Annotated in this window: 42 protein-coding genes and 1 tRNA gene (1 of these 43 only partly in view); 20 read left to right on the forward strand and 23 right to left on the reverse strand. The window is 40.4% G+C overall.

Going from position 1 to position 57,671, the window contains the following annotated elements:
* The 6 genes from RCZ04_RS08025 to RCZ04_RS08050 form a co-directional block, all read left to right on the forward strand.
* Positions 1 to 534: the final stretch of a DUF5017 domain-containing protein gene (locus tag RCZ04_RS08025; protein ID WP_460485524.1), read on the forward strand. Its footprint begins 567 nt before the window's first position; only the last 534 of its 1,101 coding nucleotides appear in the window; its start codon lies beyond the left edge, outside the window; its stop codon occupies positions 532 to 534.
* Positions 535 to 763: 229 nt separating this feature from the next.
* Positions 764 to 4,861, forward strand: a complete 4,098-nt coding sequence (locus RCZ04_RS08030; protein ID WP_460485525.1) for a response regulator — start codon at positions 764 to 766, stop codon at positions 4,859 to 4,861.
* Between the two features lie 119 nt (positions 4,862 to 4,980).
* Positions 4,981 to 6,564, forward strand: coding sequence for a glycoside hydrolase family 31 protein (locus tag RCZ04_RS08035; protein ID WP_460485526.1), 1,584 nt, complete (start codon positions 4,981 to 4,983; stop codon positions 6,562 to 6,564).
* Positions 6,565 to 6,776: 212 nt separating this feature from the next.
* A complete protein-coding gene (locus RCZ04_RS08040) occupies positions 6,777 to 8,324 on the forward strand; it encodes a DUF4832 domain-containing protein (protein ID WP_460485527.1) in 1,548 nt (515 codons plus the stop codon).
* 648 nt (positions 8,325 to 8,972) lie between these two features.
* The gene (locus RCZ04_RS08045; protein ID WP_460485528.1) at positions 8,973 to 10,382 is read left to right on the forward strand and encodes a DUF4832 domain-containing protein; all 1,410 of its coding nucleotides are present in this window, start codon (positions 8,973 to 8,975) and stop codon (positions 10,380 to 10,382) included.
* Positions 10,383 to 10,515: 133 nt separating this feature from the next.
* Positions 10,516 to 10,995, forward strand: a complete 480-nt coding sequence (locus tag RCZ04_RS08050) for a hypothetical protein (RefSeq protein WP_460485529.1) — start codon at positions 10,516 to 10,518, stop codon at positions 10,993 to 10,995.
* A 72-nt stretch (positions 10,996 to 11,067) separates the two neighbouring features.
* Here RCZ04_RS08050 and rpmA read toward each other — a convergent pair whose 3' ends face one another.
* The 7 genes from rpmA to RCZ04_RS08085 form a co-directional block, all read right to left on the reverse strand.
* Positions 11,068 to 11,328 (reverse strand): bL27 family ribosomal protein, encoded by a 261-nt coding sequence (gene rpmA / locus RCZ04_RS08055; protein ID WP_460485530.1) that lies wholly within the window; start codon positions 11,326 to 11,328, stop codon positions 11,068 to 11,070.
* A gap of 27 nt (positions 11,329 to 11,355) precedes the next feature.
* Positions 11,356 to 11,982: a 50S ribosomal protein L21 gene (gene rplU / locus RCZ04_RS08060; protein WP_460485531.1), complete on the reverse strand. Its 627-nt coding sequence runs from the start codon at positions 11,980 to 11,982 to the stop codon at positions 11,356 to 11,358.
* A 137-nt stretch (positions 11,983 to 12,119) separates the two neighbouring features.
* Complete coding sequence (gene cydB / locus RCZ04_RS08065; RefSeq protein WP_460485532.1) at positions 12,120 to 13,160, reverse strand: cytochrome d ubiquinol oxidase subunit II; 1,041 nt, start codon at positions 13,158 to 13,160, stop codon at positions 12,120 to 12,122.
* Positions 13,161 to 13,172: 12 nt separating this feature from the next.
* Positions 13,173 to 14,519 (reverse strand): cytochrome ubiquinol oxidase subunit I, encoded by a 1,347-nt coding sequence (locus RCZ04_RS08070; protein ID WP_460485533.1) that lies wholly within the window; start codon positions 14,517 to 14,519, stop codon positions 13,173 to 13,175.
* Positions 14,520 to 14,907: 388 nt separating this feature from the next.
* The gene (locus tag RCZ04_RS08075) at positions 14,908 to 16,395 is read right to left on the reverse strand and encodes an LptF/LptG family permease (RefSeq protein ID WP_460485534.1); all 1,488 of its coding nucleotides are present in this window, start codon (positions 16,393 to 16,395) and stop codon (positions 14,908 to 14,910) included.
* Positions 16,396 to 17,043, reverse strand: a complete 648-nt coding sequence (locus RCZ04_RS08080; RefSeq protein WP_460485535.1) for a LolA family protein — start codon at positions 17,041 to 17,043, stop codon at positions 16,396 to 16,398. It lies immediately after the preceding gene.
* Between the two features lie 75 nt (positions 17,044 to 17,118).
* Positions 17,119 to 21,459, reverse strand: coding sequence for a translocation/assembly module TamB domain-containing protein (locus RCZ04_RS08085; protein WP_460485536.1), 4,341 nt, complete (start codon positions 21,457 to 21,459; stop codon positions 17,119 to 17,121).
* A gap of 873 nt (positions 21,460 to 22,332) precedes the next feature.
* Between RCZ04_RS08085 and RCZ04_RS08090 the strand changes: the two genes are divergently transcribed.
* Positions 22,333 to 23,079, forward strand: coding sequence for a murein L,D-transpeptidase catalytic domain family protein (locus RCZ04_RS08090; protein ID WP_460485537.1), 747 nt, complete (start codon positions 22,333 to 22,335; stop codon positions 23,077 to 23,079).
* A gap of 88 nt (positions 23,080 to 23,167) precedes the next feature.
* Here RCZ04_RS08090 and hemA read toward each other — a convergent pair whose 3' ends face one another.
* Together hemA and RCZ04_RS08100 are read right to left on the reverse strand one after the other, a co-directional pair.
* On the reverse strand, positions 23,168 to 24,412 hold the full coding sequence (gene hemA / locus RCZ04_RS08095) for a glutamyl-tRNA reductase (protein ID WP_460485538.1): 1,245 nt from the start codon (positions 24,410 to 24,412) through the stop codon (positions 23,168 to 23,170).
* Between the two features lie 173 nt (positions 24,413 to 24,585).
* Positions 24,586 to 25,500, reverse strand: coding sequence for a dimethylarginine dimethylaminohydrolase family protein (locus RCZ04_RS08100; RefSeq protein WP_460485539.1), 915 nt, complete (start codon positions 25,498 to 25,500; stop codon positions 24,586 to 24,588).
* Positions 25,501 to 25,617: 117 nt separating this feature from the next.
* Between RCZ04_RS08100 and hemC the strand changes: the two genes are divergently transcribed.
* Positions 25,618 to 26,484, forward strand: a complete 867-nt coding sequence (gene hemC, locus RCZ04_RS08105) for a hydroxymethylbilane synthase (protein WP_460485540.1) — start codon at positions 25,618 to 25,620, stop codon at positions 26,482 to 26,484.
* 95 nt (positions 26,485 to 26,579) lie between these two features.
* Here hemC and gyrB read toward each other — a convergent pair whose 3' ends face one another.
* Positions 26,580 to 28,556: a DNA topoisomerase subunit B gene (gene gyrB / locus RCZ04_RS08110; protein WP_460485541.1), complete on the reverse strand. Its 1,977-nt coding sequence runs from the start codon at positions 28,554 to 28,556 to the stop codon at positions 26,580 to 26,582.
* 885 nt (positions 28,557 to 29,441) lie between these two features.
* Here gyrB and lysS point away from each other — a divergent pair.
* The gene (gene lysS, locus RCZ04_RS08115; protein WP_460485542.1) at positions 29,442 to 31,136 is read left to right on the forward strand and encodes a lysine--tRNA ligase; all 1,695 of its coding nucleotides are present in this window, start codon (positions 29,442 to 29,444) and stop codon (positions 31,134 to 31,136) included.
* Between the two features lie 104 nt (positions 31,137 to 31,240).
* Here lysS and RCZ04_RS08120 read toward each other — a convergent pair whose 3' ends face one another.
* A complete protein-coding gene (locus RCZ04_RS08120; protein WP_460485543.1) occupies positions 31,241 to 32,560 on the reverse strand; it encodes a sugar MFS transporter in 1,320 nt (439 codons plus the stop codon).
* A gap of 282 nt (positions 32,561 to 32,842) precedes the next feature.
* On the opposite strand from RCZ04_RS08120, the gene RCZ04_RS08125 reads away from it, so the two are divergent.
* The 3 genes from RCZ04_RS08125 (at position 32,843) to RCZ04_RS08135 (ending at position 38,968) form a co-directional block, all read left to right on the forward strand.
* Complete coding sequence (locus RCZ04_RS08125; RefSeq protein WP_460485544.1) at positions 32,843 to 35,686, forward strand: TonB-dependent receptor; 2,844 nt, start codon at positions 32,843 to 32,845, stop codon at positions 35,684 to 35,686.
* Positions 35,687 to 35,808: 122 nt separating this feature from the next.
* Positions 35,809 to 37,839: a recombinase gene (locus tag RCZ04_RS08130; protein ID WP_460485545.1), complete on the forward strand. Its 2,031-nt coding sequence runs from the start codon at positions 35,809 to 35,811 to the stop codon at positions 37,837 to 37,839.
* 13 nt (positions 37,840 to 37,852) lie between these two features.
* Positions 37,853 to 38,968, forward strand: coding sequence for an aminotransferase class I/II-fold pyridoxal phosphate-dependent enzyme (locus tag RCZ04_RS08135; RefSeq protein ID WP_460485546.1), 1,116 nt, complete (start codon positions 37,853 to 37,855; stop codon positions 38,966 to 38,968).
* Between the two features lie 432 nt (positions 38,969 to 39,400).
* Here RCZ04_RS08135 and fmt read toward each other — a convergent pair whose 3' ends face one another.
* The gene (gene fmt / locus RCZ04_RS08140) at positions 39,401 to 40,354 is read right to left on the reverse strand and encodes a methionyl-tRNA formyltransferase (protein ID WP_460485547.1); all 954 of its coding nucleotides are present in this window, start codon (positions 40,352 to 40,354) and stop codon (positions 39,401 to 39,403) included.
* Between the two features lie 909 nt (positions 40,355 to 41,263).
* On the opposite strand from fmt, the gene RCZ04_RS08145 reads away from it, so the two are divergent.
* Positions 41,264 to 42,508: a sulfate adenylyltransferase subunit 1 gene (locus tag RCZ04_RS08145; RefSeq protein ID WP_460485548.1), complete on the forward strand. Its 1,245-nt coding sequence runs from the start codon at positions 41,264 to 41,266 to the stop codon at positions 42,506 to 42,508.
* A gap of 140 nt (positions 42,509 to 42,648) precedes the next feature.
* Positions 42,649 to 42,894 carry a hypothetical protein gene (locus tag RCZ04_RS08150; protein WP_460485549.1) on the forward strand — a complete coding sequence of 82 codons (246 nt, stop codon included), beginning with the start codon at positions 42,649 to 42,651 and terminating at the stop codon, positions 42,892 to 42,894.
* A 274-nt stretch (positions 42,895 to 43,168) separates the two neighbouring features.
* Here the strand turns inward: RCZ04_RS08150 and RCZ04_RS08155 are convergent, their stop codons facing one another.
* Positions 43,169 to 43,639, reverse strand: coding sequence for a hypothetical protein (locus RCZ04_RS08155; RefSeq protein WP_460485550.1), 471 nt, complete (start codon positions 43,637 to 43,639; stop codon positions 43,169 to 43,171).
* Positions 43,640 to 44,006: 367 nt separating this feature from the next.
* Here RCZ04_RS08155 and rocD point away from each other — a divergent pair, with 367 nt between their 5' ends.
* The 5 genes from rocD to RCZ04_RS08180 all read left to right on the forward strand — a co-directional run bounded on the left by rocD (position 44,007) and on the right by RCZ04_RS08180 (position 47,861).
* The gene (gene rocD, locus RCZ04_RS08160; protein WP_460485551.1) at positions 44,007 to 45,257 is read left to right on the forward strand and encodes an ornithine aminotransferase; all 1,251 of its coding nucleotides are present in this window, start codon (positions 44,007 to 44,009) and stop codon (positions 45,255 to 45,257) included.
* Between the two features lie 11 nt (positions 45,258 to 45,268).
* Positions 45,269 to 46,078, forward strand: coding sequence for an enoyl-ACP reductase FabI (locus RCZ04_RS08165; RefSeq protein ID WP_460485552.1), 810 nt, complete (start codon positions 45,269 to 45,271; stop codon positions 46,076 to 46,078).
* A complete protein-coding gene (gene yidD / locus RCZ04_RS08170; protein ID WP_460485553.1) occupies positions 46,078 to 46,287 on the forward strand; it encodes a membrane protein insertion efficiency factor YidD in 210 nt (69 codons plus the stop codon). Before RCZ04_RS08165 ends, yidD begins: the two co-directional genes overlap by 1 nt.
* Before the next feature lie 15 nt (positions 46,288 to 46,302).
* Complete coding sequence (gene dgt, locus RCZ04_RS08175) at positions 46,303 to 47,646, forward strand: dGTP triphosphohydrolase (protein ID WP_460485554.1); 1,344 nt, start codon at positions 46,303 to 46,305, stop codon at positions 47,644 to 47,646.
* Positions 47,647 to 47,787: 141 nt separating this feature from the next.
* Positions 47,788 to 47,861 (forward strand) — tRNA-Asp (locus RCZ04_RS08180).
* Positions 47,862 to 48,072: 211 nt separating this feature from the next.
* Here the strand turns inward: RCZ04_RS08180 and RCZ04_RS08185 are convergent.
* From RCZ04_RS08185 to RCZ04_RS08225, 9 genes are all read right to left on the reverse strand, one after another.
* Complete coding sequence (locus RCZ04_RS08185) at positions 48,073 to 48,843, reverse strand: ABC transporter ATP-binding protein (RefSeq protein WP_460485555.1); 771 nt, start codon at positions 48,841 to 48,843, stop codon at positions 48,073 to 48,075.
* Entirely contained in the window at positions 48,840 to 49,721 is an 882-nt protein-coding gene (gene fabD, locus RCZ04_RS08190) for an ACP S-malonyltransferase (RefSeq protein ID WP_460485556.1), read from the reverse strand. Before fabD ends, RCZ04_RS08185 begins: the two co-directional genes overlap by 4 nt.
* A gap of 31 nt (positions 49,722 to 49,752) precedes the next feature.
* Positions 49,753 to 50,940, reverse strand: a complete 1,188-nt coding sequence (coaBC, locus tag RCZ04_RS08195) for a bifunctional phosphopantothenoylcysteine decarboxylase/phosphopantothenate synthase (RefSeq protein WP_460485557.1) — start codon at positions 50,938 to 50,940, stop codon at positions 49,753 to 49,755.
* Between the two features lie 83 nt (positions 50,941 to 51,023).
* The gene (locus RCZ04_RS08200; protein ID WP_460485558.1) at positions 51,024 to 51,338 is read right to left on the reverse strand and encodes a DNA-directed RNA polymerase subunit omega; all 315 of its coding nucleotides are present in this window, start codon (positions 51,336 to 51,338) and stop codon (positions 51,024 to 51,026) included.
* Between the two features lie 11 nt (positions 51,339 to 51,349).
* Positions 51,350 to 52,156, reverse strand: coding sequence for an outer membrane protein assembly factor BamD (locus tag RCZ04_RS08205; RefSeq protein WP_460485559.1), 807 nt, complete (start codon positions 52,154 to 52,156; stop codon positions 51,350 to 51,352).
* A gap of 36 nt (positions 52,157 to 52,192) precedes the next feature.
* Complete coding sequence (fabG, locus tag RCZ04_RS08210; protein ID WP_460485560.1) at positions 52,193 to 52,939, reverse strand: beta-ketoacyl-ACP reductase; 747 nt, start codon at positions 52,937 to 52,939, stop codon at positions 52,193 to 52,195.
* A gap of 30 nt (positions 52,940 to 52,969) precedes the next feature.
* Entirely contained in the window at positions 52,970 to 53,293 is a 324-nt protein-coding gene (locus RCZ04_RS08215) for a translation initiation factor (protein ID WP_460485561.1), read from the reverse strand.
* A 2-nt stretch (positions 53,294 to 53,295) separates the two neighbouring features.
* The gene (locus RCZ04_RS08220) at positions 53,296 to 54,828 is read right to left on the reverse strand and encodes a DUF4270 domain-containing protein (protein ID WP_460485562.1); all 1,533 of its coding nucleotides are present in this window, start codon (positions 54,826 to 54,828) and stop codon (positions 53,296 to 53,298) included.
* Positions 54,829 to 54,835: 7 nt separating this feature from the next.
* Complete coding sequence (locus tag RCZ04_RS08225; RefSeq protein ID WP_460485563.1) at positions 54,836 to 55,645, reverse strand: glycogen/starch synthase; 810 nt, start codon at positions 55,643 to 55,645, stop codon at positions 54,836 to 54,838.
* Between the two features lie 110 nt (positions 55,646 to 55,755).
* Here RCZ04_RS08225 and panC point away from each other — a divergent pair, with 110 nt between their 5' ends.
* A complete protein-coding gene (panC, locus tag RCZ04_RS08230) occupies positions 55,756 to 56,598 on the forward strand; it encodes a 4-phosphopantoate--beta-alanine ligase (RefSeq protein ID WP_460485564.1) in 843 nt (280 codons plus the stop codon).
* 418 nt (positions 56,599 to 57,016) lie between these two features.
* Here the strand turns inward: panC and RCZ04_RS08235 are convergent, their stop codons facing one another.
* A complete protein-coding gene (locus RCZ04_RS08235; protein WP_460485565.1) occupies positions 57,017 to 57,622 on the reverse strand; it encodes a rhodanese-like domain-containing protein in 606 nt (201 codons plus the stop codon).
* Positions 57,623 to 57,671: the final 49 nt, after the last annotated feature.

Consider the following 57,671-nt stretch of genomic DNA (forward strand, 5'->3'; position numbering starts at 1 on the left):
AAAAGCGAACACCCCGAAGAAACTAAATTTCCTATCGTAATACGTTTAGGTGGAATTGCCGAAGGTGAAACAGCCGTAACTTTTAACGGTGATACCGTTTGGGATTTGTTCGTAGAGCCTAAAACTGAGTATACTGACTATACTTTTGACATCGGTCGTGTGATAAGTGCTTGGGAAAGCGGTGTGAATAAAAAGATGGCAACACTTTCTTATATTCAAATCCTATTTACCACCGTAGGAGCAGATATTGGCTATATAGGTGATTACTTTGTGGAATCAGCTTCCTTTGGCGCCATTGACTACAAAGCGTTTGACACAGGTCAAGGTCTTACGATCACCGATAACTCTGGTGTGACCAAATACACTCACACTTACACACAACCAGGTACTTACGAAGTAGTGGTAGTGGGTAGTAGCAGTGGTTTCAAAAGCTATTCAAAGGACGGTTACAAAACCGATGTGGGTACCGTGAGTGCTAACGAGTATAAATACAATACTGAGTACCGTACTATCAAAATCACGGTTACCCCATAGGAGAGTAACGAGGTGTGAATCGTACGAACAGGGTAAAAAAAAGACGAAGGAAAGACGAACGATGAGTGGCTCATCAGTGGCTGAAGAACGAAGGAAAGACGAACCTAAGGCGAAGCTAAGACGAAGCTAAGACGAAGAAAAGGTGATTAAGTCACGGTTTTTAGATTTAGGTATTTTGAGCTTTTAATAAGGTTTTTATATCTTTGCCCTCTAAATGAATTTTCGACAAATGAATAGAACGATAAAGCTCCTGCGAATCCTGCTGTTGTTGCCATTATGGCTACAAGCGCAAGAAACTTTCCTTTTCCACCATCTTACGCGCAATGAAGGCTTGTTGCACGACAACGTAACTTGCATTGCTCAGGATTCGTTGGGCTTTATTTGGCTCGGTACTCACCGCGGTTTGAACCGTTTTGACGGCTACACCCTTGATGCTTACAAGTACGAGCAAGACCCTATTAACAGTGTGTACTACAACCGCGTGTATAGCCTCCAACCGATGGGGCGTTACCTTTGGGTGGCTACTGAAGCGGGCGTTGCTTGTTTTGATATACGTCTCAAGCAGTTTGTCAATTTTAAAATAGACGACCCTCTCGATTTAGCGTTCTATAGCAAGGTGAAACTCTTACAAAAAGGAGCGGATAATGAATTGTGGCTTCTGACTGAAAACCAAATCAGGCGTGCTAAAACCGTGTGGAATGAGCGTAGCAAAACCCTTACACTGAAAACTTTGCCTATCGGTAATGCCTCTGGGCTCACTACCTCTCAGCTAAATCCGCAGATAGCAGTGAGCGAAAAAGGCGAGGTGTGGCTTTCGGGCAACCCTGCACTATCGGCTTATGCTCGCGATAAGGGGACTCTAAAAGCGCTTCCTGAAAAAGCGAACAACATAGGTTCGGGTATCGTGAAAATGCTCTATGCCGAGGGCTTCCTCTGGGTAATTTATCGCGATAGCTTGGTGAAATACGCTTGTAATCCTGACAACACCTATACGGCTGTTGCCAAAAAGGAATTCGACCTGAACCAGCACTTGTTGTCGCTCGCAATGAGTAGCCAATACGTGTGGGTAGTGAATGAAGAAAGCATCTTTCAGTTGGATAAGCACAGTCTCACCCTGCTGAAAACTCACACTCATTCGCCTCTGAACCCTTATTCGGCAAAGAATCACATTAACAGTGTATTCTTGGACAAGGATAGCAATTTGTGGGTCTCAGCTTGGTCGGATGGGGTGTCGTACAGCAGTACGCGTGATGCGTTCTTCAAAACCGTATGGATAAAACCTCAAAGCAAAGTGGGTTCGGAGTTCGTGAGCACTATGTATGCCGACCCTGATGGCTATGTGTACATAGGCAATAAGTTCGGTGGCGTGATGAGATTTCACACCCAAAGTGCTCAACTCGACGAGAATTATTGCTATGCTCCTGAACTTTCACCTAACGTGACGAGCATTCAAAGCGATAAAGAACATTTGTACGTATCGGTACGCGAACGCGTTTTTGTAATTGACAAGCAAAGCCGACGCATCGTCAGTACATTTCAACCGCTGTGCAAGGATTATATTTTCGACATCAAGTTCGACCTCTTTCACCGCTTGTGGATTACTACTTATTCGGGATTGGAATGCTTTCAGCAGCAAAACGGACAGTGGCAGAACGTCTACTCCTTTACTGAAACAATGCCCGAACCGCGTAGGCTTTCTACTAATAAGCTCCACAAAATATATGTGGACAAAGCTAAGAACGAGTTAGTCATCACTTCCACTACAGGCCTCAACCGCTTGTTGCTCAACGCTCAGGGCGAAGTGATGCGCGTACTACAATACACTGCCGATGCTGCTAACCCTCACAGCCTGAGTAGCAATTACCTTTGGGCAATCGACAAAGATAAAGATACTTATTGGATAGGCACAATGGGTAGCGGACTCAACAAGGTGGTTTTCACCGACAATGCCAATGGAGTGCCAGCCTATACGGCAAAACATTACGGCATTGCCGAAGGGGCTACTTCTAACGATATCGAAAGTGTGGAAGTCGATGCTTTTGGCAATGTGTGGTGTGGAGGCTTTTACTTGAGCTATTTCAAGGTTCAGCGCGAACGCTTTGCAGCTTTCAGTAAGAACGATGGCTTGCAGGGGCACAGTTTTGGTACAGCTTCTTCTTGCAAAGATACTCAAGGCAATCTGTACTTTGGGGGCTCTCACGGGTTCAACTATTTCAAACCTCAAGCGCAAATGCCTTCATCGGCGCATTTGAAAGTGCATTTCAGTAGGTTCGAGAACAACGGTAAGGTGGTCAATTCGCCTATTGAGTTTACCGATGCTTTGACGATTGCCTACCCGAACAACGATTTTGCGGTATATTTTACCACCTTGTCCTACAATGCGCCTCAACGCCTGCGCTATCGCTATAAATTAGAAGATTACGACACCGATTGGCACGAGATTGAAGTGAACGAGCTCGCTCCTCACGCGGCTTACCAAAAGTTGCCTTATGGTACTTATAAACTATTAGTTGAGGTAGGCGATTGGCAACAGTGGAGCGGTACACAAGCCGTACTAACGGTGGTTTCTAAACCTCCTTTTTGGCTCACGTGGTGGGCGTATACGCTCTACGCACTTGCCTTTGTGGGCTTGCTGTACATAGGTTTCCGCTACTTTATGCGGTGGACGCAAATGAAGCACACCATAGCCGTACAAGAGGAAAAAGAACGCCAAAAAGAAGAGCTAATGCAGATGAAAATGCAGTTCTTCACTGATGTATCGCACGAGTTCCGCACCCCTCTCACCCTGATGAGCCACGCCGTGAGCGAAATGGAAGAGGAAATGCCCGCCAACAAGCACGTACACAGCTTGAAACGCAATACGGGCAAGCTCAGCAATATGGTGAATGAGCTCTTGGAAATACACCGTATGGACGTGTATACCCCTCAGCTGAAAACCAATTACATTTCGGCAAATCGCTATGTACAGTCTATTTTCAGCGAGTTCAAGGAGTGGGCACACCAAAGCGGCATCGCGATGCAATTGGCATTACCTGAACAAGAGGTGCAATTGTGGATAGACGAGAAGTACTTTAGCAAAATCCTCTCGAATATCCTTTCCAATGCCATCAAGTATTCCAATGCGGGTAGCACGGTACGTTTATCAGTGTCCGTGGGGAACTTGAGCGAGTGCTCACTGCTGTACAAGAACGCTTTTGAGAACACCTCTCACACTTTGGCGGGCAAACAGCTCATCGTAAAAGTGCAAGACGAAGGCGTAGGACTCGAGAAAAATGTCCTGCCCGAAATCTTTGAACGCTTCCACCGCGTGGAAGGACAAGGTCAAAAGCGCGTGGGTTCGGGCATCGGTCTTTCTTTAGTGAAATCACTCGTCGAAGCGCATCGCGGGGGGATTATCATCAGCAGTAAGCCCAATGTGGGTACCGAAGTGATCGTTACTTTCCCGATGGACGATAGTTATTTATTGCCCGAACAGAAGTTGCAGGACAGTGCTTTCCAATTGAAAGAATACTTATCCGATTACGCTGTGGAGTACGAACACTTAGGAGAAGACGACGATGAAACCGTGAATTTGCCTCAAGAGGACAAGCCTACACTATTATTAGTAGACGACAATCACGAGGTGCTGATGATACTCAAAAACATCTTTATCAAGGAGTACAACATCATTCTCGCTTCGGACGGCGAACAGGCTATTGAGAAGTGCAACCAGCATTTCCCTAATTTGGTCATCTCCGATGTGATGATGCCTAAGATTGACGGTTTTGAGCTCTGTGCTATCCTCAAGAGGAACCTGCAAACTTGCTTTATCCCTGTGATATTGCTCACCGCCAAATCGCAAATTGAATCGCAAATTGAAGGCATTGAGCTGGGCGCCGATGCCTATCTCACCAAACCTTTCGACGTGAAATTGCTCAAAACCAATGTGCGCAACTTGCTCAGCAAAAGCAAACAGCACACCCCTACTGAGAATATCCGTCAGAAGGTAATCGATAAAAAACAACAAGAACTATTGGATAAGCTCACCCATTTGGTGGCGACCAACTTGCAGAACCCTCATTTCTCGGTAGATAACCTTTGCCTTGAATTAGGATTGAACCGCACCAAACTGTACAGCTTTGCCAAACAAGCCACCGACCTTACCTTGGCGAACTACATTCGCAAAATACGCTTGGACAAAGCCGCCGAACTGCTCAAAACCACCGATAAGCTCATCAGCGAAGTGTGTTATGAAGTAGGCATCGACAGTCCGTCGTATTTCACCCGAGCCTTTAAAGAACAATTCGGGGTTTCCCCCTCTGAATACATTTCATCAGGTAAAAGGTAAGAGGTAAGAAAATAATGACTAAAAAATGATATTCGTGTATAATGCCCGTCGCTAATTCCCCCTCTCCGAGGGGGTTAGGGGGAGGTTTATACAATACATAAGCAATAAAACCACACAGAATGAAAAGAATATTTGCTTTTATTACGCTGTGCAGTTCGCTATGGGCGAGCGCACAACAACCCACTGAAATCACCCTACTTCCCAACGAACAGTGGTGGGGTGGTTTTACAGGGGTGGGCAAAGAAATGCCTTACCAACCTTCGGAGCGCGTTTACAACCTGCGCACTGAAAACTTTAACAACCAGTCGGTGCCCTTTTTGTACTCTAACCAAGGGCGCTATATTGTATCGGACGCTCCTTTTGCTTATCAGTTTCAGGAGGGTAAAATCTGCCTTACGCCTTCACGCGCCACGGTAACCTGCCACACGGCAGGTAATACCCTCAAAAGTGCTTACGAGGCTGTGAGCAAGCAGTATTTCCCACCTTCAGGAGTAATTCCTCCCGAAGTGTTCTTTACCAAACCACAGTACAACACTTGGATTGAACTCATTTACAATCAGAATGAGAAAGACGTTTTGGCTTATGCCAAAGCAATTGTGGATAACGGTATGCCCACTGGCGTGATTATGATTGACGACAATTGGCAAAAAGACTATGGCGTATGGCAATTCCGCCCCGATAAGTTCCCTACTCCTAAAGAAATGGTGAACCAATTGCACCAAATGGGCTTCAAGGTAATGGTATGGGTATGTCCGTTTGTATCGCCCGACAGCCAGGAGTACCGCTTTTTGCGCGACAAGGGCTATTTGGTGAAGAAAAAAGGCAGCGAAACCCCCGCTATCCTCGATTGGTGGAACGGACTCAGTGCTTGCTATGACCTCAGCAATCCCGATGCCTTTGCGCACTTTGTAGGAGTACTCAAAGATTTGCAAAAAGAATACGGTATCGATGGCTTTAAGTTTGATGCGGGTGACCCCGAACGCTATTTGGCAGAAGAGGTAGACGTGTTCGACAAAAAATCGTATGATGTAGAGCAAAGCCTGCTTTGGGGTAAATTGGGCTTGGAATTCCCTTACAACGAGTTCCGCGCTTGCTGGAAACTCGGCGGACAACCTTTAGTACAACGCTTGGGCGACAAGAGTTATTCGTGGGACGGTGTGGAGCGCTTAGTCCCCGATATGATCGCTGCAGGGCTCAACGGTTATGCCTACGCTTGTCCCGATATGATTGGCGGTGGCGAATACGGCAGTTTCTTGAATGTAGACCCTGCAAAGTTCAACCAGAAACTCATCGTGCGCTCTTGCCAAATCCACTCGATGATGCCGATGATGCAATTCTCAGTAGCTCCTTGGCGCATCCTTTCCAAAGAGAATTTAGCTATCTGCATTAAATACGCCAAATGGCACGAACAGTTAGGCGATTATATCATTGCCGAGGCTAAAAAATCAGCACAAACAGGCGAACCTATCGTCCGCAGTATGGAGTACGCTTTCCCTCATCAAGGATTTGCCCACTGCAAAGACCAATATATGCTGGGTGATAAGTACTTAGTAGCCCCCGTAATGACCGAAAACGATGTGCGCACCGTCAAATTGCCCAAAGGCACTTGGCAAGACGACCAAGGCAAGAAATACAAAGGAGGCAAGCAGTACACCCTCAAAGTTCCTTTAGAACGATTGCCTTATTTTGTAAAGATTAAATAATAAATTAGATATGTAGAGGTATCCAAAAAGTTTATTGAGTGTATACAATATGCTTCTATATCTACATAAAGTGACGTAATTATAACTGATTATTAATACAATAGACTTTGTCAAAGTTTTTGGACTTTGACAAAGTTTGTGATGTAAAAACAACTTTTAAAATTTTGGAGATACTCTATTGAATTAAAAATAAACTTAAAACATTCAAACGTATGAAAAAAAGCTTTTTAACACTATTCGTTCTGTTGGCAATAGCTATAGCTTGCCAGAGTAAAGACGATGAAGAACAACCCGGGGGAGGCTCTCAAACCTCTACTACTGAGACTTCTACGACCACCTCTACAACTACTTCCACTACCCAAACTACGACTACCAACCCACCTGTTACCCCTCCGCTACCTCCGGTAACCCCACCCGTTACTCCTCCGGTAACCCCTCCAACTGTTCCTTCTCTGAACCAAATTGTGAGATATGAGGGTACTAATGAGATATTTTTAAATCCTGAGAGAGGATTTTTAACTCATCAAGACCAAGGGGAAGGCAATTGGACGCTTACTGCAGATTGGGTGAGACGAAAGCGAAATGAGGAGGGAATAAACCTTATTCTCACGATTTATTATATGAATAACTTTCGGGAGAAAGACATTCCTGAGTACTTTTTAAATCGTATCAGGAATAATATGAGGGTGATTCGCGAAGGAGGCTCTAAGGTGGTTTTACGCTTTGCTTATTCAAAATACGAAAGTGAGTATCACAATGGTAGGGGAGATACTTCGTGGTATTGGACGGAAAGACATCTCAACCAATTGGCACCGATAATTCGCGAAAATGCTGATGTGATAGCTGTATGGGAAGCAGGTTTTGTGGGTGTATGGGGCGAATGGTATTACACTAATAATTACGGCTTTGAACCTCAAGAAAACGCAGGGGCTTATGAAGCCCGTAGAAAGGTATTAGCTAAAGAATTGAGTATTTTACCTAAGGACAGAATGGTAGTTGTGCGCTACCCAATGGCAAAGATATTTACCCAAAACATCAATGTGTACACCAATCTTACAGAGGGGAATGCTTACAACGGAAGTGATTTGTCACGCATAGGTTTCCATAATGATTGCTTTTTGGCTGATGCTCCTAATATGGGGACTTATCCTAATGAAAACTACCGCAAGTATATGGAGCGGGAAACTCAATATGTGGCAATGGGGGGAGAAACTTGTACTCCGCCGAATACTTATACTGAATGTGGTAATGCTTTAAGAGAAATGGCTTTGTATCATTGGAGTTATATCAATATGGATTTTCACGACGGTACTATTAATAGTTGGAAAAACAGGTGTATGGACGATATGAAGCGAAAATTAGGCTATCGGTTTGCGCTTAACTACGGTAAATTTACGGGCAATCCAGTGCCTGGTGGACGTTTGCAAATAGAGCTTGAACTCAAGAATGAAGGCTTTGCGTCGCCCTATAATCGTCGTGATGTACAGCTTGTTTTAGTGAGAAAAGGTACTTCAGAAAAACAAGTATTTAAGCTTAATGACGACCCACGACGCTGGTTTGCAGGTAAAACTGTGAAAGTGAAAGCGGATATTTCTTTGCCACAACATCTGGTTAAAGGGCTTTACGATGTTTATTTGAATTTACCTGACCCTTACCAAAGTCTTGCTAATCGTCCGGAATACAGCATTCGTTTGGCAAATAGAGATGTATGGGAAGCTCAAACAGGTTATAATAAACTCAATACGATTACAATTCAATAGGGATTAGTATCATACAAACAAAAGGAAAAGGTCAGCAATAGGATTTTGCTGACCTTTTTTAATAATACTAGAAATACCAGAAATACTAAAAAATGAACTTTCGTAGCACGGTGCGAGCCACACAAGCAAGTAGAAAATTAGACTTTTCGGACGAGTCGGACGGGAGGGCGGATAATTTGGACAGGTAGTAAAGTTTTTAGAACCATCGAAGAAAAATGAAAAATATAGAAAGGTGTTTAAGCAGTTTTTTGGTGAGAAAGGGGTGTTAGGAGGGTATGCTTAGCTTATACAAAGCTTATACGAACCTTGAACGAATCTTGGACGATTGATATACAAAGGGTATATAAGTAATTGAGAGTTAGTAGTTAAGAGTGAATAAAAAAAGTGTATTTTTGAGGAAAATAAATCGAAAGAAAAAAGAAGTTGAATAAGGGATGAAGTAGTAGAGAAGTTTAGGTGTATTGATGATTTGTTTAGAGTGTTTAAAAGTCTTGATGCTGGTATGCACTTTTTTATAGAAATAGAATGACCAGATATTACGAAGCAGAAAAAAATCTTTTTGGTATACTGATTTGATTAAAATATTTGTGATTTTGGAGAAATTTATTACTTTTGTGCGCTATAATAGCGTTAAAAATGAATAGTTTTATGAAGAAATATTTTGCAATTCTGAGTGTTTTGTTAGTCTTGACTGTAAGTTGCCAAAGCAAAGACGACGATACTCCTGATAAAGGGGGGAATAGTAAGCCTCTGCCTAATGATGCGAAGTTAACACAAGTGGTTTCGTATAAAAAAACGAATGACTTTTTTTTGAATCCTGAAAGGGGATTTTACACTCATCAGAGTAGTAATGATGAGATTACGGCGAGATTGCTACAAAGGAAGCGGGAAGAAGGAATCAATCTTTTTCTTACTATCTATTACCTAAATGACTTCCGCGACAAACCTATTTCTGAGGCTTTTCTCAACAAGATTCGCAGTAATATGCGCACAATTCGGGAGGGTGGTGCTAAGGTGATATTGCGTTTTGCGTATACAAAATCTCAGAGCGACAAGCCTTGGGACGCACCTTGGCAGTGGACTGAAAAGCATTTGGAACAGTTGCGCCCTATTATTCAGGAGAATGCTGATGTGATTGCGGTGTGGGAAGCAGGTTTTGTGGGCGTATGGGGTGAATGGTATTACACTGATAACTACGTGTTTAAACCTAAAGATAACGCTGGTGATTACGCGCCTCGCAAGCGTGTATTAGAGAAATTATTGAGCATACTTCCTAAAGATAGAATGGTGGCCATACGCACTCCTAAAGCAAAACTATTAACGATGGGTATTGCCATAAAAGATTCACTTACAGCTCAAACAGCTTTTAATGGCAGTAATTTGTCGCGTATTGGTTATCACAATGATTGTTTTCTTGCGGATGCCACTGATACTGGTACCTTTAACAATCAGGAGGAGCGCAACTATTTAGCGCGAGAAACCCAATATGTGGTGATGGGAGGAGAGACTTGCAAGTTATCGTCGTATGCAGAGTGCCAGAACACACTTAAAGAAATGGCTACTCAACATTGGAGTTACCTTAATATGGATTATCATCAAGAGGTGATTGCAGGCTGGAAGAACCATAAATGTATGGATGAAATTAAGAACAGATTGGGTTACCGTTTTGTGCTTGTTGAGGGGAAATTTAACGAGAATATAAGAGTAGGGGGGAAGTTGCAACTGCAATTAAAACTCAAGAATGAGGGCTTTGCAGCGCCGTATAATTCGCGTGATGTGCAGATAGTGTTAGTAAAAAAAGACGGTAGTCAGAAAGAAGTATTTAAAGTAGATGCTGACCCACGTCGCTGGGTAGCGGGTAAAACTATTACCTTAGGAATTGAAATAGACCTCCCCAATGGCTTTACGGCGGGAGAATACAGTGTTTATCTGAATTTTCCAGACCCTTATCGGAGCTTAGCTAATCGTCCTGAATACAGCATTCGGTTAGCTAATGAGAATGTGTGGGAGGCTCGGACAGGCTATAATAAAATCAATACAATAGAGCTTAAGAATTAGAAATTAGCGATTAATCATTAGGAGAGTTGAACGGAGAGGCTCTGTTTGGTGGCTCTTTTTTAATTGAATTATTTTTCTAATTGGTAATATATTTGTATTTTTGCACAATAATCTATCAAATAAAACAGTAACAATGAAAAAAGTAATAACAGTAATGGCAATAGCCGTAGTGTTTAGCTCTTGTAACTTCTTTTCAAATAAAGCGAAGGAAGCAGCAGAGACTACTGAGGATGTGGCAAATAAAACCGCTACCAAGGCGGGCGAAATTGTAGGTGGTACCGTACGTTCTTTCGGTGATGGGGTAGGTGAAGGGATTGATAAATCAGGTAATTCAATGCTGAAACTTTCAGAAGCTCTTACCCAACGCGGATTGAAATTAGGTCACCATACTGTGGACAGCCAGGAAGGCAACGACAATAAACTTTCTCTTTACTTCATTTTTGAGAAAGATTTTGAAGGGACTGTAATGGTGAGAGTTCTTAACAAACAAGACGTAGAAGTAGGGCGCGTAAGGCAAGAAATCAAAGGAAAGAAAGGTGATGCAACTTTTTTTGATTTTGTTTTTGACCCACGTACTAATATAGACCCTAAATACACTATTATAATAGAGTAGGATATTATTATTTAAAAAAAAAGCCTTTGGAATATCCAAAGGCTTTTTTTATAAAAACATTTTAAAACGTTATTATGCTTCTAAAGGGATAATAGAAACAAATGATTTGTTATCTTTTTTCTTTTCGAACTTAACGATACCATCGATTTTAGCGTGCAAAGTGTGGTCTTTACCAATATACACGTTTTCGCCGGCATTATGTTGAGTTCCGCGTTGTCTAACAATAATGTTTCCTGCGATGGCAACTTGACCACCGAAAATTTTAACGCCTAAGCGTTTAGAGTGAGATTCTCTACCGTTCTTAGAACTACCGACACCTTTTTTGTGAGCCATTTTTTCTTAAATTTTAAGGTTTAACAATTACTTTACAATACCACCGTTCAACTCGTCTTGCCACTTTTTAAGCTCGTCCCACTTACCGTCGGCGGCTAATTTAGCTTGAGCAGCCCAAGTTTGAGGGTCTAAGTGAGCTAAGGTTGAACTAGCTTCAGATAGGATGGTTTTGATATCTTCGGCTGATTTTTTAGCTAATTTAGCAAAGGTGTCTACCCCTGCTGTTACTAAGGCTTCAGCTGCTTTAGGACCAATACCTTCTATCTTTTTCAAATCATCAGCCTTTGCTGACTTAACAGGAACTTTTTCTGCTTTAGGTTTTGCTGGGGTACTTTTAGCACCACTTGCGACGATGTTTTCAATTACAATTTGTGTAAGGGACTGACGGTGCCCATTTTTAACTTTGTAACCTTTACGTCTTTTCTTTTTGAATACGAGCACTTTGTCGCCTTTCAAATGTTTCAAAACCTTTGCTTCTACGGAAGCTCCATTTATAGCTGGGGCGCCAATAGTGATGGTACCGTTGTTATCTAAAAGGAGTACGTTATTAAACGCTACTTTATCACCTTCTTGATTAGGCAAACGGTGAACAAACACTTTTTGGTCTTTGCTAACTTTAAATTGTTGCCCTGCTATCTCTACAATTGCATACATAGCTTTGTTATTTAATAATGGTTTAAATCGGGCGCAAAAGTACGAATTATTTTTTATCTACCCAAATAAAAGAGAGAAAAAGTTTTAAAACTTTTTCTCTCTTTCTTATTTTGTACTGTTTATAAGACTTGTATCAATTAATAGCTGTGTTCATCAATTTTTACTTTACCCCAGAATACTTTGTAAGCAAAATAGGTGTAGATAAGCAACAATGGAGCTCCTATTGCAGTGATAGTGAGCATAATCTCCAATGATTTGGTAGACGCTGCTGCGTTGTACACGGTAATGCTGTTACCACCTTCTAAAGTAGTTCTCAAGAAAGTAACGTGCAAGTTCAGCGCTGCTATGATCATAAAGAAAGCAATGGTGAGAATAGTGCTCACGAAAGCCCATTTGTAATCTTTTTTCTTGAGGAAGATAGCCACACCTAAGATACTGAGCAAAAGTAATACAGGAAATATTTTGAGACCTGTGCTATTGGCGATATTTTCAGCCAAGTGCGGAGTGAGCATACTGTAAATCGCTACGGCTACAAACACTATCAAGAAGCCGAGGTATGCATAATTAATGCGTTTCTCAATGCGGTGGTGCATATCGCCGTGGGTTTTGAGAAGTAAGTACAAACCACCGTGTACCATAAAGAGCAAGAGAGTCATTACCCCTACGAGCAAAGCGTAAGGAGTAAGGAAGTCAAAGAGTGCACCTCCTTGATATACAAAATCTTGGTCTAATGGCAATCCTTGTAGCACATTGCCCATTACCACGCCCAAAAGCACAGGAAGCACGATGCTACACACGCTGTACACGGTATCCCAAGTGTCGCGCCATTTTTGGTTGTCCTCTTTGCCACGCACCTCAATAGATACCGCACGGAAGATGATAAACATCAAGAAGAGCATCAGTGGGGTGTTCATAGCCGAAAAGAGTTCAGCGTACATCAGTGGAAAACCAGCGAAAATACCCGCTCCACCGATTACGAGCCACGCCTCATTACCGTCCCACACAGGTCCGATAGCATTCAAGGCTACACGGCGTTCTTCTTTCTTGTCAAAGAACAAATGCCACGCACCTGCTCCAAAGTCAAAGCCATCTAAGATAGCATAGCCTGTGATCAAAAATCCTATGATGATAAACCACCACGTAGGGTAGTCAATTCCTAAAAAATATCCTAATTCCATATTTGTTAAATGTTAGGCAGTTTGTAATTGTCCTTGTTCTTCGTGTTCGTCAAGACCGTGAACGATCTTCTTGTTCATCAAGTACATAAACAAGGCGAAGAGGATGATGTAAATAATGGTGAATAAGATAATCGCGAAGAGTATCTGGTTAGCGGTTACCGATTTAGAAAGGGCATCGCTGGTACGCAAGAGTTTGTACACGATCCAAGGCTGACGACCCATTTCGGCAGCAAACCAACCTACTTGGTTACCGATTTGCGGCAAGAGTACGCTCCACACGAATACGTGCAATAGCCAACGTTTGTCGTACAATTTGCCTCTCCACAATAGGAAAGAAGCCAAGAGGGTGAGCCCGATGAGGAACATACCGATCATCACCATTATATGATAGAATTGGAACACGGCGTTCACTTGTCCAGGGCGATCTTCCAATGGATATTGGTCAAGACCTGTTACAGGGGCATCGCCATCCCAATGTAGCATATACGAAAGTCCGTTAGGGATTTTCACTCCGTGAGTTACTTCGTTGTCTTTATCCACCCACCCGATGATATAAGCATCGGCAGGGCCTGTTTTGAAGTGGCCTTCCATAGCCGCCAATTTATCAGGTTGATTTACAGCTACCCCTTCAGCAGAACTGTGACCTGAAAGCAATTGCAACAAGCTTACAATAGTACCGATGATAAGGGTGACTTTGAAGGCTTTTTTAGAGATTTCCACGTGGCGACCTTTGAGGATATACCAAGCGTGAACGCTGAGTACTAAGAAGATACCTGCTAAGAAAGCACCTTGCCACACGTGCCATATACGGTCAATGCTCGAAGGGTTGAACACCATCGCCCAGAAGTCGGTAATTACCGCTTTGGCTTGCAAGCCTTCACCAGCAATTTCGTAACCCGCAGGGGTTTGTTGCCAGCTGTTCGCTACTACAATCCAGATAGCTGAGAACATTGAACCTAACCACACTCCAAGGGTAGCCATAAAGTGCCAAAAAGGTTTGATTCTGTTCCAACCAAAGAGAACGATACCGAGGCAAGAACTTTCCAAAGCGAAGGCAAAAACGCCCTCAGCAGCCAAAGCACTACCGAAAATATCGCCTACATAGCGAGAATAAGTAGCCCAGTTGGTACCAAATTCAAATTCCATTACGATACCAGTAGCAACCCCAAAACCAAAGGTAAGAGAGAAGATGCGCGTCCAGAAGCGAGCGAGCTTGTCGTACTCTTGTTTACCAGTGCGTAGGTAAATACCTTTAAAGGCAACCATTATGAGTCCAAGCCCTATACTTAAAGGTGGATAGATGTAATGGAAAGCAATCGTCAGAGCAAACTGAATACGTGCTAAAATTTCTGTTTCCATACGTTGAGTAATTTTATTAGTGAAATAGGGGACAAAAATACACTATATGAGTAATATACCAAAAGAAAAGTAAAAAATGACTGTTAATTTATATCGTGTCTAAATAGTTAGCTCTTAAATATCCCTTTCCCGTGATATCTCTAAAATTAGTAATTAAGATTTATAAAATTACTCATTGTCTTATGTTTTCTTTAATCTTAACTTCTCTTCTTTCATTCTTTATCCGCCTATGCTCATTTATAATATTCATTTGTCTCTTGTGACTTATTACTGATTGGGTGTTTTGGGTATTTTTCGCATTATAGTGTTGATTGTAGATATAAAAAATCAATGGATACTCAATATTTTGAATATCCATTGATAAAAATATAAATAAATATGATCGATTTTACTTATTCTTTTTAACTTTCACTTTTATCATCTTCACTTTGTCCTCTACAAAGCGCATTAGTTTATTGGTAATAGGGAAGTTGAACACTTCTTTATCAGTCGTAACTCTTGTGGTGAGGTAAATACCTAAAGGCAAAAGTATTAAAGCCGGTATCCACGGTGCTAAGGCAGGATTGATGGTGTTGTTTTCAGCTATATTCTTCATAAACATTCCTATGAAATAATAAGCTAAGAACAGTATCATTGCTATTACCAAAGGCAACCCAATCCCTCCTTTGCGAATAAAAGCTCCTAAAGGTGCTGCAACAAAAAAGAGCACAAAACAGGCTACCGTGAGGGCAAACTTATCACTCAGGTTTAAAATGTGTAAGTTCATCAGCTTATACCGATAGTCAAGGTCGCTTTGGCGGAACTCCACATTGTCTAACTGAGCCTGGTTAGTATTGATAGCCATATCAAGTACCATTGATTTTTGTGTGTTATCCAATTTGTTAAAAAGCTCTCTCACCGAACTAATTTCCTTAGCAGGTTTAGTTTTTTTCTCTTTCTGTCCTTCTGTAGAAGGCGGTGGGGGAGAGGTTGCCAAAAAGCCTGTACGGCGGAACATATTATTGCCATAGTCGGTAATATTTTGCTTGAAATCAGTGCGGAGAGAGTCAATAGCGTAATCCAGCTGCCCTACATTCATCATACGGTAGGTAGTGGCATCAGTTTTCTCGTTAAAATCTACATTGTTCAAGTGCGAAAGATCGAGATTAATAACGTATTTTTTAAAGTGTACTTTGGCAAAAGGTACTTTTTGTTGGGCTTCGTAAGTATTAGTTTTAATATCCTCGTAGTAAGTACCATCTTCTAATATAAGCTGTAAGAAGTTACTATTGGTTTTAGAACTTTTGAGCTCTCCTCGTTTGGCATTAATTACTGTGCGGTTCACCTTATCGGGTGTCTTCTTGTGAATAAGCACATTCTCTAAAAACTCGTCGTTATCACCTTTTTTCTTTCCTACTTTTATGCTGATATCTTCCCCAATATTAGAGAATACTCCTTCGGCTATAGCCATAGCGGGTTTCACTTTAGCAATGTTTGACCTAAGGGTATACACCTCACGGTAAGCTACAGGAATTACATTGTTGGCTAAGAAAAAAGTCCCTAAACTCAGCAATGCCATCAGTATAATTAGCGGACGCATTACTCGCATTAGTGAAATACCTGAGGCTTTCATCGCTGCAAACTCATAGTTTTCGGCAAATGCGCCAAAGGTCATAATAGAGGCAATTACCACTGCCAAAGGCATAATAATAGGAATGAGCTGTGGAATGAAATAAATTAAAAACTTAAATATAATCCACAACTCTAAGCCACGCCCCGCCAGCTCATCAATGTATGTAAAGATAGTGTGGAATACAAAGATAAGAACAAGTATAGAGAGTGCCCCTAAAAAGTTAGTAAGAAACTGGGTGATAATGTAGCGGTCTAATATCTTCATTTACAATTCACTGATAGTATAGCCGTCTTTTTTATACTTTTCGCGGTCAAACTTAAAGATTTTGTCTGAAATAGGCTGGTTGGTTTTAAAAGTATTCACTGTGATAGTGGTCTTAGTACCATTCTTCCCTATTTCAATAAGGTTGTAGATGTGTTTAGTTTGTATATCTATCCCTAATAAAATCTGTTTTACATCAGTATTAGCTTTCTGCGGTTTTAGCTCTACATATTGTATTTTGCGCCCGCGCACATTTTGCTGTATATCCCATTTGTACTTGTAACCTTTTTTATAGAAGGTAAGCATTTTCGACGGAGTAATTGTACTATCGTCGCTCGCATTCTTCTCTATGGTTACTTCCTCGTTCTCGGGTACTATGGTATAAGTCTTATGTCCGTCGTATATTTTAGTAGCCCCCAGATAATTTAGCACATACTTATTTTTGGCAATGGTTACATTACCTTTGGTTTCCTGATTGATATTCTCGGCAATATTATCGAGGTTATACTTAAAATCTATATAGATGTTATTGTAAGCAACCATCTTGTTGTACACTTCATCCAATAGCTTTTTTGCTTTGTCTACTTGCTGGCTATATGCCTGAAATACACCTAAAAATAAAGCAAAAGCTACAATAAATATTCTTCTCATTTCTAGTGTTTTTAATGATTTAATCTCTGTCTAACTGCAATTATTGTTCCAAAGTTTTATTGCGGTATATATTTTTTACTTTTCACTCTTGGGTTCTATCACTTTGCCCCCCTTTTTAAATATCTTTTGCATCAACCCTTTAAAGGTATTGAAATCTACTGAATAGGTCAGTCCTACCCCTTGGGCGTACCCTATCCGGTCGAGCATATACTGTTGCCATTCGTTTTCTCGGTTGAATATCTTAGCTGTGAGGCTACCATCCGAGTTTAAGCGGAATTGCACCTCTACATTACCCGCTACAGCCGTACGGCTCACCCCTCCCACAGGTATCCCCACTTTGGCATTCACACTCGCCCAATCAGTGATTTGGGTAGAAACAGTAAAGCCCAAACGGTCGCTGTTGATGTCCGACGAACCATCGTTAATACCCGCTTCGTACGATACTCCCAAGTTCAACTTGTTGTCTTCGTCCGATAGCAATTGGTTGAACAAGCCTGCTGCCGTTTCAAAAAGATTGTAAGCTACCAAACGGTTGTCGGTATTCTTTTCGCTCATAAACGAACCTTGTGCCAAAAGCGAAAAGGCTTGTAACTGCTTGCGGTCTTGGTCTTCTAACTTATAGTTGAGCTCCGATACCAAACTCGGACTACTATCAGGGAAGGTGATGTCAAACAACGTTTCAGGGCGCATCAGCTCGCCTTCTAATTTAATGATTACTTGCGTGTTGATTTTCCGGTTATATTGCGTACTTTCCAATAGCGTACTTGGGTTCGCAGTGAGGTTATAAGCCGCTTTTAGGTCGCGCAAAGTCGCCCTTAGTGGGTCGCCACTCCACGAGATAGACCCTCCTGGTAGCACCGTAAAACGTTTGTCGATAATATTCTCATACTTGAAATTGTAATAACCCGAATAGGTGATAAAGTCCCCCCACATATTAAACTTACCGTTTGTATTGATTTCAATGAGGAGCGTACCTGCCCCGCGCCCTACCAAGTTACTGCCTGTTTTCCTGTCCATCACAATTTCCACTTCGGCAGTAGGAAGGATATCAAGTTCAAAGTTCAGTTCTAACCCCTTGATAGACTCCAATTCTCGGTTAATTTGCACTTTCTTATCACCCTTCTCTACAAAAGTGATAAACGAGTCGTCGCCCACACTCTCACTATCGCTTAGCGGTATTTTAAACGAGGTGCCCTCTTCGGTCTTCGCATTTACCTTAATCGCAATTTCATCTAACGCTCCTTTAATGGTAGCATTTCCTTTGATGAAAGCCGTTCCGTAGAATAACGCATCATCAGTATAAGGGGTATTCAGCACCATAAAGCGCTTGCCAAGAGTTTGTAATCTTAGGTCTAAAAACCAATCCAATAACTTATTATGTCTTATCGAACCATTTAGGGTTGCTTGGGTTTTATAAGCTGTATCGGTCAGTACCCAGTTGTTGATGTCAAAAGTCTTGTTATTTACCTTTATCTGTGCACCTTCCTGAATGCTAGTGTTCAGCTTCAGGTAAGTAATTCCCACCCCTGCTTTGTGCAAAGTGAGCGTACCGTCCATCAGTGGGTCGGTTACACTACCGTCTATTTTCACTTGCCCCGACATCGTGCCTCTTAGGTCGTAGAAAACACCTTCCAAGAACGGATTAAAAGGTGAGAGTTCAAAGTCTTTAAAATAAGCCGTAAGGTCAAGCAACGTACCCCGCTTCTTGTCTAAATTTATTTTCCCTCTCGTAGCAAAGCCAAGTGCACGCCCGTTCGAGAAAAACGCCCCCACATCAAATGATGATAAATCACTGTTGCCAAAAACACCCACTTCCAAATCACCATAATCGTAGCCGTTCAGTTTAAAATACTGAATAAATAGGTCTGCCGAAGGGTAATACAAGTTTCCACGCTGGGTGAGTGACACATTACCGTTAAGCGTCCCCGTGAGGTTGAGCCTTTTCATTTCCGGAACTATCTTGTCTAACGCTACGTTATGAGCCACAAGGTGCAAGTTCTTGTAATCTTTGGTAGTGATAACCCCACTGAGGTTCATATATTGGTTCTGGTGCGCCATTTTGAAGTTGCTCACCCTAATCGTATCGGCAGTGCGGTTGAGTACAATCTTGTTATACTCGTCCATCGCATTCTCGCGGTTGATATACCACGCATTACCCTTGAAGTTTATCAGTGACTTCTTAATACCAATAATCGACTCTTGTTTCTTGTTCAGCGTATGATAAAAGTTCAACTCATAAGTATCTTTGCCAGTATCTCCCCCCTTAAACTCAGTGCGGAAGAAAAGCGTGTCTTTAATTGTGGTGTTAATCAAACTGAAGTCCTGCAAAGCATACACCCCAAAATCTACTTTCTTCACCTCAAAATAAGTATTGTACAGCGGATTTTTATTGTCAATCTCAAGGCTGATACTGTCTATCTGGTTGCCATAAGCATTCACGCTGGGCGACTTCATCTGGAACTTAAAGCTCCCCCTATCAGCATCTATATTCCCATTGATAAACGTGTTACTGCCTATCTTCACCTTAGGCACAAACACTTCCACTATCTTGTTGTAAATATCAAAATGGAAGTCTACATACTGGTTTTTCTCTATTTTATACGGGTTGTATTGGGCATAAATGCTACCCACCGCATTTTGCATTACCTTCTTGAGCTCAGCCAACTTAAATTTCCCTTTTACATTCCCGCTCACAATATCAGGCGAGTTAATCGTGATTTCCTTCACTCCGTCGTTCAAAGTAGAAACCACCTCAAAGTCTTTAAAAGTAAAATCACCTGCTGAATTTACGTAATTCGTGTTTTTAAAAGATATTTTCCCTACAATATCGTCTAATTGATTCCCCGAAATATCTATCACTACTTTTCCACAAAACTGCGAAATGCTATCCATTTCCATAAAGCGCAAGGCGTGCAAATCCGCAATAGTAATATCCGCTTCAAAGTCAAACTTGTTGTTTTTTCCCGATAAGTCTGCAAGCCCGTCAAAGCTCATTGTAAGGTTGGGGTCGCGTGCGTCTATCTTTCCGTTAAACACCTGATTTCTAAACTCTCCATTAATGCCTATGCGCTGGTAATTATAACCGTTGTACCCCACCGAATGAATCGTGCCATTGGCGTACAGTTGCATAGTTTTAAAGTTCAATCCTTGCCCGCGCACCGTCATATCGGCAGTGAGCGCACCCATAGTGGGCTCGTCCAAAATCTTACCTAAGTGAAACTGATTCGTAGTAAGTGTACCTCTAAATGCGGTCTTATCGGTATGCGTGAGGTCTTCCAATGAGCCATCAATATGCGCCTCGCCGTCATTAGTCTTCAGTAATACATTAGCTTGTAGCGAAGTAGTGCGGTAAGCAAAATCACCTTCTACCGAAAACATTCCTAAACGTTGTAGCTCTTCGGGGATATTCTCGCCCAAATCCTTAGGCATCAAGTAAGCCAAATCGTTATAAATACTTTCAGCATACACTCCCTTGCCTATCACCGCAATATTAGCGTGTTCCGCAAGTAAGTTCTGGAAAGCCAAATCTCCCTCAATAAGTGTGTTCTGGTAAGATATTCGTCCCTGCGGAATTACAAAGTTGTTCAGTGTTCCTTTCATCGTTACGCCCTCTAATACAATGTTTCTTCCTCCGCTAAAGCCATTGTAGAAAGCGTTCAAATCAGTAGTGTTTACCGTAGCTTTCGGCAGATTTACGTCAAAGACTACCTTGTTTACAAAATCACCAAAACTGCCGTTGTGAGGCAACATTGTTACAGTACCCTGTATGTCCGAAAGCGCCGTTTGCAGGCGTAAATCCTTAGCTTGCATTAGGCTATCAGTATAGCTAAAGTAAGTGTTGAGGTGGGTAACATTTAATTTGTTATCAAAGCCGAAGTTGCCTTCTTGCATTTCAAAAAACACTTTGCTGCCTAATATTTTAAAGTCGTTCAGCTTAGCGTTCAGTTTGTCCACTTTTAGGATAGAAGGATTGGCGTTATTCTCGTCCGAAATATAGCAATAACTGTCAGTAACCTCTATGCTTTTCGCCTTCATCACAAACTTGCCCGAACTGGGTTCGCCCGAATCAAATTTGTTTACAAACACATCAAGGTTCGAAAGCGTATCCCCTTTGTGGGTTTTCATATGGAAGACAAGACTATCTCCCTCAATCCCACCAAAGTACAAATTACCGTCAATCAGCTGTTTGAAGTCTAAAATTGAAGTAGTAAGTTTCTTTGCCGAAATGAGCGTATCCTGCTTATGGTCGCGAATAAGCACCCGCTTGATATCCACATACCCATTGATTTTTAGGTGTACCCGCTCTATATTCAGGTCAATATCAAAATCTTTATTGAGGTATTCCACCACCTTTTTAGCAATAAAGGTTTGAGTGCTCGGTAAGGTCAAAAGCAGTGCCGTAACCCCCAATAACACAAGGGTTATAACAAAAAAACGGACAAGTATTTTTCTTAATCTTTTGATAAAATGAGCTTTTTAGTACCTGCTTAGCGTGCAAAGATACAAATAAAATTGAAAAGCAAAAACAGATATACTGAAAAAATACCTCACCACACTAATTTTCTTTTATTTTACCCTTATCTTACCCTCATCTTACCCTCACTTTTCCGTCACCACATTCCCCCTCTACGAGGGGGCTAGGGGGAGGTTTTCTTCCTGATTCGTCACTCATTTCTTGTCATTCATCCCTCGTTATTACCTGCCTGTACGGTTCGTACTTCCTCTTTCTTTCGCCTCGAAACCCTATTTTTGGCATTTTTGACATTGTTGTATTATGGTATTAATCAATTAGTTATACACCCTTTGTATAACAATCGTCCAAGATTCGTATAAGCTTCCTATAAGCTTTGTATAAGCTAACCATACCCTCTTTACCTCTTAACTTTTACCTTTTACTTGAAAATAATCTTCCGAAATACTTCTTTTGCTTCCGAAATCTCTAACTCACCATCTGACCTACCCGACCTATCCGAAAAATCTGAAAAATCCATATCACAACTTCGCCAAAGTTTTTAATCATTAATTGGTATTGTTAGTATTTCTGGCATTTCTGGCATTATTGGTATTAAATTGGCATTATTATTGCCTTATGCTGTAGCTGAAAACGCAACTATCAACCCTCACAAGCACTATTACGCTACTTCTTATAAGCATTGTAGGGATTATTTAAATGTGTTAAATTAATGTTAAAGTGTTACCTTTCTGATACAGTGTAAAGAAAATATACTACCTTTGCACCCGCAATGAATTCTTATTTAACAATTAAAAAATGTTTCGAACAGCAACACTATGAACAAAAAGTATTTTTTCTTATTCCTTATTTTTGTATTAAGCAGTTTTTTGTATTTCGCACGTGCCCAAAACTCCCATCTTAGCAAAGAAAAACTATTAGCCTTAAAAAAAGTAGAACTCAATATTAAAGATTTGTATAACGAGCTAAATGCCGCCCAATACGACCTTAGCTTCGAAGCTTTTCGTTACGCTTATATAGGCTATCAATCCCTCAGGAAACAACACCGCTTAAACGATAAAGACCTCTTCTCTATTATTGATTTTACAAAAGATAGTAACTCTAAGCGCTTTTATACTATCGATTTAGAGAAGATGAAAATACTCTATTACACCTATGTAGCACACGGCAAAAAGAGTGGAGAGAAAATGGCTACCTCTTTTTCAGATGTAATGGAGTCTAACAAAAGCAGTATAGGATTTTATATTACAGGCACCACTTACGTTGGTAGTAATGGCTTTAGCCTAATGTTATACGGCGATGAAAAAGGGTATAATAGTAACTTAGCCAAACGCGCAGTAGTCATCCACACCGCCGATTACGCCAATGAAAATTACATAGTTCGTACAGGGCGTATGGGCAGAAGTCTCGGCTGTCCTGTGTTGCCCCCAAATATCTATAAACAAGTCATTGAAACCATCAAAGAAAAAACAATGATTTTTGCCTATTACAACGATGCTAAATACCTCAGCTCTTCTAAATACCTAAATGTTTTAAAACTTATTGATGACGGTTCTGTCTTCTAAATAAATTTTGATTATCCTTATCTGAATACTTAAAAAATAAAAAAGACTGCTTCATAGCAGTCTTTTTTACTCTCATTATATAAGTGTCCTATACTTCTAACTGAAACACCTCTTGTACCCAACCGATACTCTCATCTATTGATGAACTATCTTTCAAGTGATTCACAAATTGGGTCGTAATTTTTTGTATGATGCGATTGCTTATCATTTCAGCTTGTTGCTCATTAAAATCTTCAATCTTCTTGCGGTGAAAGTCCATTTCAGCATCTTTAAGGCTTTCGAGCTTCGCTTTTAGCGCTTTGATAGTAGGCGCAAACTTCCTATTGTCAAGCCATTGAAAAAACTCCTCTTTCACCTCATCTATAATCCCCAAAGCCTGCGGTATCGATTCTTTTCTACGCTCTAAGGCTTCATCTTTCCGCTTCGATAGCTCGTCCATATGCAGAAGGGTCACATTGGGGAGTGTTGCCACCTGTTCCTCCACGTTCTTAGGAATAGAAAGGTCTAAAATAAGTATCGGTTTCTTGAGGTTGATAAAATCTTTATATACCGTAGGAGTAGCTGCACCTGTAGCTACTATCAGTACATCAGCTTTGCTGATTTCAGTTTGTAACTCATTAAAATCCTTAACAATTACATTAAACTTACCCGCCACCTGCTCAGCTTTTTCACGCGTGCGGTTGATAAGAGTGATATGGTCGTTTTGAGTGTGTTTAATCAAGTTTTCACAAGTGTTGCGACCTATCTTGCCTACCCCAAAGAGAACAATATTCTTTTCCGATACTTTAGGTACATTCTGCATAATGTACTGCACCGCTGTAAACGATACTGATGCAGCTCCTGAGGATAGTGCCGTCTCATTCTTGATGCGTTTGCTGGCATTAATAACACAATTCATCAATCGCTCCAAAAAAGCATTCGCAAGCCCTTTGTCGCGTGAGAGAGTAAAAGCTTGCTTTATTTGCCCTATAATTTCAAAGTCCCCAAGAATCTGACTATCTAAACCCGTGCCCACTTCAAAAAGATGTTGTACAGCCTCTTTACCTTTGGTAACATAACCCACTTTCTGAAAATCATCTACTGAGCCATTTGAATATTCACAAAGCAGTTGTATCAATTGGAAAGGGTGCTCGGCATAACCGTACAGTTCAGTCCGATTACAAGTAGAAATCACCAATAGCTCCTCAAAACCTTCTCTTTTGGCTTGAGTGAGTAATTGGTCTTTGTGTTCAGGAGTAAGACTAAACATTCCACGCATTGTAGCATCAGCCTTTTGGTAGCTGAGCCCAATGCAGTAAAAGGTTTTGTTCTTAGATATAGTGGGTTGTGTCATAGCTTTTTAGTAATTGATACTATCAATAGTTGTGTTTTGCAAGCGCAAAAATAATAAGTTCGCTGTAAATAACATAAGATACAGCGAACTTTTATTATAAAAAGCTAAAATATGTAAAGAATCTAAATAATTAGCAATCTTTTTTAATTTGTTAATTTTCAAATTTGCTAATTTTATAATCTTCTAAGGGGGAGGGTAGAACACCTTAAAAGCCCCTCTTGTTTAGCAATCTCAGCATATGGAATTTCCTCTACAGTAAAACCTTGAGCCCTTAACCAATCGTTCAAGCGAGTGAAATTCTTCTCTGTGACTACCACTTTAGGGCTAATAGAAAAAACGTTGCTAAACATATGATACATTTCTTCACGTTCTATATGAAACAAGTTTTCTTTGCCAAAGAGGTCTGCTAAATACTGGTAATCACTTTCTGAGCGGAAACCTCCTTTGTAAATAATTCCTTTGTTTTTACCTATAGGTTGAAAGCAACAATCAAGGTGGAGGGCATTATCACGCGCCTCGGTTTGTGATTTTACCAAATCAAATTCTTTTACCTTTTTATGAGGAAAAAGTTTTTGAATAAAGGCAACTCCTACCATATTGGTGCGTGCAGTAATTTGTTCTTTATAATCATTTCCCTTATAAGTCCCGATAAAAATATGGTCGTTCCAAGGCATTACATCGCCTCCTTCAATATGCACATTGGCAGGAGGGGTAATCACCTTTTGTGGGTCTATTTGGTTTACAATATACTCAATAGCCTGAAACTCTGCTTGTCGGTCGGGCAGAATATTGGCTTTGATAAAAGTATCTTCAATCACAAAACCAATATCACGTGTAAATATCTGATTGCAATCAGTGATGATTTCAGGGCGATACACTTTTACGCCATACTTTTCGAGTACTGTGCGAAAAGCGTCCATTTCAGCAACCATATCTTTTTCTATAGGATAAGTCCCCGCTTTAATGTGCTCCGCTGATTTAGGGTCGTAAGCTTCTTCTAATTTTGGTGTAGGTCCATTGCTGGTAGCCGTGCCTAAAATCACAGCTTCTAAAGGACTTGTTTCGTTTGTAATATGTAATTTCAGCATATTAATAGGGTTTTGTTTTGGGCAAAGATACAAATAATTTGGCAATTAGCAAAATTCTTAATTCTTAATTGTTAATTAATAATTATTTTGTACTTTTGTCGCTCTAAAATAAATAGAATGAATAAAATACGTATAGGTACTCGTGATAGTGAATTAGCACTTTGGCAAGCTAAAACTGTACAGCAACAATTAGAAGTTTTGGGATACTCTACTGAAATTGTAGCTACTAAATCGCACGGCGATATAGAACTTAGTAAACCGCTTTACGAAATGGGGGTTACTGGTATTTTTACCAAAGCGCTTGACATTGCTTTGCTCAATGGTGAAATAGATATAGCGGTGCACAGTATGAAAGATGTGCCTACTGCTTTGCCTGAGGGGATAGCAATAGGAGCTGTGCTCAAGCGCGGGAATCCTCACGATGTATTAGTATACAAGGGAGACCTTTCGTTTTTAGACACAGAAAAAGCGACAATAGCTACCAGTAGTTTGCGGCGCAAAGCGCAATGGTTACACCGCTACCCGCAACATAAGATAGAAAACTTGAGAGGCAATGTAAATACCCGCTTACAAAAGCTCAGCGATAATCCTTGGGATGGGGCTATCTTTGCAGCTGCGGGCTTGGAACGCATTCATAAATTGCCTAAAAACCACTTAGTACTTAACTGGATGTTACCTGCTCCTGCGCAAGGGGCTATATTGGTGGTAGTACGCGAAGATAACACAGCTTTGCAGGAAAAGCTTCTTCCTCTTCACGACGACTATACTTATATAGCCACTCTGTTAGAGCGCGACTTTCTTCGCGCTTTGGAAGGTGGGTGTACGGCACCTATTGGGGCGTTTGCTGAGTTTAAAGAGGGTAAACTACTTTTTAAAGGAGGTTTGTGGAGCGAAGATGGTAAAGAGGCTTCGGTAATAGAAGAAGTACTTACCCAGATAGATGAACACACGGGAGAAAGACTTGCCTCAATGCTAAGAGGTTAATGATTAATGGTTAATAATTAATGATAAATAAAAAGGCTGATTGAACGAATTCAATCAGCTTTTTTTGTTAGCTGTTTTGCTATCTTTTACTTAAACTAAGCATCGATTTTAGCGTATTTGGCGTTTTTCTCAATGAACTCACGACGTGGTGGTACTTCGTCTCCCATTAACATAGAGAACACGCGGTCGGCTTCCGTAGCGTTATCGATGGTTACTTGGCGGAGGGTGCGGTGTTCAGGGTTCATAGTGGTATCCCACAGCTGGTGGTCGTTCATTTCACCTAAACCTTTATAACGTTGTATATTCACATTACCCATCTCTGCTGAAAGTGCATCGCGTTGCTTATCGTTCCAAGCGTACTCTTCGCGTTTGCTGCTTTTGCTTTTCACCAAATAAAGAGGAGGTGTAGCGATATACACGTGACCGTTCTCAATAAGTTCGCGCATATAACGGAAGAAGAAGGTAAGAATAAGGGTGGTGATGTGCGAACCGTCTACATCGGCATCACACATAATAATCACTTTGTGATAACGGAGTTTACTTAAGTTAAGCGCTTTGGCATCTTCTTCAGTGCCTACTGTTACGCCTAAAGCGGTATATATATTTTTAATTTCGTCACTATCGAACACCCTGTGTTGCATTGCCTTTTCGACATTGAGGATTTTACCACGAAGGGGTAAGATAGCTTGGATGTCTTTGTTTCGTCCTTGTTTAGCGGTACCGCCCGCTGAGTCTCCCTCAACTAAGAAAAGCTCACATTTTGCTGGGTCTTCTTCAGAACAGTCGGCGAGTTTACCTGGCAGACCGCCCCCGCTCATCACGCTTTTGCGTTGTACCATCTCGCGAGCCTTACGCGCTGCTTGGCGTGCTTGTGCTGCCAAAATGACTTTCTCGACAATGGTTTTGGCATCGTTAGGGTTTTCTTCGAGGTAATCTTCGAGCATTTGTCCTACGGCTTGAGATACGGCTGAGGTTACTTCGCGGTTACCGAGTTTGGTTTTTGTTTGTCCTTCAAACTGAGGTTCGGCTACTTTTACTGAAATGACAGCGGTGAGTCCTTCGCGGAAGTCGTCTCCTTCAATCTCTACAGGATTCTTTTTATCCTTACTCATTTTCTCGAGTAATCCTGATTTATCGGCATATGCTTTAAGGGTACGAGTAAGCCCCATACGGAAACCTTGCAAGTGCGTACCTCCTTCGGAAGTGTTGATATTATTGACGTAAGAGTGTAGGTTTTCGTTATAGGAGTCGTTGTAAATCATCGCTACCTCTACTGGAATGCCGTTTCTTTCGCCTTCCATAGCAATCACATTGCTAATGATAGGCATACGGTTGCCGTCGAGGAATTTGACGAATTCTTTCAATCCGTTTTGTGAATAGAATTTTTCGGTAATATATTCGCCTTTTTCGTCTTTATTGCGAAGGTCGGTAAGGGTGATAGTGATACCTTTATTTAAGTAGGCAAGCTCACGGATGCGGGCTGCGAGGGTATCGTATTTATATTCGATGGTTTGTTCAAAAATGAGTTCATCGGGGTGGAAAGTTACTTTGGTACCGCGTTTATCGGTGTTGCCTACTTGTTTTACGGGGTACATAGCGACGCCTCGCTGATATTCTTGTTCCCATATTTTACCATCGCGGTATACGGTAGCGGTAAGATGGTCGGAAAGGGCATTTACGCAGGAAACTCCCACGCCGTGCAGACCTCCTGACACTTTGTAAGAGCCTTTGTCGAACTTACCACCGGCACCGATTTTGGTCATTACCACTTGAAGGGCAGAAACGCCTTCTTTTTTGTGGACATCTACTGGGATACCGCGACCGTTGTCTTCTACGGTAATGGAATTATCCTCGTTGATAGTTACTGAAATGGTATCGCAATAGCCTGCGAGGGCTTCGTCGATAGAGTTGTCAAGCACCTCATATACAAGGTGGTGCAAACCGCGTGTGCCCACATCGCCGATATACATTGAGGGGCGCATACGCACGTGTTCCATTCCTTCGAGGGATTGGATATTGTCTGCTGAATAATCAGCTGGATTTTGTTGTTCGTTATATAATTCTTCTGCCATAATTTTAATATCGAATCAAGGGCGCAAAGGTATGAATAATTTTATTAATGAGCAAATTTGCAAATGAGAAAAATTAGGTGCGAGCCGCACGGGCAGGTGCGAGGTCGTAGCACGGTGCAAGCCATACGGGCAATAATGGGGAGATTGGTTGGAGTTGTTTGGGCGAGTGGGACATTTTGGACTTGTTGGGGAAACTATGGAAAAACTCTGAGTTTTCAAAGAGGGTTGGAAAGGAGATAAAGAGGCTAAGGAACTATCGGAAGATTTCGGAGGGGTTCGGAAGAGGGTATTGAGGTAAAAGATAAAAGGTAAGAGATAAAATAGATATGGTTAGCTTATACAAAGCTTATAGGAAGCTTATACGAATCTTGGACGATTGTTATACAAAGGGTGTATAAGTAATTGATTAATACTGTAATACAACAATGCCAAAAATACTAAAAACAGGGTTTCGAGGCGAAAGAAAAGAAAGAGGCAATAGGCCTTAGGCCTTAGGCATTAGGGGGAGATGCGACGGGGAGGTAATTAGAAAATTAGAGAATTAGCAAATTTAAATTAGTTAAAAGGTAAAAGTAAAATAAGCGAAAATGCGCTTGATAATCAAGGATTATTAGAAGCTAAGACAAAGTTAAGTTGAAGGAAGGGTGGTTCTACAGTGGTGATAAAAGAAGGTAGGGTGGACAGAATAGTATTGTATATGAGTTTTAGAGAAGATATGGATTTGACAATAGGTTTTATAGAGATAATTTTAGTTTTAAAAATAATGAACTTTAGTTTATTTGTGAGTACTATTGTGTAACTCAAAAAAATGCCGTACTTTTGCACCCTAATAATATTTAATAATCAACTACTAACCATTTATCATTGAACAACAATCATTATAAAATGTTATCAGAACAAGAAATCATTCGTAGAGAAAAATTAACCAAATTAAAAGAATTAGGGATTAACCCATATCCTGCACCTCTATATCCTGTTGATACTACTTCTAAGGATGTAGCCGACCGTTATGAAGAGGGTAGACCTGTGGTGGTAGCGGGACGACTAATGTCGTTGCGTGTACAAGGGAAAGCCTCGTTTGCTACTTTGCAAGATAGTGAAGGCACGATGCAATTGTACTTCAACCGCGATGAGATGTGCCCTGGTGAGGATAAAACGCTTTACAACGAGGTATTCAAAAAATTATTGGATTTAGGTGACTTTATAGGCGCTGAAGGAACGCTTTTCATTACTAAAATGGGAGAGAAAACCGTGTTGGTGAAGAACTTTACGCTCCTTTCAAAAGTATTGCGTCCGCTACCTATGCCTAAGGTAGATGCCGACGGTAAAGTGCACGATGCCTTCACCGACCCTGAACAGCGCTACCGTATGCGTTATGTTGATTTGGTAGTGAACCCTCAAGTGAAAGAGGTGTTTGTAAAACGCACTAAATTGTTCAACGCAATGCGTGAGTTCTTTAACGAGGCAGGTTACTTGGAAGTGGAAACCCCAGTGTTGCAGTCTATTCCTGGGGGAGCGAGTGCGCGTCCGTTTATTACGCATCACAATGCGTTGGACATTCCGCTCTATATGCGTATTGCCAATGAGTTGTACCTCAAGCGCCTTATTGTGGGTGGTTTTGATGGGGTATATGAGTTCTCTAAAAACTTTCGCAACGAGGGAATGGACAGAACTCACAACCCTGAGTTCACCGCTATGGAAATATATGTAGCGTATAAGGATTACCACTGGATGATGGACTTTACGGAGCGCCTATTGGAACACTGCGCTATAGCCGTGAATGGCACCACTAAAGCGACTTTTGGCAAGCACGAAGTGGATTTCAAAGCGCCTTACCCACGCATTACGATGACTGACGCTATCAAACAGTTCACAGGTTTTGACATCACCGGTAAAACAGAAGACGAGCTGAGAGCTTTTGCACACTCTATCGGTATTGCGGTAGATGAGACAATGGGCAAGGGCAAACTCATCGACGAGATATTTGGAGAAAAGTGCGAAGGCAACTTCATTCAGCCTACTTTCATCACCGATTATCCTAAAGAAATGTCGCCTCTCACCAAAGAACACCGCGATAACCCTGACCTTACCGAGCGTTTTGAGCTGATGGTATGCGGTAAAGAAATTGCCAATGCCTATTCTGAACTCAATGACCCTATCGACCAACGCGAGCGTTTTGAAGAACAATTGCGCCTCTCAGAAAAAGGTGACGACGAGGCTATGTTCATCGACCAAGATTTCTTGCGTGCTTTGGAGTATGGTATGCCTCCTACCTCTGGTTTAGGTATCGGGATGGATAGATTGATTATGTTCCTCACTAATAATGAGAGCATACAAGAAGTACTCTTCTTCCCACAAATGCGTCCTGAGAAAAAAGAAGTAGAGCTTTCAGAAGACGAAAAAACAGTATTCGAGCTGTTGAAAGCTTCGGAAAAACTACTTTTAGATGTCCTTAAAGCACAAACCGAGTTCTCTAACAAGAAATGGGACAAAGCTATTAAGGGGCTTACCAGCAAAAAGGTTGCGAAGGTAGTAAAAGAAGGAGAAGAACTATTTGTGCAATTAACAATGAACAATTGATAATTAACAATTAAATGTGATATAAACTTTGCCAAAGGCTGTAGCACAACACGCTGTTACGACTTTTGGCAAAGTTTTTTTATTGACTATTAACCATTAATAAATCATCTATTACTTTTGTAGAAGCCGAAGAATGCGATATAACTATAACAGCCTACTAAGGTTAGAAATGCTAAGCGGAAGCCTATACTGTCGGTAAGTATACCATAGAGGAGAGGGATAAGCCCTCCACCGACAATCATAGTGCAGAGGATAGCAGAAGCTTGAGGTTTGAACTCGTCTATACCTTCACAAGCCAAAGCAAAGATGGTGGGGAACATTATAGAATTGAAGAGACCGATACTTAACAGAGACCACATTGATATCAGTCCGCCGGTATTGATAGAGAATAAGATAAGAGAGATAGCTAAGATAGCGAAGACGATGAGCACTTTGGCAGGGGGAATCCACTTGATGAGATAAGCACTGATAAAGCGTCCTAACATAGCGCCCCCCCAATAGAAAGAGATAAAGACAGCAACAACAGCTTTAGGGTCGGCAGTAGTTAAATGTGGTTTTCCTACTAATGAGCCGAGGGTGTCTACAATAAAGTGCATAGAGGGACTCTCTAAAATATCCTTAGTGATATTCATATCGATAAAGTAATTCACTGTGTAACTACCTAATACCACTTCGGAGCCTACATACAAGAAGATACCTATTGCCCCTAATAGTAGAGGAGTTTTCTTAAGGAGCTCTTGGTATTCTTGTTTATTTATATTTTGTTTTATTCTATAAGCATAGGGGAGTTTAATTATTGCAAAGAGAAACGCTAAAGCGAGTACCCATAGAGCTATGTACAAAAAAGGCAATTGCATTGAGAGGGCTTCTCCGCGGAAATACATTTGTTTGTTGATAGTGTCTAACGCTTGTATTTCGGCTTCTTTTTTTACTTCATTACTGAGTAGGTAAGCTGCGCCAAAAATAGGGGCAATAGTAGTGCCTATAGCGTTAAATGCTTGGGAGAAAGTGAGTCGGCGAGAGGTAGTGGCTTCGTCACCTAAAACTACCACATAAGAGTTCATAGCCACTTGCAAAAAAGTAACACCACTGCCTAATATAAAGATAGCGGTTAAGAATACCCAGTACAATCGTTCTTGGGCAGCAGGGTAGAAGAGCAAAGCACCTAAAGAGATGAGTAGTAGACCTAAGATGATACCGCGTTGATAGCCTATTTTAGTGAGGATAAAACCTGCAGGGATAGAAAAAAACAGGTAAGGTAAAAAGAAAGATAGAAGAATATACCCTGCATCGGAATAACGCAACTGAAAGACATCACGAAGGTGAGGTAATAAGAGTTGTATAAAGACTGTTAGTCCTCCGAAGAGGAAGAATAAGAGAGCGATCAAGAGGAAGGCTTTAGTATGTTTTTTTTGCTTGTTCATTGTTGAATAGGGTCGATTTAGAGCGCAAATCTACTACAAAAGATTAAAAAACAGTTAAATTTTAACACTTTATTTTTGTTGTGTATATAACTTATGGTGCGCAACATACTTGTATTTAGTGGTTTATATGGAAGTAGGGTACTTGTTAATAAAAATGTTAGCAAATAAATTATCAAAACAGTTGGTAAGTATCAAAAAAGTTAGTAATTTTGCTCCGAAATAATTAGTACTACTTAACTCACTACTGACCATAGCCACTTGTAACTAATTTTAACTAATATAATGAAAAGCTGGTTTTTAAATGTAGCCGTACTTTTTCTCACATCAATGCTTTACTCACAGCAAGGAGTTATTACTGGAGAAGTGATTGATGGTGATTACAACGCTCCGCTAATGGGAGCAAATGTTTTGGTAAAGGGTACTACCAAAGGAGCATCGACCGATATGGACGGTAAGTATTCTTTGAATGTAGACTCACCTACAGGAACTTTAGAGTTTTCTTATCTTGGGTATGTTACCAAAACAGTTCCCTATAAACTTGTGAATGGTAAAGCGCACGTGCGAATTACTCTTACAAGCGACCAACAGACCTTAGGAGAGGTAATAGTAACAGGTAAAAGCACCTTGTTAGATATTGCGCAAGAGCGCAAAACACCTGTGGCGGTATCTACTATTCAAGCCACTGAAATTATAGAAAAATTGGGTACACGAGAACTTCCAGAGGTACTCAACAGAACCCCCTCAGTTTATGCTACAAAAGGAGGTGGTGGTTTCGGCGACTCAAGAATCAATATTCGAGGTTTTGATACTAAAAACATTGCCGTAATGGTAAATGGTATGCCTGTAAACGATATGGAAGGAGGTACTGTTTATTGGAGTAACTGGTCAGGACTTGCCGATGTTACTTCAGCAATGCAAGTACAACGTGGTTTGGGAGCTTCTAAACTCGCCATCGCTTCTGTAGGTGGGACTATTAATGTGGTAACACGCGCTGCCGATATGGCTGAAGGAGGTACTGCTTACTTTAGTTATGGTACTAGTCAAGAGTATAAAGGATTAGTAGCTTATAATACAGGTAAAAGTCTTACAGGTTGGTCGGCTTCAGTATTGTTTAGTAAAAATACAGGTCGTAAATATGTAGATGGTACCAAATTTGATGGTTATAGTTATTACTTTGCTTTAGGCTATGAACCTTCTAAAAACCATAGTTTTCAATTGATGTTTACGGGAGCTCCACAATGGCACCACCAACGCTCTAATAGCCCATCGTTGGCTAACTATTTGCGCTATGGCAAGGGTGGTGATCCTGATCGCAAGTACAATTCAGATTGGGGTTATTTAGATGGTGAGGAATACTCTATCAAGAAAAATCTATATCACAAACCCGTGGCAATGCTCAACTGGGATTGGAAAATGAGCGAAAGTACTTCACTTAGTACTGTTGTCTACGCTTCTTTAGGGCGAGGTATGGGAACTAATTCTTTAGGTGAGGCTCACTCTTTCACTTCAAAAACAGTGAGTGGTACTACATCTTATACTCTTGAGAAACATTACTTAAATACACTTCGTACTGAAGAGGGGTTGATTGACTTTGACAAAGCAGTACAATATAACAAAGGTCAGGCAGTAAGTGGATTGGAAACTATGCAACACCCTGGTGAAGCAGGTAGAAGTGTGAGAGTAACCGACCCTAACGGAAAGGCAGCAGGTTCTGTAAACCAAGGTTTCATACGCAATGGTTCCGTAAACTCACACGACTGGTACGGCTTCCTTACCAACTTACAACACCAAATTAATGATAACTTTACTGCTAACATTGGGTTAGATGGTCGATACTATTACGGTTATCACCATCAAGTAGTTACTGATATGTTAGGGAATAACTCTTATGCAGACAACAGAAATAAAAATCTTGCCAGTGCTAATGTGGTAACCACTGTTGTGCCTGCTAACGTTTCTTGGAATCCATTCCAAAAAACAGAACCTTTAGAAAATCAAATAGGCTATAGCAACGATGGTGAAGTGAAATGGTTTGGTCTTTTCTCTCAATTTGAATACTCTGACGATCATTTCTCTGCTTTCATTCAAGGAGCAACTTCAGTACAATCATATCAACGTATTGATAATTTTGTTAAACCTGGTACACTGGCAATTACTGGTAGACCAGAAACAGCTATGGATACTAAAACAGGTTTCAAAAACATTGTAGGTTACAATATCAAGGGAGGAATAAACTACAATATTAATGAGCAGCATAACGTATTTGCAAATGTGGGTTATTACTCTAAACAACCTTTGTTCGATGCTGTATATCCTAACTACCGAAATTTCTTGAATCCATCTCTTACTAATGAAAAGATATTTGGGGTAGAACTTGGTTATGGATTTAAATCAAGTTTCTTGAATGCTAATTTGAATCTTTATCATACTTCTTGGAAAGATCGTTACTTGCGCAAATCTAATAACCTTAAAAACAATACCATTCGTGCTTTTGCTAACATCTTAGGTATTGAAGAAGTTCACCGAGGTGTAGAACTTGAGGCGAATGCTAATATTACTAGATATTTAAAAGTAAATGGTTCTCTTTCATTGGGAGACTGGTATTACAAGGGAGACGCTTCTGGTAGTCTTACTAATGAAAGTAATGAAACAATTGACGACCAAGGTAATGTAGTGCCAGCAGGTAGTGCTAGCCAAGTAAAACTTTTCTTAGACGATGTGAAGGTAGGTTCTACCGCACAAACTACTGCTTCTTTAGGTCTTACTATATTACCTGTAAAAGGATTGAAATTTGATATAGATTGGCGCTATGTAGATAATCTATATGCCAATTTAAACATTTCTAACTTTAATAAAAAAGAGGAAGCAGAAAAGGGAGCTCTTAAATTGCCAAGTTATAATCTCCTTGATTTAGGAATTTCTTATAAATGGCAACTTACCGATAAGCAACGTCTCACCTTCTCAGCACAAGCTTATAATGTACTTGATGCTTATTATATTTCAGAATCATACACAAGTAACCACGCTACCAATACAAGTGAAACTTATAAAGGTATAGATGTGAGCAACCAAGTGTATTTCGGTGATGGTCGTACTTTCAGCTTTGGTGTACGCTACAATTTCTAATCAGATAACAAGTAACAGATAATAAAGGCTGTCCAATCATTTTGGACAGCCTTTCCTAATTTGTTAATTTGCTAATTATCTCGTACCTTTGCGCCCTCGTTGTTAATTATTAATTCAAAAATATGATTCTATTTGCAAAAAGATATAAATCAATCTATGAAATCTTTGAGACCTATATGCACTCATCAGACTATGAAGATATCGACTTCGTGTTTGATGTAGTAAACTACTTCCGTCACAAAAGTAAAGACAAAAAGTCTCCTCTTAACATTGATGAACTCCTTTCTGAACTTCACCACGAACCCGAGCGCATCGCTTTCTTCAAAGAAAAACTCCACAACGTATTTGCTAACAAACAAAAAGTAATTCTCTTCACCGATGCCGGTCTGCTCAATAGCGTTTCTTTTTTCAAGGAATTGCGCCGTCGTATCAGCCGTCAGCTTTTACCCGACCAGCCTTCTGAAGAAAATATACAATACGTACTCAACCAATTGTTTTACCGCCCCTCCGATGCCAAATGGGTGCTCCAAATTCCCTTAGAGAACTGGAAAGAGCTCTTTGATATCCTTGCCGTTAATACTTTTTACGAAGATGCTGAACGCAAATCCACCTCTCAGCAAATTCTTTTGGCTATAATGATCCTCTCCCAACGTATGGGCGGACTTGCTTTGCAAACCGATGTGCGCCGTATGGTGCCTGAGTATGCTCACCTCAATAGTCCTTTTATCGCCTTAGACGATGAACTGAACAATCTCGCACGTACCCTTGCCAAAGAAGATAAACCTTACCTTTACATACAAGACCACGAACTCGATTACAAGCAGCTAAACATCTTAGCAGGACAATGTGAGGATTTCGTGAATAAAGCCGATACCAATGCCTCTAAGTATGGTGTTACATTTAGTGTGAACCAAATGCTTTTGCTTATTCGTCAGCAAATACGTCGTATCAAGCGTTTGTATAACTATATTTTTATAGAAAAAGAAGCTGATAAACGCGAGAAGGCTATTGCGTTTTACTTAGATATGGTCAAAACCAACTCTAAGAAGAATAACGTGCGTAAGCTCATCAACGATAGTGTGTACAACATTACATATGAGATTACGAACTATACGGGTAAAACGGGTGAGCACTATATCACTTCTACAGGTAAAGAATATTTTAAGATGCTCAACACAGCTTTGTGGGGAGGCGTGATTGTGAGCTTTATGTGTTTGGTAAAACTCTATATGAGTATGCAACCTGACCAAAGCGATTTTTTCCGTGCCCTCAACTACAGTCTTAACTACGCTATTGGCTTTGTACTCATTTACCTCACAGGTTCTACCTTGGCAACCAAGCAACCTGCAATGACGGCTTCCACCATCGCTAAAACTTTGGAAAGCCTCGGCAACAACGATAACAATAAGGAAAAACAAAAGCACTACACCGAGTTTTCGGCTCTTTTCACCCGCCTATTTCGCTCCCAGTTCATCGCTTTTGTGGGCAATGTGTTCGGGGCTTTCCCCGTGGCGATGCTCTTGGTAATGGGAATAAGTTACCTCAATGGCTACAACATTGCTTCTAAAAAGGCTTTACATCTCTTGGAAGATCTCAATATATGGCATACTCCCTTGTTCTTGCACGCTTGTATTGCAGGGGTATTTCTCTTCCTTTCAGGGATTATTGCCGGTAATGTAGCCAGTGTAAACAACTTTAATAACTTCTACTACCGCTTGTCCGAGCACCCTTTCCTCAAAGGTTTCTTTGGCAAAGTGCGTATGCAACGCGTAGCCAACTGGATGCAACAAAAGTGGCCAAGTGTCGTGTCGAACATTTGGTTTGGTATCTTTATGGGAAGTGCGTGGGCTGTAGGGAAGTTCTTTGGTTTGCCTATTGATATACGCCACATTACCTTTGCCAGTGGTAATTTGGCTTACGGCTTGTATGGTATGAATTTTATGGTGAGCCTTGAGAATATCCTCTGGTGTATCTTGGGGGTAGGTCTCATTGGTTTTGGCAACTTCATTGTGAGCTTTGCCCTCTCATTGTGGATAGCCTTGCGCTCTCGTGAAGTACCCGCTTCCGAGCTCAAAAACTTAGCACGCTGTGTGTGGAATGCCTTCAAACAGCACCCCAGAGCTTTTTTCTTCCCCGTTAAAGGAAAAGAATAAAAGAATATTCAATATGAAACACATCAGAGAAAAATTAGCTGAACGACAAGCTCACAATGCCCTACGCAGTCTCAAGCAACGCCATTTTGCTATTGATTTCTATTCCAATGATTATATAGGCTTTAGTACAAATCTTGAGATTACTAAACGTATCTCTCAATTACTTCCTCAGCAAACGGCTCCTCACGGCGCTACAGGTTCACGATTGCTTTCCGGTAATGCGCCTATATTTGCCGAAACTGAAGGCTATATAGCCCATTTCCATAACGCCGAAACAGCCCTTCTGTATAACTCAGGTTATGATGCCAATGTAGGCTTTTTCTCCTGTATTGTAGGGCGAGGTGATATTATCTTGTACGACAGTTACAGCCACGCTTCTATACGCGACGGCATATCACTCAGTTTAGCCAATGCCTACAAGTTTAAACATAACGATTTAGACGATTTAGAAAAGCTCTTAAAAAAGTTTGCCGTCGATAACAAAACGGTGCTCATCGCCACTGAAACCGTCTTTTCGATGGACGGTGATAGCCCTGATTTGCCGCATTTGGTAACATTAGCAAAACAGTACGGGGCTTACGTGGCGGTAGACGAGGCACACGCTATTGGAGTATTTGGAGAATACGGCTGTGGATTGGTGCAGGCATTAGGTTTAGAAGAAGAGATTTTTGCCCGCATCGTCACCTTTGGGAAAGGCTTAGGAGCTCACGGAGCAGCCGTTTTAGCTTCAAATGAGGTGATACAGTATTTAGTGAACTTCTCGCGCTCGTTTATTTACACTACAGCTATGAGTCCGCATAGTGTCGCAACTATTAGGGCAGGATATGAGACCTTACTGACAACTACTTCAATACAACAACTACACCATAACATTCAGTACTTTAAAGAGCAAATAGCAAAATACAAAATACAAGGCTTTATCCCTTCCGATTCCGCTATACAAGCAATGGTAGTCAGTGGTAACGAACGCGTCAAAGCTCTTGCCGAATCATTACAAACAAAAGGGATTGGTGTGTTACCTATTTTAGCACCCACCGTGCCTGCCGGACAAGAACGCCTAAGAATATGCTTGCACAGCTTCAATACCGAACAAGAAATAGATTTCTTAATCAGCCAATTAGTCCATTAAGAAATCAACCTTACTATAGTTTTTTCATAGCTTGTCGTGCTACGACTAACCTTTGGCAAAGTTGAAATCAAGTAATAAATTTTCTTCTAACCTCATCTTATCATTAGTTTATTATTACTAATTTTTCGTTCATTCTTCATCTGTCAGTGCGACTCGTACCGTCATTTCTTCATTTGTCACTCGTCGTTATAATGTGAATCAAGGTTAAAAGAAATGATTATCTCTGATTTATATAATATCATAGTTGCTTTTGCATCACATCTCCCCCTTTGAAGGGGGGCAGGGGGGATGTTTATAATCAATAAATTAATCCAACTCTTGATTCATATTTATAATATCATAGTTGCTTTTGCATCACATCTCCCCCTTTGAAGGTAGTCCGCGAGAGCGGAGTATGTGAATAGGGGGGATGTTTATAATCAATTAGTTAATTCAACTTTTGATTGGCATTTTGGGTATTATAGTATTATCAAAGCTAAACCCATTCAGCAGGTCAGCAGTCTTCATACGCTTTTTAGCAGGCAATTGCAGCTCCAATAGTTGTATATAGCCATCTTGCACCGCTACGCGTAATTGCCTCTTCTCTACCAATAACTTCCCAATAGACAACGAGTGAGTAGCAGGTTCAAAAAGAGCATCGTATACCTTTATATTTATCACTTCTCCATTGTGTATGAACTCCGTCCACGCAGTAGGGTAGGGGCTCATTCCTCTTATAAGGCGCTCAATAACCATTCCTCGCTTTTCCCAATTGATTTTGCAAGTCTCTTTATATATTTTAGGAGCTTCCGCAAAAGTCACTTCCTTGTCTTGTGGCTGAGTTGAGCAAGTACCCTCTGCGATACTATCTACCGTTTTTAGCACTAATTCAGCGCCTTGCGCCATTAGTTTGTCGTGCAAAGTGCCCGCCGTTTCGTGAGAAGAGATAGGAGTAACTGCTTGTGCGATAATAGCCCCCGTATCAATCTTTTCGTCTATAAAGAAAGTCGTTACCCCTGTTTCCTTTTCCCCGTTAATAATTGCCCAGTTAATAGGCGCCGCTCCCCGATAATTAGGTAAAAGCGAGGCGTGTAAGTTAAAAGTGCCGTATTTAGGCAATCGCCATACCACCTCAGGCAACATACGGAAAGCCACTACTATTTGCAAATCAGGTTGCAAGGCTCTTAGCGCATTTACAAAAGCCTCATCTTTCAGCTTTACGGGCTGTAACACCGGTATTCCTTTGCTTTCGGCATAAACTTTCACCGGCGATTGATGTAGCTTCTGTCCGCGTCCCGAAGGTTTATCGGCTACCGTAACTACGCCTACCACGTTGTAATCGTTTTCTACTAACGCTTTTAACGACGCCAACGCAAAGTCAGGCGTCCCCATAAATACAATTCTCATTTTCTTTGTTTTAGGTAAGAGATAAGAGGTAAAAGGTATGAAAAGGCATCTGAAAAAAATCCCAACAGCTACTTTTGCGTTATAATTCCCCCTTTTTACATATCATTTTTGCGTCCTATCTTCTAATGTTATTCTCTTGTTTCAGCTGTACGATAAGCTCGTTTTAGCCTTCATTTATCTCGTGCAAAAATATAAAATTTAGCACTAATAGTAAAGTTTTTTGATACAAAAGTTTTAAGATGCCCTGTTATTTGTTCTTATTTTACTTCTTAGAATTTAATAACATCAGCTTGAAAGTAATATTTTTCTAATTGCTTTTGTATTGCTACTATTCTCTTTTTCTGAGTCTTTTTGAGAACTTCAATAACTCATTTTGCATTCCTACTATCCCCTTTTCCTTCAGCTCTTCTATCTATTCCTCTTTGCAAAATAACCATCGTGTCCTTCTTTTTTGTATAAGGAAGGTGTAAACTTTCCTTTTCCTTCGTCACGAAACCCTATTTTTGGCATTATTGGCATTGTTGTATTATAGTATTAATCAATTACTTATACACCCTTTGTATAACAATCGTCCAAGATTTGTATAAGGTTCCTATAAGCTTTGTATAAGCTAACCATATCTATTTTATCTCTTACCTTTTATCTTTTACCTAAAAAACCCCTTCCGAACCCCTCCGAAATCTTCCGATGGCTCCTTAGCTTCTTTGTCTCCTTTTCAACCCTTTTTGAAAACTCAGAGTTTTTCAAAGTTTCTCCAACAAGTCTGAAATGTCCGACTCGTCCGAACAAGTCCAACCAATCTCCCCATAACTACCTGTGTGCCTCCTCCCTAATTTCCAAATTTGCTAATTTGCTAATTAGTTTGTACCTTTGCACCAAAATTATATTTACTCATCAGAAATAAAGCAAATGAATATATTACGATTTATCACCGCAGGTAGTGTAGATGACGGTAAAAGTACCCTCATCGGTCGATTGCTATACGATAGCAAAAGTATCTTAGCCGACCAGCTCGAAGCTCTCGAACAACAATCAAAAAATAAAAACGACGACGGTATCGACCTTGCCATCCTCACCGACGGTCTGCGTGCCGAACGCGAACAAGGTATTACCATCGATGTAGCTTATCGCTACTTTGCGACACCTAAGCGCAAATTCATTATCGCCGATGCACCTGGGCATACCCAATATACCCGTAATATGATTACAGGCGCATCTAATTCCGAGCTCATAATCATTCTGGTAGACGCACGCAATGGTGTAACCGAACAAACACGTCGTCACTCCATTATCGCCTCTCTGCTCAATATCCCAGAAGTAGTAGTAGCCGTGAATAAAATGGACTTGGTAGACTATAGCGAAGAAGTGTTCAGCAATATCAAAAAAGAATATGAAGAAATAGCCAAGCGTTTAGGACTCAAAAGCGTGCACTATTTTCCAATTTCAGCTTTTGTAGGCGATAATATCGTGAATACCACCGAGGCAATGCCTTGGTACAAGGGCGCTTCACTACTCGATTTTTTGGAAACGGTAGAAATTAACAAAGACACTTATGAACAACCTCGTTTTCAAGTGCAGTATGTAATACGCCCACAAACCGAAGCACTACACGATTATCGAGGTTATGCCGGAGAAATCATTTCGGGCACTTATCGCAAAGGTGATGCGATAGTAGTGCTCCCTGAAGGTATTAGTACAAAACTCAGTAAGATAGAATATAACGGCGAAGAGGTAGCAGTAGCCAAAGCAGGCGATCCCGTAGTCTTACACATCGAAGACGATATCGACATTTCACGTGGAGATTACTTTGCCAAACCAGGAGCAGAACCACAGGAAGGACAAGATATTGAAGCAATTGTGTGCTGGATGGATAAACGCGAATTGCGCGAAGGTAATAAATATCTATTACAGCAGCGTAGTAAACTTGTAAAAGCTATTGTCAAAGAAATAGAATATAAGATAGACGTTAACACTCTCGATCAAACTGAAGGTGTAGAAAGTGTAAAACTCAATGAAATTGCAAAAATCCGACTCAAAACGGCTTCTCCATTAGTATACGATGCATTCCAAAGCAATCCTCCAATGGGTAGTGCTATCCTTATTGATGAGACCAGCAATGCTACCGTAGGAGCTCTGATGTTTTATCATAAATAAATTTTCACTGATTTATTTAACAATAACGCAAGTAAGAAAGTTTAATTATTATATAAATAAGGTTAAACAACGTTAAAAAATAGATACCTATATTTTTATACATACATTTGCCCTTGAATAACATATAAAAAACCAAAATTATGACAGGTTCAGAATTACAAGAAACACTTAACAAACTCTGCTCAGATATAAAAGCAAACTTGTCAGGATTACTTTTTTGTGGAGTTCTTAATTGTGCTGATGCTACCTATGTAATTGGCGTTTCTAATTTAGGGAAATTTTTTCTTCTTCTGGGCTTAGACAGAGCTAAAGCTAATCTAGCAATAGCTAGAGGTTTGATTGAAAAGAGTAGACCCCTTGCAATGAAGTTAGATGAACAATTTTAGAAAGATATAAAAATGTCTTCATAGCACAATTTGGAGTTTCCCCAATTGTGCTTTTTCTTTTTATAAAATATCTGCATTAATCTGCTTTGTTCAACCTTGTCGAACACTATCTTCATTAATCAGGTCAGTAAATGCTACGAAGATGCGTGATCATTGTTTTATTCTAATTTCTAATAATAGAGGAATAGAGTCTTTATTTCATTAGTGTAAAAAAAGCACAAAGCAGAGATGTATCGTCTGTTTTGTGCTTTTGTAGATTTTTTTGGGAAAAATGCTAAAAAAAGTCATCTAGCAATGTCCCAAATTCTCTTTTACACTTGTAAAGCAAAGCTCTTGAAATTCCAATGTTTGATTTAGGTCTATCTAAAGCTGTAATAGAAAAGAATTTACCTAAAGCTGAAATCATCAACATAAACGTAATTTTGTCTGTTTCAATAAGAATGTAATCTAACTCCAACTTTCCTAAAGCATCGTTACTATCTACCACCTTCTTTACTTGATCAACAATAGTAAGATGGAAGGCAGATCCTTGTTCAATTATCTTTGAGGCTTCTTCATTGGCGGAAGCTTTACTTAAGATAGAACCATCAGAACTGCTCAAAATTCCATAGAAGAGGAATCCTGGCATTCCTTCTTTCATATCTTGACAGTGAGCATCAAGCATTTGTTGTAGTTGTGCACCTGTCAATTGTACATCCGTTGTTTTTGCGTCTGTACCTTTCGGTTGTAATACTGTATCTGTCATAATTTAAGATCTTTTAATCGAGGCAAAGGTATAAAATATTTTTAAATAATAATGTTTTTTTCAAAAAAAAAATCTTTTTTATTTTTTTGAGCAAATATTAAGATTGGAAAAAGTATAAGAAAAACGATAATTAGTCCTCAAGATAGTTATTTACTTAAAAATAGTAAAATGCTGAAAAATAAGTTATAAAAAGTAAAAAAATAATATGATTTACTTTAATGTTTTTAGATTTTATAAAATAACATTAACTACCTCATATGGAGATGTTTTATATGTAAAACTTATTTTTTCTATATGAATATTGAGGATTATTTGATTTATTGTTGTATCTTTGCCAAAGTTTCAACACTAAACAATTATACAGGCTATGGTAACCTCAAAATTAACCTCAGAACAAGCTATGGCACTCGAAAATCAATACGGTGCTCATAACTATCACCCACTACCTGTAGTGCTCAGCAAAGGGCAAGGCGTATATGTGTGGGATGTGGAAGGCAAGCGTTATTACGATTTCCTATCCTCTTACTCGGCTGTGAACCAAGGACATTGCCACCCACGCATCATCAAGGCACTCACCGATCAAGCACAAACTCTTACGCTCACATCACGTGCTTTCTACAACGATAAACTCGGTGTGTACGAAAAGTATGTAACCGAGTACTTTGGCTTTGAGAAAGTCCTCCCGATGAATACAGGAGCGGAAGCTGTAGAAACAGCAATTAAAATATGTCGCAAATGGGCATACGAACAAAAAGGGGTGCCTGAAAGTGCCGCTGTCATTGTGGTATGTGACCAGAATTTCCACGGACGCACCACTACCGTAGTCTCTTTCTCATCCGATAAAAATGCACGTAAGAATTTCGGTCCTTATACACCTGGTTTTGTGTCAGTTCCTTACAATGATTTAGTTGCCTTAGAGAAAGTACTCGCTGATAACCAAGCTACTGTAGCGGGATTTTTAGTAGAACCTATACAAGGGGAAGCGGGCGTATATGTCCCTTCCGAAGGCTACCTCAGCGAAGCTAAAGCTTTGTGTGAGAAGTACAACGCCCTCTTTATCGCCGATGAGGTACAAACAGGCGTAGCGCGTACTGGCAAACGCTTGGCAGTTGATCACGAAAATGTAAAACCCGATATATTAGTGCTCGGCAAAGCCCTCAGTGGTGGAGTATATCCCGTGAGTGCCGTCCTTGCCGATGATCGCATTATGCACGTGATCAAAGCAGGACAACACGGCAGTACCTTTGGCGGAAATCCTTTGGCTGCTACGGTTGCCGTAGAAGCATTACAAGTGGTAAAAGATGAGCATTTAGCTGAAAATGCAGCGCGTTTAGGCGAGATTTTCCGAAAAGAGATTGGTCATTACATCAAAACTTCAAAAGTAGTAACTTTAGTGCGTGGGAAAGGACTTTTGAACGCGATTGTAATTAACGATACCCAAGAGAGCGACACCGCTTGGAATATCTGCCTCAGTATGCGCGACAAAGGCTTGCTCGCCAAACCTACTCACGGCAATATCATCAGGTTTGCACCGCCTTTGGTGATGAACGAAACAGAGCTTCGCGAGTGTATTGCTATTATCATCAATACCCTAAAGGAATTTGAAACTAATAACTAATAACTAAACAAATGTACAATTTATTAAAAGGAAAAAGAGGCATCATCTTTGGTGCTTTAGACGAAAATTCTATCGCTTGGAAAACCGCTGAGCGCGTACACGAAGAAGGCGGTAAGTTTGTGCTTACCAATGCTCCAGTAGCAATGCGTATGGGGCAAATAAAAAACTTAGCCGAAAAAACTGGCTCTGAAATTATCCCTGCCGATGCGACTAATATGGATGACCTCCAAAATTTGGTTACCAAAGCAATGGAAATTTTAGGAGGCAAGTTGGATTTCGTGTTGCACTCTATTGGTATGTCGGTGAATGTGCGCAAGAACATTCCTTACACCGAGTCTAACTATATGAACACCGAAAAAGGTTGGGATGTATCCGCTCTTTCTTTTCACAAAGTATGCCAAGTGCTTTATAAGAATGATGCAATGAATGAATGGGGTAGCATCGTGGCGCTTACCTATATGGCAGCACAACGCACCTTCCCCGATTACAACGATATGGCCGACAATAAGGCTTACTTAGAGTCTATTGCGCGTAGCTTCGGTTATTTCTTTGGCAAAGACAAAAAAGTGCGCGTGAACACTATTTCTCAATCGCCTACCGCTACCACTGCGGGTCAAGGGGTGAAAGGCTTTGACGGATTTATTGCCTACGCCGATGCAATGTCGCCACTGGGCAATGCTACCGCTCAAGATTGCGCCGACTATACCGTCTCTCTCTTCTCCGATCTTACCCGCAAAGTAACGATGCAAAACCTTTTCCACGATGGCGGTTTTTCAAGTACTGGTGTAAGCAACGAGGTGATTGAACGATTTGCTAAATAATGAAATATATCTTTATATATTTGGTGCGCTTTTATCAAGTGGCGATTTCGCCGCTCAAGCCTCCTACCTGTAGGTATACCCCCACCTGTTCGCAATACACTTTGGAAGCCCTACAAAAGTATGGTATTTTTAAAGGAGGCTGGTTGGCTATTAAGCGTATATGTAGTTGCCATCCTTGGGGGGGTAGTGGTTATGACCCTGTACCTTAAAATAAAATAATTAAAATGCTTTGGGAAAACTTACTCTCTTTAAATAAATATGGTGATACCACTCTTCGTTTGCGTAAAAATGAAGATGAAACACGCCTTAGTTTTGATATGGACTATGACCGTGTAGTCTTTTCGAGTGCCTTTCGCAGCCTGCAAGATAAGACACAGGTGATTCCGCTTTCGAAAACGAGTTTTGTACACACCCGTCTTACACATAGTATTGAGGTATCGGTAGTGGGACGGAGTTTGGGGCGTGCTGTAGGTAAGCACTTACTTGCCAAATATCCTCACTTGTGCGAATTGGGTTATCAAACTAATGATTTTGGAGCTATTATAGCAGCGGCTGCAGTAGCACACGACATTGGTAACCCACCATTCGGACACAGTGGAGAAAAGGCAATAGGCGAGTTTTTTCAGTTCAAGAAAGGTACAGCTATCAAACACTTGCTCACAGAAACTGAGTATGCCGACTTGTGTAGTTTTGAGGGTAATGCAAATGGTTTTAGAATTCTTAATGAAACGCGTTTAGGGGTAGAAGGAGGTTTACGGCTTACTTATGCTACTCTGGGAGCTTTTACTAAATATCCTAAAGAATCACTACCTGCACGTCCTACAAACCATATAGCTGATAAGAAATATGGTTTTTTTCAAGGAGATAAGAATTTTTTCAAAGAGGTAGCTGAAACTTTAGGATTAAAGTCTAATAGTGTAAATGGTGAATTGCGCTATGCGCGTCATCCTTTAGCATTTTTGGTAGAAGCAGCAGATGACATTTGTTATACTATCATAGACTTTGAAGATGGTATCAACTTAGGACTTATCAGTGAGGATGTAGCTTTAGAATACTTAGGAGGTATTATTTCAGATAAGATAAATACCCATAAGTATAGTAAACTACAAACTAAAGAAGAGCGCATTGCCTATCTACGTGCGGTTGCTATAGGAGCTTTGATACAAGATGCTACTGATATTTTCTTGCGTAATGAAGAAGCAATCTTAGCTGGAGAGTTTCATCAGTCACTTTTATATGATAGCAAATATCGTCATCAAATAAAAGATGTAATAGATTGCAGTGTAGAGCATATTTACCAATCAGATGAGGTAGTAGAAAAAGAAGTGTCGGGGTATGTGGTTTTACAGCATCTATTAGATATCTTTTTTACAGCTATTATCAATCAAGAAAATGGGCGTGAGACATCATTTGATAAACTTTTACTTAAGAAGCTACCTGAAAAGTATCGCAAAAACGGCTCGTTATATAACAAAGTGATGGGCATTACTTGTTATATAGCAAGCCTTACTGACAGTAATGCAGTGGAACTACATCTAAAGACAGCCAATAGTACCTTTAATATGTAATTTTTAAACTGTTTATTATCAGGTGTATTATAGGAAAAAATTAAAAAAACTTTAAAAAAGTGCATTAAAAATTTGCAGATAATAAAAAAAGTAGTACCTTTGCAACCGCAATGAAGGAATGAGTTGCACAATTTTACTGAAGGTCTGGTAGTTCAGCTGGTTAGAATACATGCCTGTCACGCATGGGGTCGCGGGTTCGAGTCCCGTCCAGACCGCTTCATAAGATTTAGTTGTGTTGTTTTGTGTAAATATTTTTACACGGGTTTATAGTAAACCAATGAAAGCTTTCCTTTCTCCAAGGAGAGCTTTTCTTTTTAGTATCATAAGTATTCTTAAAACCTACTAAAAATGATTTCATAATAAAAAGCTGTCTATAAAAGTTTAATCTTATAGACAGCTTTTTAAATTTAATTATTAATTAACTAATTAAATCTCGTGTTCTTCTAAATAAGCTTTTCTCACCTTCTTAAACAGCTCTGATGAATATACAAAGTCAGTAACTGCTTCGTTATCGGTGCGGAAGATAGTTTCTTTAGAGCCTTCCCACTCCTTATAACCATTTTTTAGGAATACAATCTTAGCCCCTATTTCCATTACTGAATTCATATCGTGGGTATTGATAACCGTCGTAATGTTGAACTCTTCGGTGATTTCCTGAATAAGGTTGTCAATCACTATAGAGGTTTTGGGGTCGAGACCCGAGTTAGGTTCGTCGCAAAACAAGTAGTTAGGTTGGTTTACAATCGCGCGAGCAATAGCCACACGCTTTTGCATACCACCAGATATTTCGGACGGCAATTTATCTTCGGCATTCACCAAATTCACGCGGTTGAGTACTGTATTGGCACGTTCGCGAATCTCTTCAGGTGTTTTTTGAGAAAACATTTTCAGGGGAAACATCACATTCTCGAGCACCGTCATAGAGTCGAATAAAGCGCTCCCTTGGAATACCATTCCCATTTTTTGACGCAAGGCTACTCGTTCTTTGCGTTTCATATCGGCATATTTCACTCCATCGTAAATAATATCGCCAGAGTCGGGGGTAAAGAGGCCTAAAAGCGATTTGAGAAACACAGTTTTACCCGAACCACTTTGCCCGATAATCAGGTTCGTTTTACCTTTTTCAAAAGTAGTAGAAATACCTTTCAGCACTTCAGTTCCATTAAAAGATTTATGTAAATTTTCTACTTGTATCATATTTCTGCCGAAGCTACCACAGCCTCTTTGTTAATCTTTTTCACCAAACCTTGTAGCACTTTACCAGGTCCTACTTCAATAAATTCAGTTGCACCATCAGCGATCATTTGTTGTACACTTTGCGTCCATTTCACAGGTGCGGTGAGTTGCTTGATAAGGTTCTTTTTGATCTCGGTTTCGTCGCTTACTGCCGTAGTAGTTACATTCTGGTACACAGGACATAGAGGTTTGTGGAAAGCAGTTTGCTCAATAGCGACAGCCAATTCCTCTTCAGCAGGTTTCATCAATAGCGAGTGGAAAGCTCCGCCTACTGGCAAGATGAGTGCGCGCTTGGCACCTGCTTCTTTCATTTTCTCGCAAGCCGCTTCTACCGCTTTGAGTTCTCCAGAAATCACCAACTGACCAGGGCAGTTATAATTGGCAGGAGTTACAATTCCTTCGACGGTAGCGCAAAGTTCTTCCACTTTGGCATCGTCTAATCCTAAAACAGCTGCCATAGTACCAGGTTGCAATTCGCAGGCCTTTTGCATAGCGGTAGCGCGTTTGGCTACTAATTGTAAGCCATCTTCAAACGAGAGTGCACCGTTGGCCACCAAGGCTGAAAATTCGCCTAAAGAGTGCCCCGCTACCATTTCGGGGGTAAAGGTTTTACCAAGCACCTTGCTGAGGATTACCGAGTGCAAGAAAATGGCAGGTTGGGTTACTTTCGTCTGTTTGAGGTCTTCATCGGTACCGCTGAACATTACATCGGTGATAGAGAAGCCGAGGATACCGTTAGCCGCTTCAAAAAGCGCTTTAGCTTCAGCTGATTGTTCGTATAAATCGCGCCCCATTCCTACGAATTGAGCACCCTGACCGGGAAAAATGTATGCTTTCATTTGTTCGTTTTTATTGATAGAGATTACAAAACTATTTTTTTTTTAGGTATTTACCAAATATTTGTGCCAAAATATCTTTAGCAACTTCTTCTTTACTCTTCAGAGGGAAACTGATTTCTTCGTTTTTAGTGATAAACGTAATCTTATTTGTATCGGTCCCAAAGCCCGCACCTGCGTCGCGCAAGGAGTTGAGCACTATCCCGTCCAAGTTCTTTTTCTCCAATTTAGCTTTGGCATTAGCTACCTCATTTTCAGTTTCTAAGGCAAAACCAATGAGCGTTTGAGTGGTTTTGAGCTTGCCTAAGGAAGCCAATATATCCACTGTAGGCACTAAAGTAAGATTGAGGTTGCCACCTTTCTTTTTAATCTTTTCAGGAGCAACTGTTTCTGGGGTGTAATCGGCTACTGCAGCAGCGAGAATGGCTATATCGCAGGTAGGAAATTCGGTAACTGCAGCGTCGTACATCTGCTGGGCACTCACTACGCGGTGGAGGTGAACACGGTGGTCAATATCTTTTTCGGCAGAAGGGCCTAAAACCAAATGTACTTCAGCCCCTTGCTCTGTTGCTACATTAGCCAAAGCTATCCCCATTTTGCCTGAAGAGAAATTCCCAATAAATCGTACAGGGTCAATGGCTTCGTAAGTAGGCCCTGCGGTAATAAGTATTTTCTTACCTTCTAAAGGGATTTGGGGGCGAAGGGTTTCTTCTATAAAATCCACTATATCTTCAGGTTCAGCCATACGACCTTGTCCTACGAGTCCGCTAGCGAGTTCGCCATAAGTCGCAGGAATCACAAAGTTGCCAAAAGATTGCAAGGTGTTCAAATTCTCTTTTACTGTAGGGTGGGCATACATATCCAAATCCATTGCAGGGACGACAAACACAGGAGCCTTGGACGAAAAATAAGTAGCCAAGAGTAGATTGTCGCAGATGCCGTGCGCCATTTTAGCAAGAGTATTGGCGGTAGCGGGAGCAATAAGCATTGCATCAGCCCAAAGAGCCAATTCTACGTGGCTATGCCAGTCGCCTTGAGGAGAAGCGAAGGCTGAGAACACCGGATTTTTAGATACAGTACTGAGTGTAAGAGTCGTTACAAACTCTTTCGCATTCTCAGTAAGAATCACCTTTACCTTATGTCCTTTTTTAGTGAGTAAGCGCACTAACTGTGGTGTTTTGTAAGCCGCTATACCTGCAGTGATACCCAATACAATATTCATATTTTTTTTAATTAAGAAGGCTCTAAACGGCAAGCGTGCGCTTACAGCTTAAAGCCCAACAAACAATCTATAAATACCCAATCTTATTCGGCTTCACGATAATATATCTTGCCTTCTAACCATTCTTTCACTGCAATGGCTTGAGGTTTAGGCAATCGCTCATAAAAGCGAGAAACCTCTATTTGTTCTTTGTTTTCAAAGATTTCTTCTAAGCTATCGTTGTTGGTAGCAAAAGCTTCTAACTTTTCCACCAATTCTTTCTTGATTTCAGCGTTGATTTGGTTTGCTCTCTTAGCAATGATAGAAATTGCCTCGTAAATATTACCTGTAGGCGCTTCTATAGCCGATTTGTTATAAGTTACGGTGGAGGTAGGAGCATCTATTTTCTTAAAATCCATAATATAATTAATTAATTTTGTGATATAAAACTTTTTAGTGAGGTGTTTATTTTGGTGAGCATATTCTCAGCATCCTTCTTGTATTTAGTTTCAGGGTAGGCACGTAATAAGTTGTCGTAAGCTTCTTTTGCCGTATTGAGACGTTCCTCTTTTTTAGTCTCTACACTATTGATAGCCCACTCGTAAGCTGAATGCAGACGTGTGTACAATGCATCTTCTCTAAAAACACTACCTGGGTTATTAGTCAAAAAGTTGTCTAATGACTTCATCGCTGCTTGATAGTCACGTATTTGGTCGTATTGCTTAGCTATTTCAAACTCTTTTTTCTCTAAACGAGTTACCAAATCTAAAGCGAGTTCATTAGCTTCTTTAGCGTATTCACTATCAGAATACCTATCCAAAAAGTACTGCAATTTCTCAAGTGCTTGATAGGTGTAAGTTTGGTCTACACTGTACTTAGGTGTTTCTAAGTAAAGAGACTTAGCTTCCAAAAAAGAGGCCTCCGTAATTTTTTCACTGCGTGGGTACAGTTTCTGAAGCCGCTCAAACTGATAAGAGGCTAAACTGTATTGTTTCAACTGATAATAGGAATCCCCAAACATATAATAAATGCGTTCTCCTTGTGGCTTGCCTGCGTATTCCGAAGCTATTTGTTCAAAAAGGCGTGTTGCTTTTTTATATTTTTTAGCCTTATATAGCTTTTCAGCCTCTGTGTATTTTACGCTCCCTTCCTTTGATTTCAAAGCTTTCTGATACTCTCCACACGAAGTAAAGAGCACACCGAGCAGACCGATGATGATATATTTTTTCATTAACATTCGGCAAAAGTAAAAAGTTTTTCTGATATAACAAAATTATGTGAGCATTCCACCATCAACATTGAGCACTTGCCCAGTGATGTAAGCCGACATATCAGAGGCTAAAAACACACAAGCATTAGCTACGTCCTCTGGCAGTCCGCCACGTTTAAGTGGGATAGCGTCACGCCAGCCTTGTACCACTTTTTCGTCAAGCACAGCGGTCATTTCAGTTTCTATAAAACCAGGAGCAATCGCGTTACAGCGGATATTCCTTGAACCTAATTCTAAGGCAATAGATTTCGTAAAACCGATGATTCCCGCTTTAGAGGCAGCATAGTTTGACTGACCTGCATTGCCTTTCACACCTACCACGCTACTCATATTGATAATAGAACCTTTACGCTGTTTGAGCATAGTGCGTTGTACGGCTTTTGTCATATTAAACACTGATTTAAGGTTTACTTCAATCACTTTGTCAAAGTCCTCTTCACTGATACGCATCAGCAAGTTATCTTTAGTGATGCCAGCGTTGTTCACGAGGATATCTACAGTGCCAAATTCGGCTACTACGGCATCTACGAACTCTTGGGATTGAGAAAAGTTAGAGGCATCACTTTGGTAACCTCTTACCTTTACGCCTTGTGCGGACAATTCATTCTCTAAAGCCTTGGCAGCTTCGACTGAAGAACTGTACGAAAAAGCGATATTAGCGCCGTGAGTGGCGAATACTTCAGCTATACCACGCCCGATACCACGACTGGCACCGGTGATAATAGCAGTTTTTCCTTCTAATAATTTCATATATCAATTATAATAATTAACGATTAACAATTACCCTCCTACTCGTTTCACCTTAAAACCTTTCTCTTTGAGAAGTTCCATAATGGTGTTGCGGTAGTCTCCTTGTATAATAATGGTGTCATCTTTTACTGTGCCACCTACACCGAGATATGTTTTAAGCTCTTTAGCTAATATCTTAAAATCAGAATCAGCACCGTTATAGCCTTCAATTACTGTCACGGGTTTGCCTTTGCGTTTCTCGTATTTACAGAGCAAAGGTTCGTCTTGCAGCCATATATTAGAAAGTGTTTCTTGGGGGACTTCTTCTTCTATATGGTCAGGGAAAAGGTTTTTAAGCTGGTCTCTTAAGTCCATTATTATTTAGGTTGAGTGTAGCTGATGCGCAATTTCACATCTTTTATCACAGTGCTTAAAGGCGTAATCACTGCTGATGATAGTATTTTTCCTTTAGCATTAGCATCACTTAAATAAGTTCCTGAATTTGTATATCTCACATTAGAAGCAACTGCTATTCCCAAAGGTACATTGGATCCCACTTCATTGATGAGATTTAAAATATGATTAGTAATCCTTATTTGATAATAGGCACCTTTCCCGTTTTCTTTTTGTAATTTACCTAAATGATAGAGGTATGAGTATGCAGATGACTCAGCAGTTGAGGTAGGGTCGTATTGATAGTCTACGAGTATAGCACCTGTTTGAGTATTATAGATAAACAAGCGGTCGGGCTCTTTGGCATAGCTTACTGAATTATCTACATATAACAATAAACTTGCATCAGTTATCATTAGCTTTTGCGACTTAATATTGGCAATATCAGCATCCGAAATAGTAATAGAAGCCGTTTGTCCTAAAGCTCCACTGAGGTATATCTTGCTACTGTCAGTCACGTTTTCGCCTGAATTGTTAAATAAGTTTACTGTAATGCCACTCAATGAAAGCTCATAACGATTTTTACGAGTTTCTGTAGTGGTAGTGTTCGTTCCTGAAGTTTCATAGCTATATACAATCTCAATTTTGGCATTTGCCATATTCAGGAGCATCATCAAATCTTTTGAAAAGTTAGAAGCACTGATAGCTATTCCTTTAAAATACTTCTTAAAGTCGTTAGCATTCGTGAGTTCGCTACTCCCTTCCTTGTTGATAATTTTTGTTTGAAAGAAGTCCGTGCTTAGTGGAATGCGCAATCCTGGTGCTAACACATCTTGTACATTCTTACTTTCATCATCAGTAGTTTGTGGGTTGTCAAACTGATAACGAGTAATAGCTTTATTACTAATAGTATAAGTGTTAGAAGCCGTAGTGTTAGACACAATAGAAGCACCTAAATTACTTGTAATATCACTGTTGTTTGAATAATATATTTTAGCGTTGAGATCTGTATCAATGTCACTTAAAAAGTAATTGAGTTCTCTCACGTTCACTTGAAAGTTCGCATCTTTGTTCCCATAGATAGAGTCTAAGGTATATTCGCCATTTTGAGAATAAGAAGCGTTACTATTAGAACTGTTTGGGTTGAAGAAAGGAACATATAAATATGCTTCTGTAACAGTTTCATTTTCTGATTTATTCTCACTGTTTTCAGTAGCTTGCGCTTTCGCTCCAAAAATAGGGTTTACAGCAGGTAATGTTACTTGTGCTACTATAGTAGCCGATTTTGTGCCAAAAGGAGCTTGGGTGTACTGTCCTAATAAATAACCTCCCAATCCATTTGTCTGTACAGCACTTTCTTTAATTTGACTTACCGAGATAGTAGCTGTAAACACATTCGTGCTAAAGTTAGGATCTTTCAATAAAGCCCCATCTATCTCGTTAAACTCATCATCTGAGCAAGCACTGAAAAGTGTTATTATAGTTGCAAAAAATAAAATCTTCTGTATATTATTCATTCTTCTGTTATTTCTTTAATATTTTAGTGTAAAACTCGCGGTAAGAATCTTGAAAAGTTTCTTTATCACTGTTGTAAAGCACAGGCTTTCTCAAGTTTTTCAAGTAGGTTTGGAAATCATCAGGCATATCTTCACTCACTACCACTACACCATCCGAATACTTAATAGCTGTCCGCATCAAATTGTAGTAAGTAGGATTTTTAAGCGGGTCTACCGTCTTCTTGCTAATGCCATCAAAAGCTACTTTATTGATAAGAGCACTGTCTAACGCTCCTTCATAATCACTATCGAATACCGAAGTGATAATTTTACTTTCCGAAAAAATAGGTTCGTCTTTGTAATAAGTCCGCAAATAAAGCGGTAATAAAGCCGATGCCCAACCGTGAATATGGATAATATCAGGGAGCCAATTAAGCTTCTTCACTGTTTCTACTATACCCTTAGCAAAGAAAATACAACGCTCATCATTGTCTGGGTACATATTGTTTTCCTCATCAAAGAGTGTGCCAGTACGCCCAAAATACTCGTCGTTATCAATAAAGTACACCTGTATACGCTCCTTAGGAATAGAAGCCACTTTAATAATTAATGGTACATCAATATCGTTGATAACAATATTCATTCCTGAAAGGCGTATTACCTCGTGCAACTGATGGCGTCGCTCATTAATATTGCCAAATTTAGGCATAAAAATACGTATCTGTCCTCCACTGTTATTCACCATTCTCGGGGCTTCAAATGACATTCGTGCCAACTCGCTATAAGGCGAATAGGGCAACACTTCCGACGATACGTAGAGTACTTTTTTATCTTCCATAAAAAGTATTTCGTTTTTTTAATTAGCTCTTAGAAGGCACAAAAGTACAAAAAATTATGCACATATCCATAATTTTATATAAGTTTGCACCCAAAAAAGATTTAATATAGATGATTTATACACACCAAAAAGAACTCCATAACCTTATGGAATCCCTTAAAAATCAAGGGAAAACAATTGGTTTAGTCCCCACTATGGGCGCTTTGCACAACGGACATTTATCGCTCGTAAAAAAAGCAAAAGAAGAAAATAACATAGCAGTAGTGAGCATTTTTGTGAACCCTACGCAGTTCAACAATCCTACTGATTTACAAAAATACCCGCGCACTTTAGAAGCCGATGCCGAGAAGATAGCTCAGTTTAGTACAGAGGTGATTATTTTTGCCCCTACCGTAGCCGATATTTACGGTGAAGAAGTAGTCGCTGAACCTTTTGACTTTGCAGGATTGGATAAGGTAATGGAAGGTACTTCTCGCCCAGGTCATTTCGATGGCGTAGGAACCATTGTCAAGAAACTCTTCGAAATTGTAATGCCTGATAGAGCATACTTTGGTGAAAAAGACTACCAACAACTACTCATTATTCAGCAAATGGTAAAACAAACGGGCTCACCAGTAACCATTGTTCCTTGCCCTATCGTCCGTAATGCCGAGGGGTTAGCCCTCAGTTCGCGTAACGCCCTGCTCAGTGAAACAATGAAACAGCGTGCTACCCTAATCTATCGCACACTACTTGCTGCCAAAAAGCGTTTTGAAACTCATAGCCCTGCTGAAGTAGAAACGTGGGTAAAAGAAGTCTTCGCTCAAGAACCCGATTTCACCTTAGAGTACTTCACAATAACCGATGCCCATACCTTACAATCTATTACTCAAAAAGAAGTAGGTAAAGACTACCGCGCTTTTATAGTAGTATATGCCGAAGGCGTAAGACTCATAGATAATATTTCAATGTGATAATAACCAAAATAGCCAATTAGCAACGTTGCTAATTGGCTATTTTAGTTTTATTGATGTAAATTTACGACTATCCTTTTCAGCTCAAAAGTGTCTAGCTTTTAACTTCTAAAAAACAATACATATACTACATTCCTTTGTCTTTCCTTCGTTCTTTGTTCGTCATTCCTTCGTCTTTTGTTCGCTGATGAGCCGATGTAGAGCCGATGTAGAGCCTCTCATCAATCGTCTTTTGTTCGTCCATCCTTTGTCATTCCTTCGTCATTTGTTCGTCATTTGTTCGCTCATTTTTTGCCTACCCGCCTGTCGTGCTATGACTACTCGCCTGTCGTGCTACGACTACTCGCCTGTCGTGCTACGACTACCCGCCTGTCGTACTACGACTACTAATCAGCTAATTTATCAATTTACCAATTATCTAATTACCTTTAGTAACAATAAATACATTTTCTTCTCCCACTCCTATTACTTCGTGAGGAATATCTACGGGAATTTGGTAGGTATCAAGGTCTTTAAGTACAATTTCTTCGTCGTTGATGAGAAAACGCACTTCGCCTTTTATCATAATAAGCGTAGCAGACACATCAGTGGTGTGTTTTTTGAGTACAGCCCCTTTGCCTAAGGCAATAGCTATCTGGCGCACATTCTTACCGTCTTTCACAAAATAAGTAGTAGGTTTATCGGTCTTAAAAGTGAGCTTGTTAAGTAAATTTACTTTCTGCAAAGACTTTACGTGTTCTACTGTTTTGCCATTCACCGCTGTAATGTTATGTGCTTTGAGAATATCTTGTGCTTTGCCAGCACGTATACCACGACGGCAGAAGAGCACTATATTCTCCTTACCTTTTAGTTCTTGCCATCGCGTTCCCATCTCTTCCAACGGGATATTAACAGCTCCTTCGGCAGTACCCGCTGTGTATTCTTGTGGGGTACGCACATCTATAAGTGTTACATTGCCAGCGTTCAGGCGCTCAGCTAAACTCTGCGCTTGGGCAGTTACAGTACATAATACCAGTATACTCATTAGTAATTTCATTTTAGTTCTTAGTTTTTAATTCTTAGTTGATTGATTG

This window comes from Capnocytophaga sp. HP1101, from assembly GCF_054772415.1.

Bases quoted from the DNA above. Each gene is read 5' to 3' on its own strand.
- RCZ04_RS08030 (WP_460485525.1), top strand. From the start codon at position 764: ATGAATAGAACGATAAAGCTCCTGCGAATCCTGCTGTTGTTGCCATTA.
- RCZ04_RS08035 (WP_460485526.1), top strand. From the start codon at position 4,981: ATGAAAAGAATATTTGCTTTTATTACGCTGTGCAGTTCGCTATGGGCG.
- RCZ04_RS08040 (WP_460485527.1), top strand. From the start codon at position 6,777: ATGAAAAAAAGCTTTTTAACACTATTCGTTCTGTTGGCAATAGCTATA.
- RCZ04_RS08045 (WP_460485528.1), top strand. From the start codon at position 8,973: ATGAAGAAATATTTTGCAATTCTGAGTGTTTTGTTAGTCTTGACTGTA.
- RCZ04_RS08050 (WP_460485529.1), top strand. From the start codon at position 10,516: ATGAAAAAAGTAATAACAGTAATGGCAATAGCCGTAGTGTTTAGCTCT.
- rpmA (WP_460485530.1), bottom strand. From the start codon at position 11,328: ATGGCTCACAAAAAAGGTGTCGGTAGTTCTAAGAACGGTAGAGAATCT.
- rplU (WP_460485531.1), bottom strand. From the start codon at position 11,982: ATGTATGCAATTGTAGAGATAGCAGGGCAACAATTTAAAGTTAGCAAA.
- cydB (WP_460485532.1), bottom strand. From the start codon at position 13,160: ATGGAATTAGGATATTTTTTAGGAATTGACTACCCTACGTGGTGGTTT.
- RCZ04_RS08070 (WP_460485533.1), bottom strand. From the start codon at position 14,519: ATGGAAACAGAAATTTTAGCACGTATTCAGTTTGCTCTGACGATTGCT.
- RCZ04_RS08075 (WP_460485534.1), bottom strand. From the start codon at position 16,395: ATGAAGATATTAGACCGCTACATTATCACCCAGTTTCTTACTAACTTT.
- RCZ04_RS08080 (WP_460485535.1), bottom strand. From the start codon at position 17,043: ATGAGAAGAATATTTATTGTAGCTTTTGCTTTATTTTTAGGTGTATTT.
- RCZ04_RS08090 (WP_460485537.1), top strand. From the start codon at position 22,333: ATGAACAAAAAGTATTTTTTCTTATTCCTTATTTTTGTATTAAGCAGT.
- hemA (WP_460485538.1), bottom strand. From the start codon at position 24,412: ATGACACAACCCACTATATCTAAGAACAAAACCTTTTACTGCATTGGG.
- RCZ04_RS08100 (WP_460485539.1), bottom strand. From the start codon at position 25,500: ATGCTGAAATTACATATTACAAACGAAACAAGTCCTTTAGAAGCTGTG.
- hemC (WP_460485540.1), top strand. From the start codon at position 25,618: ATGAATAAAATACGTATAGGTACTCGTGATAGTGAATTAGCACTTTGG.
- gyrB (WP_460485541.1), bottom strand. From the start codon at position 28,556: ATGGCAGAAGAATTATATAACGAACAACAAAATCCAGCTGATTATTCA.
- lysS (WP_460485542.1), top strand. From the start codon at position 29,442: ATGTTATCAGAACAAGAAATCATTCGTAGAGAAAAATTAACCAAATTA.
- RCZ04_RS08120 (WP_460485543.1), bottom strand. From the start codon at position 32,560: ATGAACAAGCAAAAAAAACATACTAAAGCCTTCCTCTTGATCGCTCTC.
- RCZ04_RS08125 (WP_460485544.1), top strand. From the start codon at position 32,843: ATGAAAAGCTGGTTTTTAAATGTAGCCGTACTTTTTCTCACATCAATG.
- RCZ04_RS08130 (WP_460485545.1), top strand. From the start codon at position 35,809: ATGATTCTATTTGCAAAAAGATATAAATCAATCTATGAAATCTTTGAG.
- RCZ04_RS08135 (WP_460485546.1), top strand. From the start codon at position 37,853: ATGAAACACATCAGAGAAAAATTAGCTGAACGACAAGCTCACAATGCC.
- fmt (WP_460485547.1), bottom strand. From the start codon at position 40,354: ATGAGAATTGTATTTATGGGGACGCCTGACTTTGCGTTGGCGTCGTTA.
- RCZ04_RS08145 (WP_460485548.1), top strand. From the start codon at position 41,264: ATGAATATATTACGATTTATCACCGCAGGTAGTGTAGATGACGGTAAA.
- RCZ04_RS08150 (WP_460485549.1), top strand. From the start codon at position 42,649: ATGACAGGTTCAGAATTACAAGAAACACTTAACAAACTCTGCTCAGAT.
- RCZ04_RS08155 (WP_460485550.1), bottom strand. From the start codon at position 43,639: ATGACAGATACAGTATTACAACCGAAAGGTACAGACGCAAAAACAACG.
- rocD (WP_460485551.1), top strand. From the start codon at position 44,007: ATGGTAACCTCAAAATTAACCTCAGAACAAGCTATGGCACTCGAAAAT.
- RCZ04_RS08165 (WP_460485552.1), top strand. From the start codon at position 45,269: ATGTACAATTTATTAAAAGGAAAAAGAGGCATCATCTTTGGTGCTTTA.
- yidD (WP_460485553.1), top strand. From the start codon at position 46,078: ATGAAATATATCTTTATATATTTGGTGCGCTTTTATCAAGTGGCGATT.
- dgt (WP_460485554.1), top strand. From the start codon at position 46,303: ATGCTTTGGGAAAACTTACTCTCTTTAAATAAATATGGTGATACCACT.
- RCZ04_RS08185 (WP_460485555.1), bottom strand. From the start codon at position 48,843: ATGATACAAGTAGAAAATTTACATAAATCTTTTAATGGAACTGAAGTG.
- fabD (WP_460485556.1), bottom strand. From the start codon at position 49,721: ATGAAAGCATACATTTTTCCCGGTCAGGGTGCTCAATTCGTAGGAATG.
- coaBC (WP_460485557.1), bottom strand. From the start codon at position 50,940: ATGAATATTGTATTGGGTATCACTGCAGGTATAGCGGCTTACAAAACA.
- RCZ04_RS08200 (WP_460485558.1), bottom strand. From the start codon at position 51,338: ATGGATTTTAAGAAAATAGATGCTCCTACCTCCACCGTAACTTATAAC.
- RCZ04_RS08205 (WP_460485559.1), bottom strand. From the start codon at position 52,156: ATGTTAATGAAAAAATATATCATCATCGGTCTGCTCGGTGTGCTCTTT.
- fabG (WP_460485560.1), bottom strand. From the start codon at position 52,939: ATGAAATTATTAGAAGGAAAAACTGCTATTATCACCGGTGCCAGTCGT.
- RCZ04_RS08215 (WP_460485561.1), bottom strand. From the start codon at position 53,293: ATGGACTTAAGAGACCAGCTTAAAAACCTTTTCCCTGACCATATAGAA.
- RCZ04_RS08220 (WP_460485562.1), bottom strand. From the start codon at position 54,828: ATGAATAATATACAGAAGATTTTATTTTTTGCAACTATAATAACACTT.
- RCZ04_RS08225 (WP_460485563.1), bottom strand. From the start codon at position 55,645: ATGGAAGATAAAAAAGTACTCTACGTATCGTCGGAAGTGTTGCCCTAT.
- panC (WP_460485564.1), top strand. From the start codon at position 55,756: ATGATTTATACACACCAAAAAGAACTCCATAACCTTATGGAATCCCTT.
- RCZ04_RS08235 (WP_460485565.1), bottom strand. From the start codon at position 57,622: ATGAGTATACTGGTATTATGTACTGTAACTGCCCAAGCGCAGAGTTTA.